Origin of the sequence: Vasconcelosia minhoensis LEGE 07310 (assembly GCF_015207255.1) — a bacterium.
GTDB lineage: Bacteria > Cyanobacteriota > Cyanobacteriia > Phormidesmidales > Phormidesmidaceae > Vasconcelosia > Vasconcelosia minhoensis.
On sequence record NZ_JADEXG010000001.1, the window covers coordinates 114,218 to 168,870 of the forward strand.

Consider the following 54,653-nt stretch of genomic DNA (forward strand, 5'->3'; position numbering starts at 1 on the left):
GATGTACCTCTTCGGATCGCTGCTGCCGCGCCACCTGGAAATCATTTTTGAAATCAACCGAATTTTCCTCGACCAGGTACGGCTGAAGTTTGGCCCCGACAATGAGCGGATTGCCCGGATGTCCTTAATTGAAGAAACCGGCGGGCGCTATGTGCGGATGGCAAACCTGGCCTGCGTCGGCAGCCATGCGATCAACGGCGTCGCTGAGCTGCATACTGAGCTGCTCAAGGAAACAGTGCTCAAAGACTTCTACGAGCTTTTCCCAGAAAAGTTTGTCAACAAGACCAACGGCGTCACGCCGCGCCGCTGGATGGTACTGAGCAATCCGCGTCTGGCCAAGCTGATCGATCAGCATATCGGCACTGCGTGGCCGACCCAGCTAGACCAGCTCAGCAAGCTCGAAGCCTACGTGGACGATCCTGCCTTCCGCAACGAATGGCGAGAAATCAAGCAGGCCAACAAGCGCTTTCTAACCGCACGAATCGAGCGCCTGACCGGGATCAAGGTCAACCCCGACTCAATGTTTGACGTCCAGATCAAGCGGATCCACGAGTACAAGCGGCAGCAGCTGAACGCACTGCACATCATCACCCTGTACCGACGACTGAAGCAAAATCCCGATCTGGAGATTACGCCGCGCACCTTTATCTTTGCGGGCAAGGCGGCCCCTGGCTACTTCATGGCCAAGCTGATCATCAAGCTGATTACCGCCGTGGGCGACATTGTGAATCGTGACCCGGTGGTGCGAGACCGGCTCAAGGTGGTGTTCATCCCCAACTACAACGTCACCAACAGCCAGCCGATCTATCCTGCCTCAGACCTGTCTGAGCAAATTTCAACCGCCGGCTTTGAAGCTTCGGGGACGGGCAATATGAAGTTTGCGCTGAACGGCTCGCTGACGATTGGCACCCTGGACGGGGCCAATGTGGAAATTCGCGAAGAGGTCGGGGCGGAGAATTTCTTCCTGTTTGGGATGACGGCGGATGAGGTGACGGCGCTGAAGGCGAGTGGCTATCAGCCTTGGCAGTATTACGAAGAAAATGCCGAGCTCAAAGGCGTGATCGACCTGATCAGCTCTGGCTTCTTCTCCGGTGGCGATACGGAGACCTTCAAGCCGCTGATTGACAACCTGCTCCAGCAGGATCGATTCACTGTCCTGGCCGACTACCAGTCCTACATTGACTGTCAGGATCACGTGGGCAAGGTCTACCAGCAAGATCAGGAGAACTGGCTGCGGATGTCGATTCTCAACGCGGCTCGGATGGGTAAGTTTTCCTCCGATCGGGCCGTGCGCGAATACTGCAAAGAAATCTGGCATGTCGATCCGGTATCCATCGAGCTGCAGGAATACAGCAAAATGGTGGCCCATATTCAAGAGGGCGCAATCTAGCGTACTGGTATCGCCGTGAGTTTACAGATCTATTTCCTTCGCCATGGTGAAACCGAGGCGAGCCAGACCGGCGGCTACTGCGGCTCGATCGATCCGGCCCTGACCGAGGCCGGGACGGCGATGGCCGAAGCGTTTGGTCAGGTCTATCAGAAGCTGCCCTGGGAAGCCGTCTACGTCAGCCCAATGCAGCGTACCGTTGCGACCGCGAAGCCGCTCTGCCAGGCAGTGGGCTGCGCGATGGAGCAGCGCGACGGGCTGAAGGAGATCGACTATGGCGAATGGGAAGGCCAGACCCAGGCGGCAGTGCGCGATCGCTATCCCGAAGACTATGTTCGCTGGCTGGCTGAACCGGCCTGGAACCCGCCCACCGGCGGCGAAACCACGGTTCAAATTGCCAGCCGCGCCTCCCTCGTGATTGCTGAAATCGAAGAAAAGTATCGGGATGGCAATGTGCTGGTGGTCTCTCACAAAGCCACCATTCGGATTATCCTCTGCAATCTCCTGGGGATTGACCTGGGCCGCTATCGCCATCGGATCGATATGCCCGTGGCCGCGATTAGCGTCGTGCGGTTTGATAAGTATGGCCCGATGCTGCAACGGCTGGGGGATCGGTCTCATCTGCCGCCGGAGCTGGCGAATCGGGAGGGGACTTGAGGGAGTGATGGGGTGACCGAGTGATGGGGTGATCGAGTGATGGAGTGTGCGCGAAGCGTCGCCGTAGGCGTTAGGGATGGCCGAACGAGAGGCCTACGGTGATGAAAATTTTGGTGCTGAATGCGGGGTCGAGCAGTCATAAGTGTCGGCTGTATGAGCTGAATCAGCAAAATCGTGACCCCGCTCCGCCGCTGTGGCAGGGGCAGCTGGATTGGACCCATCAGCCTGGGCAGGTGGAGCTGTCGGTTGAGACGGCGGAGGGGAAGTCTCAGCAAACTGCTGTGGAGACGACTGACCGAACGGAGGGGTTGAAGGCGCTGCTGGAAACCCTGATTGAGGGGCCTACGGCAGTGATTGAGGCGCTGGGCGAAATCGATGCGGTGGGGCATCGGGTGGTGCATGGCGGTGAGGACTATCAGCAGAGCGTAGTGATTGATGCGGCGGTGAAGGACGCGATCGCGTCCCTAGCTCCCCTGGCCCCGGCTCATAATCCGGTCAATCTCCAGGGCATCGAGGCGATTGAGAAATTGCTGGGCAACGTTCCGCAGGTGGCCGTTTTTGACACTGCCTTTCATGCCCAAATGCCCGAGGCGGCGGCGACCTATCCGGGTCCCTACGACTGGCTCGACCAGGGAATTCGGCGCTATGGCTTCCACGGCACCAGCCATCAGTACTGTGCTGAGCGAGTGGCGCAGCTTCAGGGCGCTGACCTGGCTGACCTGAGGCTGATCACCTGTCACCTGGGTAACGGCTGCTCCCTCGCTGCTATTCGTCAGGGCCGCAGCGTCGATACCACCATGGGGTTTACGCCCCTGGACGGGCTGATGATGGGCAGCCGCTCTGGGGCGGTCGATCCGAGTATTCTGATCTACCTGCAGCGGCAGCAGGGCTATACGCCTGACCAGCTCGATCAGCTGCTGAATAAGGAGTCTGGGCTCAAGGGCCTCTCGGGCATTTCCAACGACCTGCGGGCGGTTTCAGAGGCCAAGTCAAAGGGCAATCCGCGGGCGCAGCTGGCCTATGATGTCTTTATTCACCGCCTCCGTCGCGGCATCGGCTCGATGCTGGCCAGCCTCGGCGGTCTGGATGCGCTGGTCTTTACCGGCGGCATCGGCGAGCACAGCCCGCCCGTCCGTCAGGCCGCCTGCGAGGCGTTTGGCTTTTTGAATCTCCAACTCGATGCCCAAGCGAATCAGCATACTGACGAATACCGCGATATCGCGACGGCTGAGTCGGCGGTGCGAATCTGGGCGATTCATACTCAGGAAGAATGGGCGATCGCGCAGGACTGCCTCAGGCTTCTGTAGCTCCTGAATTCGCTCTTGCAGCTTAGCCCGCGATACAGTATCTACTCCCGCTAAAAGCACTGATTCAATCTTGGACCGGCCCTTTGATTATGGTGCCATCATCCAGAACGGTATGATGGTACAAGCCTCTTTCACAGACGGGACCCCTAACCCACTTCAAAACGGCGTTGATGAAGTTAGCACCATCGCCTCGGCGGTATCTAAATTGGCTTCAGTGAGGTCGGCTCCAGTAAAATTAATTTCAAGCAGCTGAGCCCATTTGGTCAAACTGGCACCTCTCAAATTAGTATTGCTCAGGTTAGCTCTACATAGATCAGCCCCATCAAGCTTAGCTATGCTCAGGTTGGCCCCACTCAAATTGACTTTGTCCAACTTAGCTCCACTCAAGTCAACCCCGAAGAAATCTCGTTCCCCAGCAGCATAGCGCTCCAACAACTCCTCGACAGTCATAACTATAATCTCCAAAACACAACAATACCCACTTGGAGCTCATTCCTTCAGACTCTTCCATTCAACCTCAACCTCGTCATCAAGAACCTCCCCACCGGCCAGCTTGCCGAGGCCCAAATTGTCCACCTTGACAGCCAAGGCCACCCCATTGCAGGCACCATCCTCATAGAGGATGACGCCAACGGTACCGGCTGTTTCTAAGCGCTGCCGCGCCCGCTGCGCGAATGGCCCCATCCGAGAAAAGCTCCGAATTCAGCCTCCACACAACCGAGTATAACTTCCAAGCCACCTCAGACTCTATCGCCCACGGACACTACGACCTGCTCACCATCATCCTCCACGAGTTCGGCCACCTCGTCGGCTTCATTGCAAGCCAAGACCACTTCTAAGACTACGTTCACAACTATAGATGGCAACTTCAGCGTAGCCCTCACTGCCGACGGCAGCCACCTCGCCGACCCGCTGCGGCTGCAATGACGGTAAATACTTCATTAGAGGAGTGAGTTGTAGCAGTAGAAGCCGCGATCGCTAAGCTACAAGAACAAGCTTTAGTTTCCCAATCAAAAAATTGGTTTCAACAAGTTTCAGGGTCCTTCAAAGATGAGCCTGCCTTTGACCAGGTACTCGCTTACGGGAAAATGATTCGTCGGGGGGATGAGTCTCCTCTTGAAACGCAAGATGCTCCATGAAGTATCTGTTGGATACAGATCACTTGAGCATTCTCCAACGTCAAACAGGAAAGGATTACACCAACCTTTCGGCGCGCATGGTTCAACATCCGCTGTCGGACTTTGCCGTATCAATCATAACTTTTCATGAGCAAATTCTTGGCTGTCACGCATACATCAATCGCGTTCGCAGCTTAGATGATATTGTGAGAGGATATAACATGATGGAGCGTCTTATCAGCGATTATTAGAGTGCTGCCTCTCATTGCATTCGATGCTGATACAGCTATGGCTTTTGAGCAGTGACGGGTACAGCGGATTCAGCTAGCTACGATGGATGCCCGAATTGCAATGAAGCGCCGTCAGCCATGGCCACATGGCCGATGGCTCAGTTTCAGCGCTAGCGCCCGCTCAAAAACGATGCCGCTTGAACTTCGGAAAGCCCGGCTAAAACCTGGTCCGCAGTCGCCGTCCAGCCCAGCAGCGCATCCTGCGATCGCACCATTGCCAAAGTCGCCTGCTTAAACTCAGGAAAGTAGCTCTCAGTGGCGTCTTCGACCAGCAGACAGCGGTAACCCCGGTCGTTGGCCTCGCGTAGCGTAGACTGCACGCAGACTTCCGTGGTAACGCCGGTGATGATCAGGTGGGTGATGGCGTTGGCTTGCAGAATAATCTCCAGCTCGGTTTTATAGAAAGCGCCCTTGCCGGGTTTGCGAATCACCGTTTCACTCATATGGGGCAAAAGCTCCGGCACAATCTGGTTCCCCGGTTCGCCCAGCACCAGAATGCGGCCCATCGGGCCAAAATCGCCAATCCTGAGCTGACCCCGACCGCGATCTCGCTTCGCCGCAGGACAGTCCGACAGGTCGGGCTGATGGCCTTCGACGGTTTGGATAATCGGCAGGTTGCGATCGCGAAACGCCTGCTGCAAGCGCTGCACCGTCGGCACAATTGCCTGGAGCCGAGAGACGTCATTCCCCAGGGCCTCGCCAAAGCCGCCGGGCTCTAGAAAGTCTCGCTGCATGTCGATGATCAGCAGCGCCACCTGGGGATCGTCTGGGAACTTGTAGGGGTAGGGGAGGGCGGCAATCGTCGGCATGGTTTAGCTGGGTTCTAACTGTCCGGCCATCCGCTGGCCGATGGTGGAACGGTCGGCATCGGCGATCGCGCTTTCGTAGACCAGTCGGCCTTCGCTGATCACCAGAATGCGGTCGGCCAGGGTTAGCAGCTCGTCTAAATCTTCGCTCACCAGCAGCACGGCAACGCCGCGATTGCGGGCTTCGACCAGGGAGCGGTGAATAAACTCGACAGCGGCAAAATCCAGTCCAAAGCAGGGATTCGCGGCGATTAGCAGCCGGATTGAGTCCGACGACAGCTCGCGGGCCAGCACCGCCCGCTGCACATTACCGCCGGAAAGATGGCTGATCGGCGTCTCCACCGACGGCGTCTTGACTGAAAAGGTCTCTACCAGCTTGCGAGCCATCGAGCGAATCGCCCGGAAGCTCAGCAGCCAGCCCCATCTGGCCTGGGGTGGCTGGTCAAAGCTGCGCAGCGCCATATTTTCGGCGACGCTCATGTTTGGCAGACAGGCGTTGCGCAGGGGCTCTTCGGGCAGGGCAAAGACCTGATGCCGCGCCATTTCAGCCCGGGTGGCGTAGTAGGGTTCGCCCTGAACGCTGACGGTACCGCGACTCGCCGTGCGCTGGCCTGCTAGCACCTCGATGAGTTCCCGCTGACCGTTACCTGAAACCCCGGCAATGCCGACAATCTCACCGCTGTGAACCTGCAAGTCTATTCCTTGGATCGCGTCCAGGCCATCATTTCGCTGGACGTGCAGGTCTTTGACGCTGAGCACCGGGTGAGCGGCCAGGTCGATCAGCTTATCCACCGTCTGCGGCGGGCGAGACTGGCCTAGCATCATCTCAGCCAGGTCCTGATTGGTGAGATCCTGAACCTGCCCCTGGCCCGCTAGCTGGCCCTTGCGCAGAACCGTTACCTCGTCGGCAAACGCCTGCACCTCGCGAAACTTATGGGTGATCAGCAGAATGCTCAGCTTTCCCTGTTCTGTCTCAGCCTTCAGCAGCCCCAGCACCTCATCTGCCTCCCCCGGCGTCAGCACAGAGGTGGGCTCATCCAGAATCAGGATCCGGCTTTTCAAATAAATCTGCTTGAGAATTTCCAGCTTTTGCTTTTGTCCCGCCGCCAGCTGGGATACCGGCGTCTCCAGGTCAATCTGAAAGGGCGATCGCGCCATAAACGCCCGCAGTTCCTCATATTCCTGCTGCCAGCGAATTAACGCCTGTCCTTCATAGCGAGAGAGCACCAGATTTTCAGCGACGGTCATAGCGGGGACCGAGGTGAAATGCTGATACACCATGCCAATGCCGTGGGCATGAGCGGCTTGGGGACTGTGGATGGGCTGCGCCATCTGGTCAATCAGCACCTGCCCCGCCGTCGGCTGATAGAAGCCCATGACGCATTTTACTAAAGTGCTCTTACCCGCCCCGTTTTCACCTAGCAGCGCATGAATCGTACCGGGTTTAAGGGTCATCGAAACCTGGTCCAGTGCGACTAATCGGCCAAACCGCTTGGTCATGTCCACCACGTCAAGCTGGGGCGGACGGCTGGGCGGGTCGGCAGCAGTGGTTGGCGTCGGCGCGGCGGCAATATCCATCGCTAGTCCTGAATGGCCTGAATAAAATCGGCGGAGTCCGCGATCGCGCCAAACACCCCACCCTGCATCGTAATCATCTTCAGCGCCGCCTGATAGTTGCCGGAGTCGGTAGCGCCGGTGCAGTCCGAAAGCACCAGACATTCGTAGCCGCGATCGTTGGCTTCGCGCATCGTCGTGTGGACGCAGACATCGGTGGTAATGCCGGTCAGTACCAGGTTTTGAATCTGCCTGCGGCGCAGCAGCAGGTCCAGGTCAGTGGCATAAAAAGCCCCCTTCCCCGGCTTATCAATCACCGTTTCCCCCGGCAGCGGTGCCAGCTCGGGGATAATCTCCCACCCCGGCTCGCCCCGCACCAGAATTCTGCCACAGGGGCCAGGGTCGCCGATACCCGCGCCAATCTGCCGCGATCGCCACTGTTTATTCTCGGGCAGGTCAGACAGGTCGGGCCGATGCCCTTCCCGCGTATGCAGAATGCTATAGCCCAGCCGCCGCATCACCGCTAGCAGCTCTTGCAGCGGCTCAATCGGTGCCCGAGTCAAACTCAGGTCATACCCCATCGCATCGACATAGCCCCCGCGCCCGCAGAAGTCAGTCTGCATATCAATCACAACCAGCGCCGTATTCTCAGGCCGCAGATCGCCATTGTAAGGATAAGAATAAGGCTCTGACTTAACGGTTCTTCCCATCACCCCTAACGCCTACAGCGACGCTTCGAAAACACCCCATCCCTCTACCCTCTACTCTCCATCACCCCAGCCACCTCAGCCGAAATCTCCTCCCCCTCATACGTCCGACTCGGAACAGGAAACCCGCAGGACGTCCCATCTTTATGCACCACCTGTTCTTCCCAGGGGAGGCGATAGCTGCCGTCTACCAAATCTTTCATATAGGTATAGGGACAGTCCTGCGCCCCGCCCTTAACGGCAACATAGCCGCGATGACCGAACTGGTAAATGTTGTTCTCAACCGCCCAGTGCTGACGGGCCTCGCGCACCAGGTCGGGGCGCACTTCGGCAGTGATGATTTCATCGGGACGGTGGCTGCCCAGGGCCAACGGCACCCCGTCAAAGTTGACGATCATCCCTTCGCCCATGGAGTCGAAGCTGCCGTCGCTGCCGCACATGCAAACTGAGGCGGTCGCCATCAGGTTGCAGAAGGCATTGGCCTGGTTGGTAATCTGCCAGCTGTGACGAATTGGGGCGGTGTAACCCGCCGTCCGCAGCATAATTTCCGCCCCTTTGTAAGCGCATTCTCGCGCCATCTCGGGGAACATGCCGTCGTGACAGATAATCAGGGCCAGGGTGCTGTCGTTTGGACCTTCGCAGACGGGGATACCGATGTTGCCCGGTTCCCAAGGCTCAACCGGCACCCAGGGATGGAGCTTGCGGTAGTACAGCTTGAGTTCGCCTGCGCTGTCAATAATCAGGCCGCTGTTGTAAGGGTTACCCTGGGGGTTGTATTCCATGATCGAGAAGCAGCCCCAGATGCTGTTCTCCTGACAGGCCCGGCGAAAGGCGGCGACTTCTGGTCCGTCTAGCCGACACATGATGTCGGGATTAGTATCCATCGAGAGGCCGTGCAGCGCATATTCGGGGAAGACCACCAGATCCATCGAGGGCATGTTGCGCCGAGCCTTGGCCACCATGGCGCAGATCCGATCGGTCTGCTCGGCTAGATCGTCGGGCGTCACCACCTGGGGCAGCTGGAGCTGCACCATCCCCAGCACCACGCCGTTGGGAGATTTATTCAGGCCGCCAAGTCCACTCATGGAGTCATTACATCGCTACGGGTTTAAATGTGAGCGATCGCGCTTCCCCGATTCTGTGTCCTATGCTGCATCTTTAGGTATTTTTCTTAGCTGCCTCAACTGCCGCCCGATAGGCTCGCCAGCCGCCGTATTGGGTAATTTCTATCTGCCCTTCGACTGTCAGCGGCTCGCCAATCACGCCCAAGACGGTTTCCCCATCGGCCAGCGTCACCTTGCCAATTGCCAGCCCCGGCGGCTCCTGCACGAGAATTTGCCCTAGCCCCGCCGGGGGAACCTGCCAGACCTCCAGCGCGATCGCGCGTCCCCCGGCTTTGACTCGTACCATGGCGGGATAGCGATCGCCAATCGTCCACAGCCGATACGCGGGCTCCGTCTCGGCCTCTCGCTCAAAGGTCGCCCCCACGTCCACCAAATTTGGATTCAGCTCCAATCCTTTCATCAATGTGCCATTCACGGCCAGTTTCAAAAACTCCATCAGCAGTCTCCTAAACGTAGTCCCAATTTAACCACGAGCCTTGAGGAGGGCGGCCATGTTCTCGACAGCTTTCTGCGCCACTCAGGTCAGCATTCATGCCAACGGTATTTAACGATAATGGCTTTAGAGGCATGGTTTATCCTAACGACCACGATCCAGTTCACGTGCATGCCTATAAGAGGGGCAGCCAAGCCAAAATTAACGCTAAGACTTTAGAGCTCATAGCCGTCATGGGAGAATATTCCAAAAAAGACCTTAAGAAAGCGAAACAGTTAACCGCAAAGTATCAAGCGGTAATCTTTGAGAAGTGGGAGGAACTCTATGGTTGACTATCTTGATATAGATGCAGCGGTGGACGCCGAAATTGCGGCGGCCCGTGCCGAAGGCCAACGTCAACAGCAGACCCAGCACCACGCCCAACGAGCTTATTACAATCGTGCGACTCGACGGCTGCACATCGAGACAACAGCGGGAATACAGCGCTCGTTTGATGTAAACCTGCTGCAAGGCGTTGCTGGCGGCTCTGAGAGCGCGATCGCAAATATCGAAATCATGGGCAACGGCATGGCGCTGCATTGGCCCGAACTCGATGCCGATCTCTTGGTGCATAGCCTGATGCAGGGCGTCTATGGAACGGAGAAATGGATGAATTCATTGGTCAAATAGTAGTTTTAAATTTGGCTATCTCCGGAGATAATATTCAATGCAAAATGCGTCGCTGGCCAAGCGTCTAGAAGGCGCGATCGCAGATTTACTTCAAAATTGGCCGTGACTCAAGTATCCCAATTATCAAAAGCATGAGGCTCCAAAAGCAAACATAGCCCATCAAACTGACTAACTACCATTCGCCGTCTAAGCGTTTTCGATGGGCTTTGTTGCACAAATCGTTCGATAGGCAGTTGTGATGAGCAAGAATGAATCGATACGGTTGAGATAATAGTCGAAGTAAGGGAGAGCATGAAAAGCCGCTACCGCATCTGCAACTGGTCAGAGTATCATGCCGCCTTGGAGGCCCGAGGGAGCCTGACCGTTTGGATAGATGAAGGGGTGCTGAGCGCCTGGAAGAACAAGCAAAAGACTGGCAAGCGAGGCGCGTCGAATACCTACAGTGACCTAGCGATAGAGACCTTGCTGACGCTGAAGACAGTGTATCGCTTGAAGCTGCGCCAGACAATCGGGTTTGCTCGCTCTTTATTCGAGCTGATGTCAGTCGAGCTAGACCTGCCGCACTACAGCACGCTCTCACGCCGAGCCAAGGGTCTGAACATAGACTTGTCAGTGCAGCCTGCGAAAGGAGCCCGCCATGTCGTGGTCGATAGTACTGGGGTAAAAGTCTATGGCGAAGGCGAATGGAAAGCCCGTCAGCATGGCGTGAGCAAGCGCCGCAGTTGGCTCAAGCTGCACGTGGGGATAGACGAAGCGACAGGTGAGATTCTGGCGGCTGTGGTGACGCCGAACTCGACTCACGATGGTGAAGTGCTGCCCGAGCTACTTGACGAGATCGATGATGAGATAGACCAGGTCAGCGGTGACGGCGCTTATGACCAGAGCCACTGCTACGATGCGATTGACGAGCGCGAGGCGACGGCGGCGATACCGCCGCGCAAGGATGCCAAGATCTGGTTCCACGGCAACCGCAAAGGCCCGGCTCATCCGCGCGATGAGAACCTCAGACGCATCCGCAAAGTGGATCGCTCAGCTTGGAAAGAAGAAGTCAACTATCACCGCCGTTCGCTCAGCGAGACGGGGATGTACCGACTCAAAACCGTTTTCACAGGTGAGGTGTGTGCCAGAAAGATAGCAGCTCAAACCACCGAGTTGATGATTGAATGTAAGGCGCTCAACCGGATGACGCAGCTCGGAATGCCTGATAGCTACCGCGTTGCAGCCTAGAAAACGACCGAGATGGGAAACCCCTGTCCCTTTCTCAATTCATGCAACAAAGCCGTTTGAGAGCACAGCTGAATAAACTCAACGGCTCCTTGCCGATTCACTGCACTCAGACCATTGCCGATTTCAATCAAAATGGCTTCTGTAATCCACACTCCTGCGGCGGCTTCAACCAGAGGCAATAAAGCCAGTGCCTTAGCATGGTATTGATCGCGGGAATTGTAGAGGGCTTGAATAAACACGGTGTCAAGAAACAAACGCTCTTTGCTCATTGAGCGCGCTCTCGCTTCGGGGTGCCGTAAAGATAGTGGTCGTGCTCTTTTGACCAATCTTCTGGCATCTCTACTGTGCCAGCGTGGGCACGCAAAGCTGTCCAGGCGGTTCTAACAACTTCCGACTGTATGGTCAAATCTTCGCTAGTCGCTATGGTTGGTTCTGACAATGCTTCATCAATCACTACTACTGCGCGATGCGTTCCTGGTGGCAAGTCTGATGCTAGCTCAATCATTAGCTTTCCTTCATGGTTGACTGTGGCAATCGTTTCTATGGTTTTCATCGTTCAGCCTTTCCCATGTCCTGAATGCTACTTCTAGTATGGCACCTATCGCTTCCTAGACCGCTGGAATTTTGGCAACTTGTGCGGATTGCAGTGCTTTGGGAAACTGCTTCCAGGGGATGTCGCCGTTCTGGCTATGAAGGTAGAGTTCGCCGAACTGGAGCAGTGCTTCGGCTTCGGTGGGAGGAACCTGGGTGAACAGGTAGGTGGCTTTGTCTGGGGCGGAGAAGGCTATAGCACAGGGGCTAGAGCAGGCCCAGACAAAGCCGACGTCGCGAATTTCCAGTTCAGCTTGATGTGACCAGGTTTGATGCTGGGTCTGGAGTTGGTTGAGCAGTTTGGGATCGTCAGAGAGTTCGTTTAGAATGAGGATGGCATGGATTGAAATCTTACTTTGCTCGGGGGCACAGTGATGACTATTGCTGAACAGATTTATACTCTTGTCAAAAGTCTTCCTCAAGATCGAGCAAACGAGGTTTTAGCTTTTGCTGAATTTATTGGTTCCAAGCACTCGATCGAAAATCCATTAACAAATACGGCAAACACTTCGCTCCCCTGGACAGAACTGGTTGACTCTTTGACTGGCGCTTGGGCAGATGACTTTCCTAGTTTGGAAAGTATTCGTGCTGGAGAATGTAGTTCTTTTTGATCGGGATGCCGCTTTGACTGTGGCTACGATTCGGGCTCAATTGGAACGGCAAGGCACACCGATTGGAACGATCGATGTTTTGATTGCAAGGGTAGCACTTTCACTTCAGGCAACACTCGTTACCCATAATGTTGCAGAATTTTCTAGGGTTTCGGAATTAGCGATCGCAGATTGGTGCTGACAGATAAATCAACAAACTCAACCCTCAGAAACAGATGGGATTTTGGCGATCGCTGCGGATTTCAGCACTTCAGGGAACTGTTTCCAGGGAATGTTACCGTTCTGGCTATTCAGATAGAGTTTGCCAAAGTAGGGTGGGATCAGATATGGCTCATTGCTTCGGTAACCGTTGAGTCACATATTTCAAGACCAATACGGCCATTTCTAAAGCTTCTTCAGCGTCACGTCTTTCTGGCTCAATCAAACCTCCTGGATATCGAAATTCTGTTGCGTAGGGAGTCAAGATTTCTGCTGCTTCTTGCAGGCTTTGAAAATCAGGTTCGGAAGACGAACAAAGTCCTACTAAAACATCCACATCGTGAGTTTTCATAAACGCTTTGTTTTGAGATGCCAAATAGGCCTTTAACGCTTTTTCAGCAGACTGCTGACAATGATAAACAACTGCATCGAGTAAAGATTCCTTGTTATCAAGCAGTACTTGAGCGACTTTCAAATCTCGCTGGCTTTTGATCAACCACTGCTGAATTTCTTCGAGCTGGGCATCATCCATATAAAACTTTACCTTGACGAAGGGCTTGACTGACTAACGAGTTGGATACACTGGCCTGGCGCTCTACCTCTGCGCGAGTCATGACCAGGATGTCTTTAGGAATGCCCATCCCGCGCAGTGCTCTGTGGGCTTTGCGCGCCCGCCGGTAGCGAGGTTCGTCTGACTGAGAGACGATGACCAAGATATCAACATCGCTATCTTCAGTGGGTTCCCCGTAAGCGTGAGAACCAAACAAAATAATCTGCTCTGGTTTGAGTGCAGAGACCAATCGTTGGGTCATTTGCTCTAGTAAATCAAGGGTAAGTTGGGTCACAAGGCTAACTCATTCAGAGGCTTTGAACCATTCTACACTGCTGGGATTTTTGCGACTTCAGTAGATTTCAGAGCTTCTGGAAACTGCTTCCAGGGGATGTCGCCGTTCTGGCTGTTGAGGTAAAGTGCGCCAAACTGAAGCAGGGCTTCGGCTTCGGCGGCAGGAACATTGGTAAAGAGGTAGGTGGCTTTGTCTGTAGCGGAGAAGGCAAGGGCGCAGGGTTGGCTACAGATCCAAGGGCAACCGACTTCTTGAATGTCGAGGTCGGCTTGATGAGGCCAGGTTTGATTCTGGGCTTGGAGTTTGTTAAGTAATTGGCTGCCATCAGACGGGGTGCATCCCACTTTTGTAGACGTCCTGTCTGCCCTCACCCTAAATCCCTCTCCCAGGACGGGAGAGGGACTTTGAATCCGGCTCCCCTTCTCCTATTTTGGGAGAAGGGGTTGGGGGATGAGGGTCAATGCTGAGGGCTTGCATAATTGGGATGCGCCCTTCAGACGGGGCGTCGGCATCGGGCTGATCAGTTTTGAACTTGCAGGATTTGCAGATTAATAAAGTATGTTTGGACATGGGCTTATTTCTTGTCTACCAAATGTTTAAATAAATCATCGAGAACCAGGTTGGCTGCTTTTACGTTGTCGCCGATCCAATAGCCTGGTACCTCATAAACAGCGTTGTTTTTTACAGCATTAAGCTGCTGCCAGAGGGGATCAGTTTGGAGGTTGGTTAAAGCAAATTGGGCTGCTTTAGCCACAGTATTCTGATAGCCATAAGTCCACACAAAAATGACGTCGCCGTCGGCATCGGCAAGGCGTTCTTTACTGAGATCGAATAAACCGAAGATGTCTTGCTGCTGAGCTGAAGGACGTCTGAGGCCGACATCTTCGATAATTGTGCCGGAAAAGGATTGTTTGAGTTCTAAATCGAATACTTCTGGGCGTACTCGCATCACGGAAACCTCTATTTGATTTGGAGGAACTCCCAAGCGCTGGCGAAATTCTTCAATCCGCTGATAATAGGTGGCCATTAGTTGCTCAGCCACCTTAGTTTTATTGAGCAAGTCGGCATAATACATCAGCATCTCTTTCCATTGCCCAATATGTTGCCAATCTTTGAGTACCGTCGGCGCTATTTGGGAAAGCTGATTGTAAATCTCTTGCCCGCCCCAGCCAAAAATTAAATCGGGTTTGAGAGCAACCAGCGTTTCTAAATTGGGGGGATCGCCAATATTTTCAATGGCCTGAATCTGTTGCTGAATTCCTAAGATTTTAGTCAATTCGCTGTGCCAGATGCCGACGGGTTCTACCCCCAAATCCAGGGCAAAAAAGCCAGCACCGCCGATGCCAACTACTCGCTGTGGATTCATAGGTATACAGGTTTCCCCCATATCATGTTGGACAATTCGACAATCGGGGCTGGACGTTTCTGAAGGGCCAAGGATTGGCGATGGGCCTGGTGTACAGGCAAGGATGACCCCAATGGTAAACACCACCAGCAACAGCCATCGGAGTAGCCGATACATCTTACTGAGGGATGAAGGCATCATAGAGTTGACTAAAATTCGACAGAAATGGAACCGACAATCGTAAACGGAGTACCGGGACTGACACGGATGCGGCTGTCAGCGGATTCAATATAATTCACGTCAAACAGGTTTCTGAAATTGAGCGCAGCATTCCAGGTTTCACGCCGGTAGAACAGGCTGGCATCGGTACGTACATAGCCGGGGACGGTAAAGGTATTGCTGCGATCTCCCTCCCATTGGCTGGCAAAAAATAGCCCGATTCCTGCCCCTAACCCCTGTAAATTGCCTGATTGAATCTCATAGGTGGTCCACAAACTACCGGAGTTATGCGGCACGCCCGCCAGCTGATTGCCCTCATCGGGGCTTCAATTCGTTCCAGATTAGCCGTTTCCACTGGCGGCGAACTCAGTCCCCCTTCACGGAAGCCGTTGCGTAAAAAAGCTCCGCGGAACTGGTCAAAGCCACGAATGATGTAAGAATCACGCGACCCGCCAAAGGTGTTGGTCTGTTGAACACCACTGACATTGCGTAAGGCATCCTGAATCTGGATCACCTGCTGTTCTTCGATGACCTCGCGGGGAATCACCTGAATTGACTGGGGCATGTCCCGCAAGGGAGTGTCGGTTAGCGTAGCAGTGGTCGCCTCATCGACAGTGTATCCTGTGTCTAATTCCCCGGTGACGGTGACTTGAATCGCTTCTTCGGGGGTGGTTGCTGCCTCTATTCCCGGTAGTACAGTTAGCACCAAGCCCTGAGCTTCAGGGTTCAGAGTAGCTGTAGGCGGGGCATCCGTCCCGGTTATCGAAACCCGTACTTGCCCATTCGAGAGGCCCATTACACTTACCAGGGCAATACCTGCTGCCGGATTAGCCGTCTGAAACTCGTTACCTTCAGCCAGCGCCAGCGCTGCGTTGGGAATATCAGCGATCAGGGCATTGCCCACTACCGAGGTTATAGGAGCAGCCAACGCCTCAGATGACTCTAATCTCACTTCCAACCCGTTATCCGTGGCAGTCACTTGAACATTGGTGATCTGTACCGGCAATTGCGCCATCTGAGCAACCTATGCTCCGACGGTCGCTGCGGGCGGAGGCACAGCGGGAACGGTAGGGGTAAAGGGCAGAGCGTGAGAAGGGCTGTCTGTTTTTTGAGCATCTATTTCTGAGGCAAAACCGTTGGGCATCAGCAGAAATGGCAAAATACCCGATGCCACTACCAGACGCACGAATTGATTGGCCATAACTCCATACACCAGTTTGTAGATTCTCAGTTCCCGAAAAACTACTCGAGAACCTTTCTCAATAAAAGTACAGGGAGTGATGCCTGAAAAGTGCCTCTAATGATGGCTTGCCGGAGCTTTTTAGAGGGATATCCGGAGTATTGTGCTAAGCCCCCTTTGAGTTGTGTCGCCGCTGTCTGGCATACTCGCCGGGATTGAGCCCAAATTTTTTGCGAAAAGCTACCGCGAAATGACTGCGATCGGCAAAGCCAATTTTGTGGGTCACATCAATGACTCTCTCGCCTGCAGCTAATAAATGCTGAGCTTTCTCCAGGCGGTAGTTGTGTAAATAGCCAAATACTGTGGTGCCAAATACCTGGCGAAACCCCTGCTTCAGCTTGTGATCATTGATGGCAACCTGTCGCGCTAGTTCTATCAAGGTAGGGGGCTGATCAAACTGGTTAATCAAAATGTTCCTGGCCTGGTGAATACGCTCGATGTCATCTGGTTTTAGTTCTGATTTCTGTGTAGACGTTTGCGCCTGTTCTGTAAACTGGCAAAACCGCAGAGTTAACAGCTCCAGGGCTTTGCTTTCCAGAAAAAGTCGCCGCATGAGCCCCTGATAGGGACAGTGCAAAATCTGGTGAACTACCGTCTGCATGGCAGCGGTCATGGCCCCTTGGTAGTAGTAGGGCTGAATACGTTCGCCCGTGGCAGCCCGCTGAATCTCCACAGGCAGCGCTGCTAACTGAGCGGGAGAAAAACTTTGAAGAAATTCAGCCGGGTCAAAGCAAACTTGAACTCGGGAAATTTGCTGGTCGGCGGCCCAGTCTTCCATCTCGGAAACGCCAGTGATGCCGCTTAAATAAGTGTACCCAGGAGACTCGTAAACGGTGTCGGTCAAACCATGCAGATAAGTTCTGGCCGTTCCGGCAATAAAAAAACTCAGCACAGATTGAGCAACGTCATAATTCTGAGATTTTAACTTTAGAGAGTTGGTCAGGTGATGATCGTAGCCACATAACTCCAGGCTGTTTTGCAGCGGTAATGACCACTTATGAACAGCCCCAATTTTGGGGCAGTGACCTTTGCAACCCGTAATGACCCCGTCGGAATAGCGGCTGATCGCACCGGTCTCCTGCCCTTCGTACCATAGTTCGTCCCAATCTTGCTCTGATAGTGTTAGAGGCATTTGCGATCCACCTCACTGCACTGCACACAGTGTTTCTACAGTTGCGATTTATTATCATCTAACCTGGATTGCTTGTCAACAAGAAGACGATCGTGTTGCAACCCCTTGACCGCTAGAGTGACGGAGCCGGAGGAATCCGGGCAAGACGATGAGGACGAAGTTTGGCAGGTAGCTGATAGGCAGGCATCCTGCCGTCTTCACTGTCGAGATAGAGTTTACTAACAGACAGCAGGTCGGCGGCGCAGGTAGTGGTGTTGAGGTCGGCGCATCAGGTCAAGCCTAGAGGCAAGTTACTGTTAGGGTTTACCCTGGTAGTAGCCTTGGGTTGGGCAATTGTCACCAGACTCGTGCAGATTTGCCAAGGAGCTAGACCATAAAGTACTTGTTTCTCAGTACCTGACTCCCCTCTAAGGTGAGCTGCGCATTTTTACAGACCGCTAGCGGCGCGTCATCACCCGCAGCAGTTTCATCAGCGAGTCTGCCGTTCAGGTAGCCGTTCTCAATCACATATTGTAAGTGCTTCTGAACATCGGCTTTTTTTACGACCTTATCGTCAAAGTCGTCGGGATAGAAGCTAATATCCTGGGCCACTTCCTCAGTATGCTTTGCTTTGTTGAGCAGGTAGTAAATGATATCGTCGCGACGCTCATTGTCAGGGAAAGTCATGGTCAATCTCCTTTGTCTGTAAGTGGCTGGTATTCTTGAAAAACTCCCAAGGCAAACGCTCTGAAAGCAGCCTCTCTTGAGAGCAATCTAATGAGACAGATTCTTATCAAGAGTATACTAGTTGAGCAGCTAAAGAAAAATATCCCCCTAGAGACGTAAGGGGCGCATCTCATTCCTATGCAAAATCCGCAGACCTCCTTCTATACCGATTTCTGAACTGCTGAGAGCGGGCTCAAGTGTTTAGCATCGAGGTCAATAGCCAACTGAAAAGGATAAGAAAAAGCTCATCTCTCATTTTGAGAGATGAGCTTGACCTGGATTTGAGAGGATCCATCGATGAAACCCGAAGCGCTCTCGAAACTTTCTTTCAGAGAGCCGGGAAATGCTTACAGTCCGATTTCTTGCTTAATTTGAGCTGTCCAGGCTTGGATACGCTGCTCTGTTTGGTCAGATTCATTGTCTTCGTCTATCGCCAGCCCGCAAAATTTGCCATCGCGGATAGCCAGAGATTCGTTATGCTCATAACCGTCGGTAGGCCAGTAGCCAACGGTCTTGCCACCGAGCTTAGAAATCTTTTCTTCGAGTATTCCCATTGCGTCCTGGAAGTTGTCAGCGTACCCCACCTGGTCTCCTGTGCCAAAATAGGCGACAGTTTTACCACTAAAGTCGATGTCGTCTAGCTCGTCAATCACCCCCGCCCAGTCATCTTGGAGTTCTCCAATATTCCAGGTTGGGCAGCCAATAATCAGATACTCATACTCAGCCAGTGCGCTGGGTTCGATCTCGGCAATGTCTTTCAAGTCAACCACTGCGTCGCCACCAAGCGCGGCTTGAATTTGTTCCGCCACATCCATAGTCTTACCCGTGGTTGAGCCATAGATTAAACCTATTTTAGCCATAGTTGTCCTTGATCCCTACGTTATTCTTGCCTGCGTCATTCTTGGGAATTATTTTCAATAGGCCCAGTATACACCTATGAGTCAGCTGAGAGCAGCTTTTGCCAAGATAATCCGATAAGATCTTTCAATAGTAGGCGACTATTCACAGTACGACGCCCTATGACAACTGAATCTTTAAGTGTGTGCTGTTGTCCTAGATTTGAGTGTTCTTACAATTGCGACTTTGCCATAGCGGGGATCGATTTCAAGTCCCAAGATTTCTATCCGGTGGCAACCTGGCTGAATCTCGTAAGGGCTAGACTCTCCTGGACTTAGAGATAAACCAGCGTTGAATATCGCCTTGCGGTGCTCTAAAGGTAAGAAAGCCGTTTCTCCGGTTGCTAAAGCGGCCAGATTCCGAAACGAGAGTTGCCCTGTATGGGTGAGGATACCGGCAGGAGTAGGACATCGATCGCACCAGCTCACTGCTAAAAACCAGCGGGCATCAGCTATCCGAGAAAAAACTCGCTCTGAGTGGGGATGCTGTAGCACCCGATAGCCTCCTTCCACCGAGAGAATGGTTCCTCCCAAAAAACCACAGGCAACACGAGTAGATGGGTTCATGATCAGGCTCTGGGTTGTAGGTTTCTCATGTAGTTGACCGAACAACGATCGCAGCCATAGCGGTTACAAACCCCACCATAGCAAAGCGTCCGCTCCAGAGTTCGGCTCGTCTGGAAGGGCTCAAGGGCTGAACAACTGGTTCTTCAGGAGCGAATTGAATCTCGCTAACCCGTTCATGAGCTGTATTTGAGTGGTTTTTAGAGGGTTTCATGATAATCTGTGATATTGACAATATGGCTATTTTGGGGCAGCAACTAGGGCTAGGGTCGCTACCAGCAAAGCTAAAGACGTCGCTGGTACAAGGAAAAGGATTTTGCGGTAGACATTGGCACTGCGGTCAACTACGCCAGTACTAAATTTTCGCAGCTGTCCAGAGCGATACAGTCCATCCCGGTGATGGCGGTCATAGCGAGCCATCCGGGCAAAGGGCAGCTCACCCTGAGATCGCTGGGGCAAAATCCGTCGGCGCTGGTAGGGTACGGTGTAGTCGCCAAAGTGATCTAAATATTCTTCGCTGCCTAGCAGCGCCTTGACAAACCCCTGAAGCCCTTTTGTCGCCAGCACAATCGACCAGGCCAGTTTCTCCTGATTATTGTACACAGGGCGACCCAAAATCCGCTGAATACAGAGCTCCACGAAGCGGTAGTTATTGTTCGTTTCATAATTCAGTCTGCGAAATGAGTCAGAGAGCAGCAGGCCCTGAATAAAATCTCGCATTGTCAGCTGGCCGCTGCGCAGCTGAGATTCCAGCGCGACCTGCCGATGGGCCGCAATCAATTGCTGCTCGTTAAAAATCTGTCGATAGGCCGCCCAGATCACCTCATCCATTTCTGCCCGGGCGGGCAGGTTGTCCAGCGTGTACTGCCGGGGCTGTTCCTCCCCCGGCACTTCAAAGCCCTCAACCCGCTGGTTTTGGCTAGAGAGGGGATAGCCTAATAGAGGAATGGTCATTGTTAAGCATCTCCGCAAAATTTGAGTAAACGTTTGAGCAGAGGCAGGGCTTTACCCAATCCCGGCCCGTCCGATTTCCAGCAGAATAAAGCAGGCAAAGAGCACGCCGCCGATGCCGCCGATTAGGAAACCCGAGGTAAACAGGCTCCAGTCGCTGTAGGTTTTCAGATTGGTCGGCAGATTGCCCCTGGGCTGTTCCTGCCTCTGAAACACCGCGCCGCCGTAGATAAACAGACACAGGCTCAAAATCACAACCAGGCCAGTGGCGCTGCCCAATCCGGCTAGGAGGGCCTGGTCGCTGTTGCGAAGCGGCCCCAGCTTGAGGAACGGCCCCAGCAGCAGATAGCCGTGGGCCATGCCAATTTCTAGCCCCCGTGTCACCGGCGAGAGACCGGCGCGATAGATTGGCAGATTTTTGATCCAGGTGCGGCTGAGCGAGCTACTGTTCAGGGGAGTGGCCAGATTGCCCAGCTGCGGGTTGTTCTGCGCGGGCTGCACGATCCCTTCAAACAATGGCTCACGGTTGAACTGGGTATCGCCGTAGACGGCACCCGGATTGAACTTCATTTTGCTGAAGTCATAGCCCGCCGCGATCGCGCGCGATCGCAGGCCGTGCCAGAAATGTCCTGCCAGCAGCAGGCTGGCCAAAACCACGTGGAACAGCATCAGCCAGGTGCGCGGCGTGATCACCCCGTCGGCGCTAGTCGTGCCTAAAGGTCCGTAAAACACTTCCGGGTACACCGTGCCATTCACCCAGACAAAGTAGGCTGCCAAAAAGCCCATATAGGCCAGCGCGGCCTGACTGTAAGCCAGATAGGCTTCGCCTGACCAGACAAACAGCCCCTTGGCCCAGCTCGTAGGCGCAGTGCGGATATGCCAGAGGCCGCCCAGAATGCAGATTGTGCCAATCCACAGGTGACCGCCGACCACATCTTCCAGGTTATTGACGGCGGCCATCCCCTGAAGCGTCCAACCCTCGGGGGTAAGGCCGACCAGGTAGCCAAAAATTCTCAGCGGGTTGAGAGTGGGCTGAGTAATCAGCCGCACATTGGCGACGGCGGGGTCATACAGGCCCCCGGCAAAGACCGCCTTAATCACTAGCAGCAGCGCTCCGACCCCCAGCAGCACCAGATGGATGCCGAGGATCGTGGTCATTTTACGACCGTCCTGCCAGTCGTAGCCGAAGCCTTTTTGATCCAGCTTGGCCGGTCCCAGCACTGCGTGGTAGATGCCCCCCGCGCCCAAAACCGCAGAGCTGACCAGGTGAACCACCCCGATGGCAAAGTAGGGATAGACATCCACCACCTGACCATTGGCCCCGATGCCCAGACCCAACGTGGCCAGATGGGGCAGCAGAATCAGGCCCTGGTCATACATCGGCAGGCTGGGGTCAAAGCGCCACAGCTCAAACAGGGTCATCGCCCCGGCCCAGAAGACAATCAGCCCGGCGTGGGCGACATGAGCCCCCAGCAGCTTCCCAGACTGATCCACAAAGCGAAAGTTACCGGCCCACCAGGAATAGGGGTTGAGCGAATCAGCCACGTAGTTCCTGGCTGCAGCGGTGTCGGTCGAAAAGCCAAGGGGCTTGAGCGGATTGGTTTGAGCTGTGGTCATGGTAGGCTTACCTCGCCGCGAGTGGATTCAGTCACTTTGCCTGCGGTAAAGCTGTAGCCCGCCGCCCGCAGAGCGTGGAACAGGTGCCCCTGTAAAAAGAAGAATCCCAGCCAGAAGTGGGCATTGGCCAGCCAAACCCGAGCCGTCAGGGCTCCGTCGGGGCTGACAAACACCGGAAAGCGATTAAACACAAGGTTTAGCGTGGGCCCATAAAACTCGGGAGGATATACCACCGCGTTGACCGACACAAACAGCGTAGCGATAAAGGCCATTAGACTCACCGCGCCGATACTGTAGGACAGGTAGGCTTCGCCCGACCAGACAAACAGATTCTTTGTCCAGGGCAGGGGAGCGGTGCGAATGTGCCAGAGGCCGCCCAGTAGACACATTGCTCCAACCCAGATGTGGCCACCCACAACGTCTTCCAGGCGATCGACGCTGGCCAGCCAAAACTGGCCCTCGGTGCCCAACAGATAGCCGAAGATAGTGGCCGGGTTCAGGGTGGGGTTGGTAATCACCCGGACGTTTTGTACCACCGGATCATACAGCCCGCCGAAGGCCATCGCCTTGGCCACGAGCAGAAAGGCACCCAGCCCCAGCAGCACCAGATGAATGCCCAAAATCGTGGTCATTTTGTCGGTGTCGTCCCAGCGATAGCCGAAGAAAGGAAATTTATTCTCTAACTTCGCCGGTCCTCTAAGGGAGTGAAAAAGGCCGCCCGCTCCCAGAAAAGCAGAGCTAATCAGATGCAATGCCCCAATCACAAAGTAGGGATAGATATCCACAACCGCACCGCCTTCACCCACGCCAAACCCCAGACGGGCCAGGTTGGGCAGGACGATCAGCCCCTGTTCATACATCGGCAGGGTTGGGTCAAACTGGGCCACCTCAAACAGGGTAATGGCCCCGGCCCAGAACACAATCAGCCCAGCATGGGCGACATGAGCTCCCAAAAGCCGGTTGGAGAGGTGAATCAGACGAGCATTGCCCGCTCGTCGAGGAATTTGGGTATTGACATTGTCAACAGCAGCGATCATAGCGTAGTTCTCCGAATTGAGATTGAGAAAATTCAAATTGCAGATTGCGATCGCTCAGCGCTAGAGACAGCGATCAAACTAGCCTCAGGTGGCAGATCCCGTCACCGCATCTACCGTCACTGGCGCAGCATCGGCCATGACGTCAAAGAAGGTGCCCCGAGCGGCGGTGCGAGCCCGATAGGCATGCCACAGATGCCCCAGCAGGGCCAGAAAGCCTAGCCCGGCATGGACGCTAGCCAGCGCAGTGCGCACCGATTCGGACGTGCCAATGACGGGGCCATAGAAGACGCTGGGGTAGGCAATTTCGTTGACTGAGACGAAGACGGCTGCGCTCAGACCCGCGATCGCCAGAGCTCCCAGGCTGTAAGCCAGATAGGCTTCACCGGACCACACCAGCCGCTGTTTAGCCCAGGTCAGGGGCTTGGAGACAATATGAAAGATCCCGCCGCCAATGCAGAGCAGACCGACCCAGACATGGCCACCAACGACATCTTCCAAATTGTCTACGCTGGCCATCCCGGTAATCGTCCAGCCATGGGGGCTAAAACCCAACAGGTAGCCGAAGACGCGGGCCGGATTGAGATTGGGCTGCACCAGCCGTACCTGTTCTGTCAGCGGGTCGTAGAGACCGCCAAAGCGGGTTGCCTTGAGTACCAGCAGCAGGGCTCCGACCCCCAACAGCACCAGATGGATGCCCAAAATTGTGGTCATTTTACGACCGTCCTGCCAGTCGTAGCCAAAGCCCTCCTGATCGAGCTTTTCAGGGCCGAGCACCGCGTGGTAGAGACCACCAGCCCCCAGCACGGCTGAGCTAATCAAATGCACCATGCCGATGGCGTAGTAGGGATAGAGGTCAATAACCTCGCCGCCCGCCCCCACGCCCAGGCCCAGGGTAGCCAGGTGGGGCAGTAGAATTAAACCTTGCTCGTACATCGGCAGGCTGGGGTCAAAGCGCGATAGCTCAAACAGCGTCATTGCCCCGGCCCAGAAGACAATCAGTCCGGCGTGGGCCACATGGGCTCCCAACAGTCGTCCCGAGAGATCTTTAAAGCGGATGTTGCCCGCCAGCAGCGGTGCCCTCACCGCTGGCGTCGTCTGCACTGACCAGCCCAGCGATCGCAGTACCGGGGTCCAAAAAATTCCGTTACTCATCGTCAGATCCTTAAAAATGAATCAAATTCAAAAGCCATTTCTTCAGCGGCTTGGGATTGGGGGATGACCGCGATCGCGCCAAAATTTCATAGTCGCGGCAGTGGATAGCGTCCTCTGACAGCGCCTCCGTCGGATGCACCGGGCACTTCAGATGGGGACTGCGCGTGTAGTACCGACAGCGGTAGCAGGGAATCTGGTGCAGTCTTCGCAGCCGCTGATAGCCCTCTTCAATCGCGAATAACAGCGACAGCACAAACCCTACCAACACGCCCCAGATGACAAAGGGAAACAGTACGGCTAGCAGGTGTTCAGAGACCGGCATAGTTAGCGTTCCTCCAGGAAAGTGGGCAAGCGCCCAAAACCCGATCTGGGCGCTTGCGGTTGAGCAGAATCAGCTGATGGTGAGGTCAGACCTCAGTTGCGCTCAGCGCCTGTTCCACCCGACGGAAGTCAAACCCAATGGCCCGCAAAGCGTGCCACAGATGACCCTGGAGGAAGAAGAACGCCAGAAAGAAGTGGGCATTGGCCAGCCAGCAGCGAGAGGTATGGGTTCCCATCGGCAGCGCTATCGTATCGACGAAGTAGGGCGTAATTCCCAGCTTTATCTCCAGAGGAGGTCCGTAAAACTCCGGCGGATAGGCTAGCGTATTGACCGCGCAGAAGTAAGCGGCCACGAATCCCGCCAGGGCAATTCCTCCCAGGGAGTAAGACAGGATAGCTTCTCCAGAAAATATCAGCAGGTTCTTAGCCCACTTCAGCGGCGGCACCAGAATATGCCAAACGCCTCCGGCAATCAGCAGCACCCCAACATAGACATGGCCGCCGACCAGGTCTTCTAGACTGGTAATGCTGGCAAAGTGAGTTTGATAGCCGTAGATTACCAGCGGGTCGAGGGTCGGCTGGACGGTTCGCACCGTTTGAGTCGTCGCATCGTAGAGGCCGCCCCAGATCGTAGCCTTAGCCACCAGCAGCAGCGCTCCTGCGCCTAAAAACAGCAGGTGATGACCTAGAATCAGTCCTAGCTTGGCCGGGTCATCCCATTCAAAATGGAACCTACGAGCTGGCCCCTTGGCATCCTTCAAATTGGCAGGCGCTTTGAAGGTGTGAAATAGGGCTCCAGCCCCCAGCACTGCCGAAGAAATCAGGTGAACGACACCCACGACGAAGTAGGGATAGGTATTCACCACCTGACCGCCTTCACCTATGCCGAGGCCCAAAGTGGCCAGGTGCGGCAGCAAAATTAAGCCCTGCTCACCCATGGGCAACCCAGGGTCGAACCAGGACAGTTCAAATAGAGTAAAAGACCCTGCCCACAGGGTAGTCAGCGCGGCTTGAGCAACGTGGGCCGCAATAAACAAGCCTGACATTTCGGCAAAGCGAGCATTGCCCGCCCACCAGTCGTAGGTCACATCTCTCTGGTCGTAAGTTTGCATAAAGCTCTCATCCTCAATTCAGGAATATGCTTGGTCATGAATGCTTGTTGATTTCATTTCTCAACAAGGCTATTCAAACATAGATCGGAATAGATCTCAATAAGTAAACGATAAACTTATGTTGCGCAACCTACCAGTTCTGAGAAAAGCATCTTTCTTCCGATAGATTAGCTTCCGGAATTAGACTAATCACCCTTCCTCTAGGTGTCGGCTCCAGGCCCGATCCTTTAGTCCAGATCTATGAAATTCTATGAAATTCTAGGGAATTCTAGGGAATTAAGTCATTTCTCAGAACACAGTACGCTGCCAGGATAAAAATCTAATCTGGTGTCATGGGATACTGACGAGCAGAATTCTTGGGCTGCTAGCGCAGTCTACTTGAAAACGAAAATCATCTATCGCGGCTCACGGCTCAACGCAGACTGCCTATATGACCCGTTTGTTGAGAGCTAATATTGATTAAAATTTGTTAATTATCTCTGCTCTCCAGCAGTAACCAGGCTGGTAGAGAGCGAGCCGCCATCAGCCACCACGGGAGTCTCGGGCATTAGTCGGCTCCAGCGGCAAACAGGGCATTGGGAGTCAGAGATAGGTCGGTCAGCTGACGCGATCGCACCTGATCTTCGCCAGAAAATACGCCTATTTCGCTAAAAGTATCCCCCTCTAGCGCCAGTATCAGCACCGTTTGCGCTTGCGGATTCACAACCCAATATTCTGGGATGCCTACGTCCTGGTACTGCATCCGTTTAGCCACATAGTCTTGCTGCCACTGGAGCTCTCTGGGGCTGACGACGGGGCTGACGACTTCAATCACGACCAGGGGCGGGGGCATAGTTAGCCGAATGGTATTGCGTCGGGCCAAGAGCGCCACGTGCTCTGCGCTTAACCGACTCATCAAACCGCGTTAGAATTGCACAAGAATATGGCAGGTTTGGCGATGATGGCTCTCACCTTGGAACTTCAATCCGCAGATATTGACCTGAGTGACGAGCAGTTCTATCGACTCTGTCAGGTTAACCGCGACCTGCGGCTAGAGCGTACGGCTGAAGGAAAGCTGATTATTATGCCGCCGACAGGTTGGGAAACGGGCAACCGCAACTTTAGGATTGCTCAGCAGTTGGGTAATTGGGCGGATGCAGATGGAACAGGCATCGGGTTTGACTCTTCTACAGGCTTTCGGCTTCCGAACGGGGCGATCCGTTCGCTGGATGCCGCCTGGGTGCAACGAGAGCGGCTAGAAGCGCTAAATCCCGACCCGACAAGTTTTTGCCCCTCTGCCCTGACTTTGCAATTGAGTTGCGGTCTGCCAGCGATACCCTTTCAGATGTGCAGGTCAAGATGCAGGACTATCTGGAGAACGGCCTCAGATTGGGCTGGCTGATCAATCCTCAGAATCGGCAGGTGGAGGTTTACGGCTTGGGTCAAGCCGTAAAGGTGCTGGACTCGCCGACTGAGCTATCAGCGGAACCCGTGTTGCCTGGATTTGCGATGAGTTTGAGGCAAATTTTGTAGGTCACTCAGCTCTTGCAATATCTCCTTCGGGTTGAATTATCTGATAAGGATGGAATCTTTGCGACACTGGCGGATTGCAGCGCTTCTGGAAACTGCTTCCAGGGGATGTCGCCGTTTTTGCTGACGAGATAGAGTTGACCAATAGGATACGGGCAACCGAAATTCAAGATTGGTTCAGCGATTAGGAAACTGGGCCGATGCCGATGGTACAGGTTTGGTCTTTACAGTAAGTAGGAAGGACTCGATTTAAGCTCGACCCGAACACAGCAGGCTGGAGCCTGGAATCACCTCAATGCGCTCAACTAGGTCGGAGTCAAGGGTTGACAGCAGCTCTGCATCAGCGGCGACGGGTACGCCATCGATAAAGATGGTCACGGGCTGCCCGCGCAGGCTGGGGTGGCGATCGCCAAGGCTAGTATATCCCGGCACTTCGGATGTAAGGATGTCCTGCAGATTTCGAACCGTGCTGGATCGCCGCTCAATCTGCTCTCGGGCAATGATGCTCCCCTGAGTCAGGGGAGCATCGGCACCACCGGGAAGGCAAGAGGTTGCCAGTTGCACAGGGTTCGACCGGGCGGCGACGGGCGAGGTGAGGAGTAAGGTCATGCTGCCCCAGAGACTAAGGACGGAGAGCGATTTCAGGGTGTGGCGCATCATGGGCAGGCAGGGGTGAAGGGCTCTGAGTATCCACGTTTAGCTTAGCTAATACTGGATGATAGAATCTTGGCCCCCGGCGAATTTCCAAGCTTTCAAATAAATCCATCGGCAAATTTGCATATTGCTGCATAAGCTGCACAATTTTTTTCCCGTGCTTAATCTCTAGGTCAAAAACTGCGAAGAGGTTTTGCCTGTAGTTATCTATAAATTTCAACTGGGCCTGAATTCCTTTTCGATTAAGTAAAAGGTAACAAGTCTCAGTCATGACAGGCCAAGCAATAACCAACGGCTCATCATACTTCTGAAAAGCCTGATTAGCAGCTTGATGATACGTATCTTTCTGGTCAACGAGTGCCAGCCAAAAGCCTGTATCAACGATGATCATATTTTGCACTCAATTGCTCAGACAGCACTTGCTTGTAGTTTGTAGAAAGATTTTCTTCAACGGCAACACAGCCAATGAATCCACCCTCTTTGAATTGCTGACAGGGGCTTTTCTCAGACTTTGACTCTGGCTGAGTGGACTTGGAGTAGCGCTTTTTCAGAATCTCAATAAAATCTGCTAGTAGTGCTTGAGCGTCTTCGGGCAGCTCCTGAATGTCTTTTTGAATTTGTTTTAAACTAAACATAATAAATTCCGGTATGTATTATGTAATGACGATTAAAGGAGAGGAACGCGCGCACTTTGCTCATTGGTCGATTATTCGTTTTGGGGTGCCGTAAAGATAGTGGTCATGCTCCCTTGACCAATCTTCTGGCATCTCTACCGTGCCAGCGTGGGCACGCAAAGCTGTCCAGGCTGTTTTGACAAATTCTGGTTGTGTGGTCAAATCTGCGCTAGCTGCCGTGGTTGGTGCTAATAATGCCTCGTCAATTACCAATATTGCGCGATGGGTTCCTGGTGGTAAATCTGATACCAGCTCAATGATCAGCTTGCCTTCATGGTTGGCTGTGGCGATTCTCCGTTGGAGACACTGCGTGAACGTTTCTATGGTTTTCATCGTTCAGCCTTTTCCATGTCCTGAGTGCCCTTTCTAGTATGGCACTCATCCTTTCTAGACTGCTGGAATTTTGGCGACTTGGGCGGATTGCAGTGCTTCTGGACACTGCTTCCAGGGGATGTCGCCGTTGTGGCTGTTGCGGTAGAGCTCGCCGAACTGGAGCAGGGCGGCGGCGCTGTCGGCAAGGGGCAGGTCGGTGAACAGATAGGTGGGCCGATTGGGGGCAGAGACTGAAACCACGCAGGCTCTGCTGCACATCCACAGGCAATCGACGGGTTGAATGGTGATGGGTGAGTCTTGGGCTTGAAGGGTGTTGAGCTGCTCTAGCAGTTGAGCGCCCTGGGAGGGCTTTATGCGTTTGTGGGCAGCATCGTTGCAGGACTGGCAAACAAATAAGATGTGTTTGGACATAGATCTTACTGATCATCTACTATAGAAGTTACGCATTGACAAATGGTACAAGATAGTATCAGGCAAAGGTTGCTGCTGTGGCATGGTCTTGGATGAACTGACGAATGACCGGCACGAACAATTGCCGCGATAGCGCATAACAGTTCCTAATCACCCCCTGAATAGACAACCGTTGCAACTTGACAAAGGCCCGTATCGCGCAATAGACGTGATTCCGAATCGCATGTTGATCACGGACATAAAACCGCTCGATGTTACACACCTGCTTGATGACTCAATGAAAACACTCGATCTGCCAATGCTCGTCATGCAGCTGCTTGAAGTCAGCTTGAGACAGCTGCTCTAGGGCCTCTAGCTCGGGTCGATATAAGATGTAGTAACGCGGTTCGTGCTGGAACGGCTGACAAAACACCTTCACCCAACCAAACTCTTTGAGGTAAACCATCAGACCTGACTTGGGAATCTCTAAGGTCTTCACCTGCACGACCTGTCCCCGCACTAAGGAGACTTTGCGATTGGCAGCAATGCCGAATAGAAAGCCGACTTTCTCGTTTCTGAGAAACTTCAGATTCTCCAGACTTGAATACCAACTATCGCCTGTCACCCATCTCGGCTCAAGCCCCCACTGCTTGACTTCTAGCACCATCTCGCGAAAGTAGTCGTTCTTGGTTTTGCCCTCCCGTTTATCGTAGATGCGAAAGTTGACTGGGTAGGCATTGCCTGCTAGGTCGGTGTAGTACAAAGTGATCAGATTAATCCCTTTGACGCTGCGGTTGTGCTTGCCGGACCAGAAATATCCAATGAAGGCGCTCTTCTCTAGGTCTCGATAGGGCTTATCCTCAACACTATCGTCCACACTCAGGCTGCCGCCGACCAGGTTCACCTCCCCTTTGACTTCGTCAAATAAGTCTGCTGCGGTGTATCGCTCCCGCAGCAAAAACCGATTGACACTATCATGACTCACCGTTTCGAGGATCTCGGCTAAGCGTACACAGCTGACATACCTGGGCTCTGCCAGTAGATACAGGGTGTACAAGCTACAGTTACACTGAGCAGTAGACGCTTTCGTTAGCTGACGCATCTTGGTTAGCTCGCTGGCCGGAGGGATACCTGCATCACCTCACAAAGTGTCCGCTTTGTCAATGCGTAAGTCCTATACTAGATATTTGAATAGGTCATCAATTACGGAATTAACTGCAATTGGCCCACAGGACATTGAATAAAGCTCCATGCCATATACTCTATCTTCCTGAACTGCCTTCAATTGTGACCAAAGTGGCTCTTCTCTGAGTTGCTTTAATGCTTCCTGTGTATCAGGACTATTAACGTTTAGAATCAACAAGATATCACCGTCTAAGTCTGGAATATGCTCCTTACTAAGACCATGTAACTGACGATTCGATTCACTAGAAAATTGAGATTGACTTGGAGGGCGGGGTAATCCAGCATCCTTTAGTATTGAGCCAATATATGTAGATTCGGGGTAAAGATCGAAGCCAGTTGGATAAATAGCGATCGCTGAAACTTTGGTGTTCTGAAGCCGTTCACCCATTTGAGCTTTAAACTCCTCCAGTCGAGTATAGTAAGCTTCTACAATTTTCTTTGCTGCATCTCCTTTTCCCAAAGCATCTGCATATACCGCTAACGACTCTTGCCATTCTGACCCATTTTTATCTTCAACGATGACAGTGGGTGCTATTTGTGATAAGAGGTCGTAAATTGTCTCATCAGCAGCCCAGGCATTACCTAAAATTAAGTCTGGTTTAAGAGCAAGAACCTTCTCTAAATCAACTGGATGGCCTGTATCTTCAATTCCCTCAACTGTTTCATCTGAATGCAATCTCTTCATGTAATGATGTGAAGTACCTACAGGCTTAACCCCTAAAGCGAGCGCATGATCAAGTGAACAAGGTTCTATCGCCACTACTCGTTGTGGGTTGACTGGCACATTGGTTTTGCCCATAGCATGTTCAACGACTCGGGTTGAAGTCGGTGGTGAGTTGGATAAAGCAGGGCTGTGTCGGTTAGTTGTGCTGTCAGATATATTGCCACTACACCCTGACGCTGTAGCGAATATAAGTACACCTACTAGAAATAGATGAATAGCCTTATACATCTGCATTTTCAACAAGCTGTGTAGCGATGAAAATAAATTTTGGTTAATTGTCATAGATCTAATTTCAATCGAGAGGCTGAAAAAGAGAAAATCTTCTTTCTCAGCCTCTTACTCTTCATCGTGGACTAAAACGTAACGCGATAGCCAATGCTAATGGCTCTGCCTGGGGCAGCAAGAGCATTTTCTGTTCTACCTCCCCGACTTCTTACTTGATACAAAAATGGAAAATATTCGGTATCTAGCAAATTCTGAATGCCAATTTGCAGCGACCCTGGACCGATGTCAATGCTGCTAATGTAATCCAGCACAAAATAGCTATCAGTCTCTACAAGAGGGCCGCGATCGCGCCCCCCCACAAACAACGCCTGGAAGCGATTACGCCATCCGGGTAAGGTTTCATTTTCCACATAGGCGGTAATTTTGAGTGGCGAAATTGTGAATGAGTTGAGGGGTTCAAAATCACCATCATCGTCCGGATCAATGTCGCCTTCAAACCAACTGATGAGTCCACCAAGCTGCCAGATTTCACTGGGTTGCCAATCAACCGTTGCCTCAACCCCATAGATTCGCTCGGGAGCACGGATAACCTCAGTTCGACCATCGGCATCAAGCGCAAAGTTGACTCCAAGGTCAGATTGATTAAAAAAACCGGCCAGGGAAAACTGCACAGCTTGCCAGTCTCCGCGAACCCCCAATTCGTAGTTATTAACGACCTGCGGTGCCGTGAAGCCGAGATCATTTTCCACGGATGTAAAAGGCGGAAATTGCAAAATTCGACCAAAATCTGGCACGCCAAAACCTTGAGAAAAGCTAGCAAAGATGCCGAGTTCATTGGTCAGGTCGTAGACCGTACCAATGTTGAATACTACATCGTCCGCACTGAGGTTGCCCCCTTCTACATCAATCTGTTCTCCTTGAAACAAAATAGCGGTATAGTCATCCACGCTCAGTCCGATATTTTCGTATCGTGCTCCACCACTGAGTAGCCAACGGGGGGTGATATCCCATTGTGCTTGGGCAAAGACCCCCAAACTTTCAACCGTGTAGAGTGGAGTGAAGTTGACAACCCGATCGGCTCTAGCAACCCGAAATCCACTGGTGACAAATTCATCATCTAGGACGGTATAGGGCTGAACCACTTTATCATTGTTATAGTCAGCCCCCCAGAGCAAGTTAAAGGTTGTAGAAATAGGCGTTTCAATTTCAAGTCGTCCGCCAAAGCCCTCGAACTCTGCCTGACGTACAATAAAAGACCCTAAGCTCGATCCAGGAAAGTCGGCTGAAAAGGTATCTTCAAAAGGTGCGCCAAGTGAAGTAAAACTGTCACGATAAAATCCTTGCAGGCGAAGCTCACTGCCGAAGATATCGGCGTTGCTATAGTTGAGGTTAAGCGTCGTGAATCTCCGTGCATCTTCGCAAATGACATCAATGCACTCTAAGTCCACTGGTAAGGCGCGGGCTTTGTCGGCATCGGGATCATCTGCCACACTCGGATCGACGATAAATTCTATGGTATCGCTGCTTTCATCCAAGTGATTGACGCTGAACTGGAGGCGCTGATTTTCACCAATGTTCACGCCCAACTTGCCCAAGATGTTGATATTACGGGCGTCTTGTACGATTTGACCGTCGCCTGGGATGCGATCGCCGGCCCCATCAAAGGCATAGCCAAAACCTTCGGTTGAGAAGTTAAGCACATAGTCCACCGGCGACACATTGCCCGAAATGTTAAATCCGAGATAGTTGCCAAAGCTCTCGGCGACGAAGTCTCCCCGAGAATTGACGCGCGCTTCTACCGTTGCCGTTAATTCCTCCTCGCTAGGACGACGAGTAATGATGTTGATCACACCCCCCGTTGCCCCTGCTCCATAAGCGGCTGAGGGTCCCCGAACGACTTCGATCTGCTCGATGGCACCCGGTGGAATACTCCTGAAATACGAAGAAAGTGCATTGAAGTTGGTGCTTACCGGAACCCCATCAATCAAAACCTGTGGGTCTCGCCCCCGTAATCGTTCTCCGCCGCTATTGAAGTTAAAACTAGGGGGATTAAACCCAGGTACAGTCTGACCGAGAATGTCTGGCAGGTTGGTATTGAGGTTGGTTTGCTCCTCAATCTGCTCGCGGGTCACCACCGTCACACTACGCGGCACGTCCTGAATCTCTTCCTCCGTGCGAGTCGCCGTTACCACCACCTGAATCGCATCTGCATCATCAGCGTCGGCAGCCGTTGCCACTCCCGGCACCACGCTCAGCACCAAATTTCCGGTTTCTGTGCTCACCTCAGCCTGCGGCGGCGCCTCCGCCCCCGTAATTGAGACCCTGACACCGCCATCGAGCAGATTCATGACGCTGACCAGGGCAATACCTTCTGCCGGGCCAAACTGCTCAAACATCTCCCCCTCTGGTAGGGCCAGCACCGCATTGGGAATATCCGCCGTCAGCGCATTGCCGATCACCGAGGTTTGAGGCTCCGCCAGGGGGCCAGTTGCTTCCAGGGTTAGCTCCAGCCCGTTTTCCGTTTCGCTGACCTGGACTCCCGTAATCTGGGTAAGAGCCTGGGCCAGTTCCGCAGCCGCTGCACCCGTCTGCTCCTGAGCCTGAAACTGGCCCATCCATTCCTCAACGCTGGTGGCTGGTTCAGGTTCTTCGCCAAATTGGGAAGCCTCTACTGGAACGACCTCAGGCGCAGAAATGGTGGACGTTTCTGAAGAGTCTGCTCGGGCGGCTGACGCCAGCACCACCAAAAACATACCCGTAAGCCAAAATAGTCTTTGCAGTTGACGCATCATTCACTCCCACAACACCGGATAGGACTGCACATCTAAATCGGAATACTTCTCAAGAAGTTTACCGGAAGCAGGTGAGCGATAGAAGCTGCTCTAGAACGGTGGCGGGAGCTTTTTTGAACGATCGCCGGAGGTTTTTGGCTTAGGCTGAATAACCAGCAGTATCGGATTGGCTAAGTAGGTTGCCCTAAATCAACTTTCGAGACGTCATATCGAGTGGAGGGGAGCAGAATCGAGATATCTCAGTGCACTACGCAGGATTGAGATTCCTCCCTCCGGTCGGAATGACATCTTCAGAATATTTTCGACAACGTACTTATAGCGGCAAAAATTGAACCCAATTTTCAAGCTCATCTGGCCTTGCTAACTAAGCGATTATTTCCAGATCTCGAATACACGTACCAATCGAAACCCGTGACTGACGAGCAAATACGAGACCAGGGAAGCGAATGGATCTCGTCTGCCGAGACTTTGCTTCGGCCAGTAAATCATCATCCTGAGAAAAGAGAACCCGCTGTAGTTCGGTGGCACGGTTCAAAACTTCAGGATCCGAGATGCCGATGCGATCATCTTCTTGAACGGTCAGAACGACAATATTTCGCAGCCGCAGGCCGTTCGTAATTGCTCCATGAACATTTTCATCCATGTAGAATGAGATGCTCAAGATAAGAGCCCTTGAGATTTGAGACGAGATACAAAGGGCGAATCCTGATGTTCTTGCTCTGACTGTTTGACGTAATTTTCGCGGCGCTGAATGTCAGCGTCTAGTGTGCTGCGATGGTCCCAATAGTAGGCCAAGGCCGCATAGATCTGGCTCATACTCACGTTGCGATGATTGATTTGAATCTCTTCCGGAGTCCAGCCATAGGCTCGTTGTGCCATTACGAGTTCAACCACCTTGAGCGTCGTCCCCTCGATCACAGGTACCTGCTCCTGGGTCAGCACAACATGTGGATATTCCGTTGGCGTCAGATTTTGTGCATGAATCATTGTGGCTAACCCACTTGTAATATTCCTCATAGTACCAAGAGCGCTTGGCGTCAAGGTTGTCGATAACCAGCCTTTTTAGCTCGTCTGCCAAAAATGCGGCTGACGCTTGCGGTAAGCACTGGGGTTTATGCCGAACTTTTTGCGAAAGGCGATCGCAAAGTGGCTGCGATTGGCATATCCCACGGCTTGAGCGGCATTGGAGACTGACATCTCTCCGGCTTCGAGCAACTGGCGGGACTTTTCCATGCGGCAGTCATGCAAATAACCAAACACGGTAGTGCCAAACACCTGGCGAAACCCGGCTTTGAGCTTGCAATCGTTGATTCCTGCTAATCGAGCCAGCTCAATTAAGGTAGGCGGATCATTGAGTCGAGAAACCAAAATCTCTTTTGCGTAATGGATGCGCTCTACATCGTCCGGTTTTAGCGGCTTGGCGGTTTGGTGCGGTTCATCGGTATCTGGAAGTTGGGCGAGCTGGAGGGTCATCAATTCCCAAATTTTGCTCTCCAGATACATCCGCTGGGTAAAGCCTTGAAATGGACACTGCAAAATCTGTTGAATAACCTGCTGCATCGCTGAATGAGTCGTGCAGACCTGGGAGTAGTAAGTGCAATCGGATGGCTTGATGAGATGGCTGAGCGAATTTGGTAGTTCCCCAGAATAGCCCGTTATCCACTGCCCCAATAGCGTCGGGTCGATATGAATGCTGACCTCAAACTCACGACGATGGGCCGTCTTTTGATAAACTTCCCCTGGAGCCATACCGCTACCGCAAAAACCATGTTGTCCGGCCCTGATAGAGGTTAATTCTGATGCTGCTACCCCCGTCAAGACAAAGCACAGCTCTAACGGGTGCTCACGGTCTTCACTTGCGACTACTAAGTCTTCATGGGGGCGATAGTCGGCAATATCTAAAACAATGCCCTCCCGGATACGGACTGTCCGAAGATAGCCGCTGCCCAGTTCTTGGGGATAAGCCCAGGTTAAATCTAAAGGTTGCTGGGAATTCGGAACTGAGGTCACGCTTGCTTCGTATGAGCGCTCAATAATCTCCAGGTAATCTTCTTGAGAGAAGGTAATCGCCATGAGTCTAAGGTGGTGCAGATATGGTTAAGATTATACCTTAGATGAAATTTATTCTCAATAGGCCTACAGTTCATCCCTTCGACTCCGTTTCTCCTGCGGAGACGCTACGCAAACAGGGCAAGCCTATCCACCCTCTACGGTGCAGGCGGAATTCGAGCAATCCGGCGAGGACGAAGTTGGGCTGGCAGACGATAGGCAGGCACCATGCCGTCTTCGCTGTCGAGGTAGAGTTCGCTGGCGGTGAGCAAGTCGGCGGCACAGGTTGCAGGGTCTAAATCGCCGAAGAGGAAAGTGGGTTTGTGGGTGCCGACGAAGGCGATCGCGCATGGCCTCTCACAAATACACAGACAGGTCGTTGTCTCAATCGTCAGTTCATCCTTGCGCGGCCACCGCTCGTGCAGTTCCCTGAGCTGATGAAGCAAGCGGACGCCGTCCGTTTCTTGATTGGCATCCGCCTCAGAATGAGTACCGCAGGCTTCGCAGACGACTAGAACATGCTTTGCCATGAAATCAATTCTCCTCGAGCAAATATTTGAACAGGTCATCAATGACTAGATTGGCCGCAATTGGTCCATCGCCAATCCAATATTCACCGGGGACTTCGTACACTCGGTCTTGCTGTACCACCGATAGCGTTGACCACAGTGGATCTGCTTTGAGCGCTTCTTTTTCAGACTGTGCATTTTGGGCAATTTCATCGCGATGTCCAAAAGTCCAGAGAAAAAGGGCATCGCCATCCACATCCGGTATATTTTCTCGACTAATTGTGTATTGAATTTGATTGTCAAAGAGGTTTTTTGCTTCTGAGGCCGTGAAATCTTGAGATGCCGGACGAGATAAGCCTGCATCAGCGATGACTGTGCCAGGAAATGAGTCTTTGAGATAAAGATTGATCTGAGTTGGATATACCCGCACAATTGAAATCTCGGTCTCGGCGGCGCGAGTTCCCATGTGCTGCTGAAATTCTTGGGTGCGATCGTAATAATGCTCCATCACCTGCTCAGCTTTCTCCGTTAACCTGAGTGCTGCCGCGTACTGCATAAACACATCTTTCCACTGACCGCTATAGTCATATGGAATGACGACAGTGGGAGCGATATTGGACAAAAGCTTATAGTCCACGTTGGCATAGCTCCCGATAACAATGAGGTCTGGCTTGAGCTCTACAATCCGTTCGAGGTTGGGCGCATCGTATCCACCAACATTCTCAATGTCGTCAATCTCTCCTCGTAGGTAAAAATTAGCTTGAGCCGCACTATCACTGGCAATCGGTTTGACTCCCAAGCTCAATGCGTAATCTAGCCCAGCTAAATCTACAATTCTCTGAGGATTGTCAGGTACACAGGTTTTGCCCGCCGCATGGCTAACCATGTGACACGCCCCAGCCGCTTCTCCGCCTGCAATCTCTGGGGGAGTTGACTCTAATGAACGTCCCCCACAGGCGACGGATACAACCAAAGCAGTAATTGCAGCGATCGCCACTAGCCATCTACGATACCTTTGCCTCATCTGCAACTCACCTTCTATGCTCCCATTTTAAATCGTGACTTCTAAAACTCAACAGACACCCTCCCGATAATTGTTAGGGGTGCTCCGGGCTCAATGGCCACCCGGCCAAAGTTGTTGGATTTGAAATAGCGTTCATCAAACAGATTTTGCACATTGATGGATGCCCGCCAATTATCACGGTTGTAAAACACGGCGGCATCGGTGCGCCAATAGCCCGGCAAATCGAAGCTGTCGTCGAAGTTTCCGGCCCGCTCGCCAACATGAAATACCCCAGCCCCAAAGCCCAACCCCTGCAGGTCGCCCGCCTGAATTTCATAGGTGGACCAAAGGCTGAAGGTATTTTCCGGGACATTTTGCACCCGGCTCCCAGGTTCCAAACCAAAAAATTCCTCGGTGAATTCAGCATCGATATAGCCGTAGGAGGCGATCACATTCCAACCGGGCAAAATTTCACCGGCCACATCTAGTTCAATGCCTCGGCTGCGCTGCTCGGCAATGGGAAGATTAAAGTCAGGATTGTTAGGATCGGTGGTCGCCAGGTTGGTTTTGGTAATGGTATAGGCGGCTAGATTGGCAATTAAGTTGCCTTCCAAGAGTTCACCTCGTAGCCCCACCTCATACTGGGTGCCCCGTTCTGGATCTAGGAATGAGCCATCGACGGCGGTACCAAAGTTGGGCTGAAAAGAGCGAGCATAGTTGGCGTATAGTGAGAAGGACTCAATCGGGCCATAGAGTAAGCCAATGGATGGACTAAAGGCACTGGGAGACTGACTCGAATCCTCTCTCAAGTTGTCGTCGCTGCGCTGTTCAACAAAATCTAGTCGTCCCCCCAGCAGCAGCTTTAAGTTATCGGTCAAGTCAATCTGATCCTGGACAAAAATTCCGAGGTTATCGGTGCGGGAGACGCTATCGCGCACGACGACAGTCAAATCATCCAGATCGGGACGGGGAATTTGGTTATAAACCGGGTCGAAAATATTGATATCTGGAGTAAGCCCCGCCGGTAGTCGGCTTTGAGTTCCCCCAAAGGTCAGACGAGACAGGTCAAATCCCAACAGAAGGTTATGCTCAATGGCACCCGTAGAAAATTGTCCCTCCACTTCCGTTTGCAAAGCATAGCTCTCGCTGACATCGTCATTGGAGCGAAAATTGCGGGTCAAGATGCCGGTATCTTCATCCAACGACAGCGGCTCAGCTCGAAAGTCAAGGCTATCGGAAGAGACGATCCGTAAAGCATTGCGAATACTCCAGCGATCGCTCAAGTTATGCTCTAGACGATAACCCGCAGAAATTTCTTCCGTTTCCCTAAAATCTTCGGGTTCACCAAAAAAGCGACTGATAGGCGTATCCACAATGTCTCGCCCAGTGGCAATAAATCCCCGATCAAAGGGGCGTTCATCGTCGAGATAGCTGAAATCTAGAGCTAGACGAGTGTCTTCGCTAATATCCCAGGCAAGCACTGGAGCGGCAAAAAAGCGATTGACATCCTGATCAAAATCTCGAAAGCCATCCGAGTGCTCGTAGGCCAAATTAAGTCGATAGCGCAAGTCGGTCGATTCAGTGAGCGGCCCAGACAAATCGATCGTAGGGCGAACAAATCCATAGCTGCCCGCCTGGACATCAAACTCGTAGTTAGAGAAGGGTAAGGGCTGCTCGGTCACCAAGTTGATGATGCCTCCCGGCTCGATATTGCCGTATAGAACCGAGGCTGGCCCCTTAAGCACCTCAAAGCGCTCAACGTTGGAGGTTTCCAGGATGCCATTGGACGGATCGCGAAAGCCATCTCGAAAGAATTCAGAAACGGAGAACCCGCGAATATTCAGCTGATCGACGGTACCCGCAAAGCCGCCGTCCTGTACGACACTGCTGACGTTGCGCGTAGCATCGTCGATGCGGTTGCCCGCCTGATCCTCAAATACCTGCTGGGGCACCACCTGAATCGAGCGCGGAATCTCGAGTAGCGGCGTTTCGGTGCGAGTGGCTGTAGTTGCCTCGTTTACAACATAGTCATCTTCCTGCTCGCCTGTAACCGCAATTTGCAGCGCCTCTTCGGCAGCGGCATCCGCCATAGCATCGCCTGGCACGACCCCCAGCACTAAGCCAGTGCCCTCGGTATTGACCTCAGCCGCTGGCGGCGCGTCAGTCCCGGTAATCGAAACCTGCACCCGGCTACCGTCGAGATTGGTCAAAGAGACAAAGGCGATTCCCTCGGCAGGGTTAGCGGCCTCGAAGGTCTCACCCTCAGGCAGTGCCAGCACCGCATTGGGAATTTCGAGAATGAGCGCGTTACCAACCGTAGAAATGTCGGGTTCGGCCAGCGAAGCCGCGGCCTCTAGCGTCAGTTGCAGACCTGTTTCTTCAGGGGCTAACCGCACGCTGGTAATCTCTACGGGGGTAATCTGTACCGGCGCTTGGGCCAGATTCAGATCGCTGGCTTGAACACTCGCTTGAGCTGGGTCAATTTCTGGCAGGGCCACAGACTGGGCTCGGACTTCAGGGGCCGAAGCGATTGAGAGCAGTCCAACCAGCAGCACCACGCTTTGCAATTTATCAGTCATCACACCACAGTATAGATTTCTCAAGAATGTCGATCCTGAACTTGGGACAGTTAGGAACACTTCTCAAGAAGATTACTGGATAGAGGGTTCATGGCAATAGGGCTGGCGATCCGCAGCCGGAGTTTTTGCGATCGCACCCCGGAGTTTCGCGGCTAGCGAGGTCGTAAAAGCGAATTTGCTACGATAAGGCAGTATCTGGCAGTGCAGGACTTTCCCATGGTGCAAGAACGGGCACGCTCCTCCCAAACCGCAGCGGCAGTCAATCTACCTTGCCTAGAAAGCGGCGACCATCTAACCCGGCACGAGTTTGAGCGTCGTTATCATGCCATGCCCGATCTCAAAAAAGCGGAATTGATTGAAGGAGTTGTGTACGTGCCATCACCGCTGCGCTTTGAACCTCATGCTGAGCCCCATGGGCATCTCATCACCTGGCTTGGGGTTTACCAGGCCATGACGCCTGGGGTACGGATCGGAGATAACCCAACCGTGCGCCTCGATTGGGACAATGAACCTCAACCCGATGCCCTATTGCTGATCGACCCGATAGCCGGAGGGCAGACACGGTTAAGCCCCGACGGCTACATTGAAGGTGCGCCTGAACTCGTCGTTGAGATTGCCGCTAGCAGTGCCGCCATCGACCTGGGCAGCAAAATGCAAGCCTATCGCCGCAACGGCGTTTTGGAGTATGTCGTCTGGCAGGCATTCGAGAATCGGCTCAGCTGGTTTCAGCTGGTAGAAGGCGAGTATCAACAACTGATGCCTGATGCCGAAGGAATGATTCGCAGCCAGGTGTTTCCGGGGCTATGGCTAGCAGTAGAAGCACTCCTGTCCGGGGATATGAAAACCGTGCTGTCAGCTGTACAAGCGGGTTTGGGCTCTTCCGACCATGAGACTTTTGTAAAGCAGCTCAGGTCTAGATGATGTCGCTGAAACAACGGCTAGCCGAGGTGCAGGTTTAGAAGAGACTCTATCCTGTCACGCTCGCCGCTGCCGCATAAACATTCCCGGATTCACCCCATACCGGCGGCGAAAGGCGGCGGCGAAGTGACCCCGATTGGCAAAACCTACGGCATGAGCGGCGGCTGTGACGTTCATTTCACCCCTCTCTAGCAGCTGATGCGATCGCGCCATTCGCAGCTCATGCAGATAGCCAAAGACGGTCGTGTCGAACACCTGGCGAAAGCCCACTTTTAGCTTGTGGTCGTTGATGCCAACGGCGCGGGCCAACTCCATCAGCGAGGGGGGATTTAACAAGCGCTGCCGCAGAATTTTGCTGGCATAGTGGATGCGTTCAACGTCATCGGGTTTTAGCCGATGAGCGCTGGTTTGGGGAGGCTGTGAAGGACGAACTGCCTCGATCAGTAAGGCCATCAGTTCCCAGACTTTGCTTTCTAAGTACAGCCGCTGAGTCATTCCCTGAAATGGACAGGTGAGGATTTGCTGCACGGTCATCTGCATGGCTGCCGTGGGGGTACCGCTGTGCTCGTAATATTTTTCATCGGGCGATCGCATAAACGGCTTCAGGCCAACGGGTAGCTGCTCAGAAAGGCCCAGCCACTGCCGAAACACCACCGGTTCGATATGGACATTGACGCTAACGATCCGGGTGTTTCCTGGTACAAACCAGGGCTCTCCGGGGGCCAGGCCACTGCCGCAGAGGCTGTAGCGCTGCTGGGTTTTTCCAGCTGGGTAGAACTGGTCGAAGGTGTATTCGAGCGGATGAACGCGATCGCGGTGAGTCATTACCAGATCGTCTTTTAGGCAGCTATCAGAAACCGCCAGTTCCAGTCCCGGACGCAGCTCATTGGAATAACGATAGCCCTGCCCCAGCTGAGACGGATAGGATTCGCGCAGGCCAAGGCGGTCGCCTGGATCGGGCTGGACAGCCTGAAACAAATCCCAATAGTCAGCGTGAGCAAGGGTAAGCGTCATAGTTAAGTCAGGTCGCAGCTGCCTTTGAAATAGAGCTTGCAATGAGAGCTTCAGCCAGCTTACTATAGATGACACTTTTTCTCAATTAGTTTCTACCTGCGCTGGCGACAGTGATGCTGGATGCAGATCCCCATTCTTGCTGGGCTGTAGGTTCCTGGGGCAGAAGCAATTGGGCAAATTCGTCCAGGCTATAAGTTGGGTGATCCAAATTAAGGAGTGCAGAACTAATCGGGCAATTGTAATTTCACCCTCTGAGCTTCTGTCAAGTGGCATACCTGCACCACCTGAGCCACATCCATACCAGTAGCCAAGAGGTTTTGAGCTGTTTGCAAAACCTGAGCTTCAGCCTCTTCCCTGGCGCGTCGTTCTTGGTTCCTAGCCCGTCGTTCTTGGTTCTTAGCCCGTCGTTCTTGCTCTGTATCAGTCAAAAACCAATCGCCCGATGCATCACACCACCGCAACCAGTCGCCTGCCACCTCATCAAATTCCCCTTGCCATATCCCCAGGCCAATCGCCAAATCATCTAACCAAATCAGCGGGTTAGTGGGGCGTAGGGGCTGCTCCTGATATTCGCCATCAATCCAGCGAAAATAGCGCAATCGCCGGGTGTACCGGCTGTACACAATGTAGTGCGGCACCCTCAAATAGCGTTCATATACCTCAAATTTTCTAGGGGGTTTCTGCGATTCCTTGGCCTTCCCTCTCTCGGCCTCTACTAACCCAGGGGTCTCAACGTCATCTTCCCCACTGTCTGCCCGCCTCGCCTGATCGACAAACCGACCCAGGTCTTCGCCAGCGGTGCCCGCCGACAAAAACTCCACCACCACATCCGGCGATTTTCCTTCTTGCCACACCACATAGCTGCGGCGCAAATCTTCCCCATCGTAGAGCCGCGACACCCCCACCGCCAGGAACCAATCGGGTCGCTTGTGCCACTGGAGATGGCTTTCGTCGTAGTAAAGGTTGAGGTCGGAGCCGGTAAACCACTCTCGTCGAGCATATTGGCTCAGGTGCAGGGTGCGGCTGAGCAATTGGGGTTGTAAATCATGGTACTCGTCAGGCAATCCTGGCTCCTCGGGGGCTTCGCTGGGTAAGTCGTACATGGTGGGCAGGTCAGCCCGACGCGATCGCATTTCCCTAGATCGCACTTCCTCGCTTTGAGTGCGTTGTCCATTGGTCAAAGTGTCTGAGGAGGTTTGACTGACCTGAGAAAAAGACGGAGGACGACTACCCATCATGGCCTCGTTGATTGCCTGAAAGTTTATCTGCTCCAATCCTATCGCACCTGACTAAGCAATCCCTAGTAATGAGAGGAGCCTACTAGGGCAAAGCCGGGGGGCTTGCAAAAGATCAGCACGCGGGTACCGTTTTCTGGCCTGGGCTGGTTGTTGTGGATCAGCAGGAAGCGGGTCTGGTAGCGATCGTAGTCGTCGCAGATTTCCTCGCCCAAGGCTCGCAAGGGGGCGGACACTCGATGGCAACATAAATCTGATGCTCCGAGGCAGAACCAATGATGTCTACACCAGATTGATAAGACTGTTCAGCGCAGAAAAATTGCTCTTAAAGCAGTACTGACGTTAGCCCAGTCCCTAGTTGAAAGTTGTCCTAAGCGGCGATTGACAATCCTTTTTTCTAAAGTTGCGATTTTATGGAGACGGACTACAGAGGGCAAGAGCAAGCCAGCTTGTGTCGAATCGAGTAGACTCACATCAAAGGATGTGGAATAGAGTTGGCTTGTGATTCTAGCAACCACGATGTCTGGATCTTCAACATCCAGTAAAACTAAAGCCGGTCGCTGCTTTTGTCGGACGCTATCAGTAAATGGAAATGCTATTAAAACGACTTCCCCAGACAAATAAGTTTCCATGTTACGTTACAAGGCGTCGTAAATAGCGTCTTCAGAGCTATATCCAGCGAGAAACTGCTCAGTTGCGAGAGCTTGCCAAGCTGCCTTGTCGTCGGCCTCAGACGAGTCTTGAACGATCACGATGACTCTAACTGACTGATGACCAGCCAGTTGAGACAGCACTGTTTTGGGTAGTTTTAGCTGTCCATCGGCGGTAACTTCCCCGGCAAATTCGTAAGCTTTCATTGCCTCTAATTCTCCAAATGCTATTTTTCAACCATGAGTCACAGCATTTATGCTAACTTGCGATCGCTAAAATTTGATCGCCTCACACCGCGCTTGAATTTCAGGAGGTCTACTCCCTGGTTGACTGACAAAAGTTTAGCGTCCAAGCACTGAAACGCTCATCAGCTGGGGAAAGGAGCGACTGAATAAAAGAGTAGGGAGCGAGCCTTCTAAGATCTAGATACGACTCAAAATCTAGAAGTGCCATGAAAAAACGCTCCCCCCTCTACTCTGCCCTGAACGCCTGGCTCGGTCAAGCCTGTCTCTGGGCGCATAAACCCCATCTGACGACCTGCGTATGGATGGTCTCAGCACTGCTCTGCATCGGAGCAGACAATCTGACCCGCTGGCTGCCCTACCTACCCTGTCGCGATCGCGTTTCCCTAGATCGCACTTCCTCGCTTTGAGTGCGTTGTCCATTGGTCAAAGCGTCTGAGGAGGTTTGACTGATCTGAGAAAAAGACGGCGGACGACTACCCATCATGGCCTCGTTGATTGCCTGAAAGTTTATCTGCTCCAATCCTATCGCACCTGACTAAGCAATCATTAGTAATGAGAGGAGCCTACTAGGGCAAAGCCAGGGGGCTTGCAAAAGATCAGCACGCGGGTACCGTTTTCTGGCCTGGGCTGGTTGTTGTGGATCAGCAGGAAGCGGGTCTGGTAACGATCGTAGTCGTCGCAGATTTCCTCGCCCAAGGCTCGAAGGTTGTCAGGTACATTAAGCACAGCATCAATCGGGAGTTTTGCCATGGTACGTCTTGATCAGAATCCTCCCATAGTTGACCAGGGTCGATTGCCCAGCGAGCAGTTGGGATTGCAGCTAGGGATTCATGGGCAGCAGCTGCGCTGGTTTACGGCTGAGGGTGTGCTGATTCCGCTACCTGAAGAGGCAGAGCAGCAGCGGGCGGAGCAAGTCCAGCAGAGCTAAAGCAGCTGGAGACCTATCTGCGATAGCGCAAGCGCTGACTTGTCAGTTCGCAGGGCGTTGACCCCAATCAATTGCCTGAGAGTTAGACCCATTGGCATCGCTGAATGGATACTGTGAGTGTAAATAAGTTTCGAGGGTGTTTGAAGGAGCAACCTGGAGCGAATACGAAAAATTGAGGGAAAAAGACAAAAAGCATCGCAAAAATCTTGGCAGTATACTCAAGGAAATGCAGAGAGGAGAAACAAACCGCGATCGCGACTGCCGTGGGTGTAGACCAAATTAAGGAGTGCAGAACTAATCGGGCAATTGTAATTTCACCCTCTGAGCTTCTGTCAAGTGGCATACCTGCACCACCTGAGCAAAATCCATACCAGCGGCTAGTAAGTTTTGAGCAGTTTGTAAAACCTGAGCCTCGGCTGCTTCCCTAGCGCGTCGTTCTTGCTCTGTATCCGTTAAAAACCATTGGCCCGATGCATCGCACCACCGTAACCAGTCGCCTGCCACCTCATCAAATTCCCCTTGCCATATCCCCAGGCCAATCGCCAAATCATCTAACCAAATCAGCGGGTTAGTGGGGCGTAGGGGCTGCTCCTGATATTCGCCATCAATCCAGCGAAAATAGCGCAATCGCCGGGTGTACCGGCTGTACACAATGTAGTGCGGCACCCTCAAATAGCGTTCGTACACCTCAAATTTTCTAGGGGGTTTCTGCGGTGCTTTGGCCACCTCTGGCTCGACCTCCCCTGGCTCAGGGGTCTCAACGTCTTCTTCTCCACTGTCTGCCCGCCTCGCCTGATCGACAAACCGACCCAGATCTTCGGCAGCGGTGCCCGCCGACAAAAACTCCACTACCACATTCGGCGATTTTCCCTCCTGCCACACCACATAGCTACGGCGCAAATCTTCCCCATCGTAGAGCCGCGACACCCCCACCGCCAGGAACCAATCGGGTCGCTTGTACCACTGGAGATGGCTTTCGTCGTAGTAAAGGTTGAGGTCGGAGCCGGTAAACCACTCTCGTCGAGCATATTGGCTCAGGTGTAGGGTGCGGCTAAGCAATTGGGGTTGTAAATCATGGTACTCGTCAGGCAATCCTGGCTCCTCGGGGGCTTCGCTGGGTAAATCATACATGGTGGGCAGGTCAGCCCGACGCGATCGCGTTTCCCTAGATCGCACTTCCTCGCTTTGAGTGCGTTGTCCATTGGTCAAAGCGTCTGAGGAGGTTTGACTGACCTGAGAAAAAGACGGCGGACGACTACCCATCATGGCCTCGTTGATTGCCTGAAAGTTTATCTGCTCCAATCCTATCGCACCTGACTAAGCAATCATTAGTAATTGAGAGGAGCCTACTAGGGCAAAGCCGGGAGCTTGCAAAAGATCAGCAGGCGGGTACCGTTTTCTTGCCTGGGCTGGTTGTTGTGGATCAGCACAGAAAAAGGGCTTCTCTGGGGGTGATCGCATGATTACTTGTTTTCATTGACTAGCGGAAGTAGCATTTGGGGGAGTTGCTCTAGAATTAACTGATCAGTGATGGGGCCTCGGGTGACGCTACCCCAGAGATAATAATCCAGGCTGCTGGTTAACCACCGCTTGCAACTCCACTGGAAGCAGGGCTAATTGTTCAGCACTAAAGGCCGAGGAGTCAGCTGGTGCTGACAGGTGCAGATCAACCTTTAATACTCGCCGGTGGGCAGACCATTCCTGAAAGTGGCTGTGGGTGAGATTCTGCTCGCATTGGAGAAAACTATTCTGGCTATCCTCTTGATGGCTATCATCCAGGTCGATCCGCAGATTAAACCCAAACTCCAGTGTTAGGCCCGGTGCTTCCGGTAATTTTTCTTCGATCAGAACGTCCTGAAGCCAGTAGTCGCGAATTAGCAGGTTCAGCCCGTGGCGCAGGTTTATCGATCGCTGATAAGTAGATGAGCAAAATTATTTTCCAGATGTTGAGGCTCCCTGAGTCCTCCCATACTAGCGGAGGCTGAATTCAAAGCCCCCAAAATTGGGGGTTTGGGGGCCTGCGCGAGCAATCAAACTTGCTACTTGTTTTTGTAAACGATTAAGTTGACCTACTTAGCCCCGACTCTGGGAAAAGGCATGTCTCAAGTGACTGCCCATGGCTATAGAAACAGTTGAGCAATAGGAATGCTGAACCCTGGCAGTAGGGGTGAGGTTAGGGTATCATCCCCAACGAGAGTGCCGACAAGTTGGAGTTGCGCCTCTATCCGGCGATAAATTTCTAGAGTTTTAAGCTGCCAGCTGACAATCCAATATTCTTGAACGCCATGGAGAGAGTAGAGCTTGAGCTTAACTTCTTTATCCCGGCGCTCGTTTAGGTCTCCTGGGGAAAGCACCTCGATGATGAGTTCAGGGGCGACAACGAGGTGCCCGGCGGCGTCGATGCCGTTAGCGAGGCGAGCATTGCTGGCCCAAACCACGTCGGGAACCACGGCATCGCTGGGGGTAAAAATAACGCCAGGAGCTTCAAAGGCTTTACCGAGCTGAGTCTGTCTAGACCAAATCGCCAGTTCCACATGGATGTTGCCCCCTGCATCCTGGTGACGAATGTGGGGCGCGCGGGCCACGTACAGGTCTCCACTGATGATTTCGTAGCGCTTCCAACCGCCCTCGTCGGGCATGGCATCGAGGTCTCGGGTAATCCAGCGGCGGGCGTCGGCAACCATCGGATTTGCGATTGGGCTAGCTTTCTCCAGTTTAGTCAATTTCACCGGATGAGCGGCGCTAACCGATCGAGATACAGCTCAAGAATGACATTGGCAGCTAAGGGACCTCGCATCGTAGACAGCCGGGCATCGATGAAATAGACCCGCCCGGCCCGAGTAACGGGAATTTGTTGCAGCGTAGGAATTTTACTCCATTCGCGCCGACGTGCTTGCCAGCCCTGGTCATCGCCCTGCTCCGTCTCATCATAGGCAACCACCATAATGATGTCAGCATTTAGCTGGGGTAACACTTCAACAGAAAGTTGAGAAGAGCATTCTGGCGAATTTCCCTTTTGGCGCACCAGTTGAAACCCAAGCGCCTTCAGCAATCTGGAAAACTCGCTACAATAGTATGTTCTAATCTCACGCTTGAGGTTACCCGAGCTCAGCAACAGCACCCGAGGATACTTTTCTGTAACCGGGGCAAGCTGCTGTCGGACTTCGGCAATATGTGCTTCATACTCAGCCATGGTCTGCTCCAGCTGAGCGGCTCGGTCTAACACTTGAGCCACCACTCGAATGCTTTGTTGCCATCCCCCTGCTTCGTCATCGACTAATACCGTCGGCGCAATCTGAGACAGCAGTTCGTACTGGCTTTGACTGCCCTGCCAGTCCTCACCCAGGATGACATCCGGATCGAGCTGAGCCAGCGCTTCTAGAGAAGGGCTATGCCGGTCGCCCAGGTTAACCGGCTGAGTCGTGATGCGGCTCCCCAAATAGGGGATTTGCTGGCTAGGCTGATCGAATTTAGACTGCCGTAGCAGATCGCTGGTGACATCGGCGGCGCTGTATCCGGCGGGTTCTACCCCAAGGGAGAGCATCATATCTAGAATATAGGGGCTGAGAGCGGCCACCTGGCGGGGCACCCCACAAATCTCGGTTTGGCCCTTGGCATGGGCGATCATTCGACAGTTTGCAGAAACAGGCGAAGTGGCCTCAGGCTGCATAGGAGGAGAATTACCGCTACAGCTCCAGCTGAGGAAAACGATTAGAATAAACAGCAGCACCGATTGAAAAAAGCGCTCGGTCTTTCTCATGAGCTGATTGATCCAGTGAATTTCCGGTGAACCTGTCGTAAAACCATAGCAACCCTGGCTTGTACGCTTTAGAACGTTCTGCGGTAGCTGAGCGTAACCCATCTCCCCGGTGCAGCTGTATTGCTGGTTTCAGAAAAAGGCGCAAAGAATTGCGAATAGACGGGGAAATAGTCTGTATTCAACAGGTTTTGAATGCCGAGCGACAGCTCTCCGCCACCGAGACTCACGCTGCTTAATAAATCAAGCGTAATGTAGCTGTCAATGGGGGCATCATCGGTACCCGCCTCAAAGCCGCGATCGCGATCGCCAGAATACAGCAGCTGCAAACGATTTCGCCAGCCGGGTAAGGTTTCGTTTTCCACGTAGGCCGTAATCTTAAGCGGCGGAATCACCAGGCTATTGAGCGCCGTAAACTCTCCGTCTTCGTTTTCATCTTCCCCCTCTAACCCGGCGACAGTGCTCCCTAATCTCCAGTCATCGCCAGGTTGCCAGTCCAGGGCGGCTTCTACACCATACACCTGCTGCGGGGCTCGAATCGTTCGCAAGGGTCCACCCTCGGTTGGTTCAAAGTTCGTGCCGAGGCTAGAGTAGTTGTAAAATCCAGCCAAAGAGGCCTGCACTGAGTTCCAATTACCCCGTAGGCCAATTTCGTAGTTATCGACCTTTTGCGGCTGCGTCAGGTCGATGTCGGCTTCAACGGCGAATCCGGCAGGGGCAAACCGCAGTACCCGGCCAATATCCGGTAGTGAAAAGCCTTGGGAAAAGCTGGTAAACGCCGTTAGCGCCTCGGTAATGTCGTAGGCAAGGCCAGCATTGAAGACAAAATCTTCGGCGTTCAAGGTACCGCCTTCAACGTCATTTCCTTCGAAGGTGGTGTAGTCGTCTGCGTTTACCCTGAGATTGACATAGCGGGCTCCACTACTGAGCGCGAGGCGATCGGAAATATCCCACTGAAGCTGCGCAAAAATTCCCAAATCATTCAGGGTATAGGGGGGCACAAAATCAATCTGATCAATTTTGCGAAAGATCCGTCCACCGCTCTCGTCGAAGGCTTCAGGATCGAATATGTTAAAGCTCTGGGAGCTATTTTCTCGCACATAGTCCACTCCCCACAGCAGGCTAGCGGTCTCTTCCGGGTTGAAGGGGGTGTTGACCTGTAAGCGCCCTCCCCACTGTTGAGTATCGCCTGGCGATTGAAGAATAAAGTCAAAGAACTCGCGGGAGTCTCTGGGTAGCCCCCCTACAAACGCATAGTCGCGGAAAAAGACCTGCCCCTCCAGTTGGCTATTTAGCAAATCATCGTTGAAATATTGCAGGGTGAGATTCGTTGTCTCCAGCTGTCCGCCGTCGGGGGCACCAATGATTTGGGTGCCTTCTGGCAGCTCAATCGCCCGCGCTCTTTGTACCCCCGGAATCTCTTCAACTTCGGGATCGCTAATGTAATTGGCATCCTGCTCCTGGCGGAAATAATTAAAGGTAAAGTTGAGCCGCTGCACCGGGTCTAGCTCGGCTCCGAGCCGGACCAATACGTTGACCTCATCGGTCTCTGCATCTCTGTATTCGCTGGGGATGCGATCGCCATTGGCGTCGTAGTAAACTCCTCGCGATTGGTAAGAAATGCTGCCTAAAGCGCTCTCGGTATCCGTCGTTGCAGAGACTGAATAGCGCGCACGATAGCCAAACCCATCCTCCGCTAGGAAGGCGCCATTGGCAATGGCGCCACTGCCGCCGACGTCGATCGTATGCCGGATGGGGGCCTCATCCGGTTGGCGCGTAATAATGTTAATTAAGCCTCCGGTGGCCTGAGCGCCATAGATTGCATTGGGGCCTCGCACCACCTCAATCCGCTCAATTGCTTGCGGATCGATGGTGGTCAGGAAAGCGGGAATTGAGCCCAGGTTAGTGTTTTGGGGAACACCGTCAATTAAAACAGAAATGTCACGGCCCCGGAGGCTTTGGCCAAAGGTATTGGTCCGTCCAGTGGGCGCGCTAAAGCCAGGCACCAGCTGAGATAGGATATCTCCCAAGTCTTGGTTCAGGCGCGTTTGATCCTCAATCTCTTCACGGGTAATCACCGTGACCGAGCGGGGAATATCCTGTAACTCTTCCTCCGTTCGGGTCGCCGTCACCACCACCTGAATCGCATCCTCATCGACATCAACAGCGGTTTCCACCCCGGGCGTCACGCTCAACACCAAATTTCCAGTCATCGTGCTCACCTCAACTTGCGGTGGGGCATCCGTTCCCGTAATTGAGATCCTAACCCCGCCCTCGGGCTGATTCGTCACGCTCACCAAGGCGATTCCGGCAGCGGGGCTAAATTGCTCAAACGGCTCTCCCGCCGGCAAGTCCAGCACTGCATCCGGAATATCTGCAACCAGGGCATTGCCCACGGTTCGGCTGCTGGGAGCGGTTAGTTCGCGGCCAGCAGTCTCTAGCACAATTTGCACTCCGGCCTCCGTCTCGTCTACCCGGATCCCCGTAATTGAAACCTGAGCAGTTTGCGCCATCCAGTCTCGAACCGGGGTAGCGGGCGGTTCTAAAGCCTCTGAAGCCGGCTCTGTGGCCCAGCTGGTGGGACTACTCATCAGCAGACATCCTGAGAGGCAAAGCGCCAATCCACAAGACCCTTGCTTGCCCGTCAACCGACGCACTTTGGTTAATGAATTCATGGGTTTCTCTCCACACACCTTTTGAGATGACTCGCAACTAGCCGCTGCTAAGAACTATTCTCATGAAGATATCCGGAAACGGGGCGGTATAAACGGGCGCGATCGCTCCCATGCGGATCGTTTTGCGCCCTAGCGGGATTTTTAGGAAAAAGCGGGTAGATGGATGAGCAGATGGGTCGGAAAACTCAGCCCTTCCAACCGTTGACGTCTGTCTAAGAGGAGTATTGATCAGGATCAATGCCTTGGGCTTTCAGAAGCTCCGCCAGCCGGTCTGCCCGCTGGCGTTCCTGCACCGCTTTTTCGTCACCAGTCAACAGCAGGCTTCCTTGGGAGTTGCACCAGCGCAGCCAGGTGTCTTGCCGTCCTTCAAACGTTCCCTGCCAGAGGGTCAAGCCCAGATTCACCTGCTCTAGCCACGGTTCAGCCTGTTCTGTGTAGTGCAGCCCCCTTAGTTCATAAAGGTGCAGCGGTTGCTCTCCTAGCCGGGCCGCCGGATCGTAAACGACATAGTAGCCTACTCGCATTTGAGCGTAGGTCTGAAGCTTATCGGCCAGCTCATTACCCACTCGGTTCGAGACAATTTCCAGCACGATTTCTGGGGGCTTGCCAAAATTCCACATCAGGTAGCAGCGATTAGGCTTTTCCCACCAGTCTTCAGGGACCTGAACATCTAAGCTAACGAACACATCTGGCACAATTGCAGGCTGATTCACGGTGTGATAAATCCCGACATTGGCCTCGGCGAGAAACGGCTCGGTCCGCCAGGAACTGTAGAGACTGCTGACCAGCAATCGCTGCTGCTTGGCCGAAGCAAAATTATCCACCGGCGTATCATCCTCGGTGATTAGCGCATTGGCATCTGGGAAGGTCACCTGATCGGCAACGGCTATGGGGTTAATCATCAGAGACTGCCTGGACCAGAACTGCCTCCATTATAGGTCTAGCTGCTGACTAGCCAGACTGCCGACCTAAAAGATAGGCTTTTGGGTTAACGCCAAACCGCTTGCGGAAGGCCACCGCAAACCGACTTTGATTGGCATAGCCCACCGACTGGGCCACCTCTTTAACGTTCAAACGGCGGCTGTTGAGCAACTCTCGCGCGGTTTCCATGCGGTGGCGGTGCAGATAGCCAAATACCGTAGTCCCAAACACTGCCTTAAACCCGACCTTGAGCTTGTAGTCATTCAGGCTCACCTGCCGCGCTAGCTCCATCAGCGAGGGCGGGTTCTCAGGGTTTTCTTCAAGAATTTTTTGGGCGGCGTAGATGCGATCAACATCATCAGGGTTGAGGGACACTGGCGTTTTTACAGGAAGCTCAGACTCTTTTAGCTGCGCTAGCTTGAGAGCAATCAGCTCTAGGCACTTGCTTTCTAAATAGATTTGTTTGGTTTTGCCCTGAAACGGGCAGTACAGAATTTGCTCCAAGGCCGACCGCATGGCGGGGGTGATGGCATTGATTTCGCTAAACCAGCCGCCTTCCCTGGCTTCAATACAGGGTCTAATCCCTTCGGGTAACTCATCTAGAGCATCGGTAACTAGCCGGGTAAGCCCATCCACAGAGTCCAGGTGCAGGTCAACCTTCAGCACCGGATCGTTGGCGTAGGTGATCCATAGACAGTCATCCGGTTCGTTACAGGTACCCCATTCGATAAAATTGTCGCCTGTGCACTTGCCGCTACGGTTCCCCGATAGATTAAACCCCAACTCACTGCTTGTAAATCTTCCAGGTTGGGATGTTGCGGCTACGCATAGGTCATCATGCAGCTGATAGTTGAACAGACAAAGATTAATTTCTCGAAGTTGAATTTGGTGAATATAGCCCCGACCTAACCGCTGAGGAACCACCTGCTGAAGCTCGCCATAGCCCTGAGCATTTAATGACAGAGGCAGGGGATTGGTCGTTTGCCAAAGCTCGTCGTAGTCGGTGCGAGAAAGCGTGATAGCCATAGGGCAATAGTAAAAACTGGGGGCCGAAAAACTTTAATGAGATCTATTCTCAACTGATTTCGGCTTTACGTCAAGGCTCTCATTAAGCCAGCCCAGCGGCAGAACCTGCCCTGAGTCAGCGAGAAAAGCGAGAGCTGGGGTCAGCCATGAGGGTAGCGCGATCGCTCCCATCCGGATCGCTTTGCGCCCTACGCGGATTTTTTGCTTAAAATTTATTTGCCCGACTTCGAAACCTATAGCCCTGACAGATCGCCTGGATCGATGCCTTGAGCTTTTAGAAGCTCCGCTAGCCTTTCTGCGCGTTGGCGTTCCTGCTCTGCCCGTTGGCGTTCCTGCTCTGCCCGTTGGTGTTCCTGTTCTGCCCGCTGGTGTTCCTGCTCTGCCCGCTGGCGTTCCTGCTCTGCTTTTTCGTCCCCCGTCAGCAATATATGTCCCTGGGCATCATACCAACGCAGCCAAGTATCCTGCCGCCCTTCAAACTCCCCTTGCCAAAGGGTTAACCCAATACCCATGGGCTCCAGCCACAGCTCCGACTGTTCAACATAGTGCCATCCGCGCAGTTCGTAAAGGTATAGCGGTTGCTCTCCTAATTGCGTTGCCGGATCGTAGACGATGCAATAACCTGCTCGCATTTGAGCATAGGTTTGCAGCTTACTGGTTAGCTCGCCACCGACTCGGTTTGAGACAATTTCCAGCACAACTTCTGGTGGCTTGCCAAAATTCCATACCAGATAGCAACGGTTAGGCTTCTCCCACCAGTCCGCAGGGACCTGCACATCCAGACTGACAAACATATCAGGCACGATGGCGGGTTGGCTCACCGCATGATAAATGCCAACATT

General features: G+C 53.2%; 63 protein-coding genes and 4 pseudogenes (2 of these 67 running past the window's edge). 12 read left to right on the top strand and 55 right to left on the bottom strand.

Annotated features, from left to right (window positions below; genetic code table 11):
• From IQ241_RS00525 to IQ241_RS00535, 3 genes are all read left to right on the top strand, one after another.
• Nucleotides 1-1,390, top strand: the 3' portion of a protein-coding gene (locus tag IQ241_RS00525; protein ID WP_193904456.1) for a glycogen/starch/alpha-glucan phosphorylase. It extends 1,169 nt beyond the left edge of the window; the window shows 1,390 of its 2,559 coding nt (coding positions 1,170-2,559); its start codon lies off the left edge, out of view; it ends in the stop codon at nt 1,388-1,390.
• Between the two features lie 15 nt (nt 1,391-1,405).
• Nucleotides 1,406-2,044 (top strand): histidine phosphatase family protein, encoded by a 639-nt coding sequence (locus tag IQ241_RS00530; RefSeq protein ID WP_193904457.1) that lies wholly within the window; start codon nt 1,406-1,408, stop codon nt 2,042-2,044.
• Nucleotides 2,045-2,145: 101 nt separating this feature from the next.
• On the top strand, nt 2,146-3,351 hold the full coding sequence (locus IQ241_RS00535) for an acetate/propionate family kinase (protein WP_193904458.1): 1,206 nt from the start codon (nt 2,146-2,148) through the stop codon (nt 3,349-3,351).
• A 156-nt stretch (nt 3,352-3,507) separates the two neighbouring features.
• Here the strand turns inward: IQ241_RS00535 and IQ241_RS00540 are convergent, their stop codons facing one another.
• Both IQ241_RS00540 and IQ241_RS00545 read right to left on the bottom strand, forming a co-directional pair.
• On the bottom strand, nt 3,508-3,801 hold the full coding sequence (locus IQ241_RS00540) for a pentapeptide repeat-containing protein (protein ID WP_193904459.1): 294 nt from the start codon (nt 3,799-3,801) through the stop codon (nt 3,508-3,510).
• Nucleotides 3,802-3,840: 39 nt separating this feature from the next.
• Entirely contained in the window at nt 3,841-4,035 is a 195-nt protein-coding gene (locus tag IQ241_RS00545) for a hypothetical protein (RefSeq protein WP_193904460.1), read from the bottom strand.
• A gap of 463 nt (nt 4,036-4,498) precedes the next feature.
• Between IQ241_RS00545 and IQ241_RS00550 the strand changes: the two genes are divergently transcribed.
• Complete coding sequence (locus IQ241_RS00550) at nt 4,499-4,720, top strand: hypothetical protein (RefSeq protein ID WP_193904461.1); 222 nt, start codon at nt 4,499-4,501, stop codon at nt 4,718-4,720.
• 149 nt (nt 4,721-4,869) lie between these two features.
• Here the strand turns inward: IQ241_RS00550 and IQ241_RS00555 are convergent, their stop codons facing one another.
• The 5 genes from IQ241_RS00555 to IQ241_RS00575 form a co-directional block, all read right to left on the bottom strand.
• Entirely contained in the window at nt 4,870-5,568 is a 699-nt protein-coding gene (locus IQ241_RS00555) for a cysteine hydrolase family protein (RefSeq protein ID WP_193904462.1), read from the bottom strand.
• 3 nt (nt 5,569-5,571) lie between these two features.
• Nucleotides 5,572-7,143, bottom strand: coding sequence for an ABC transporter ATP-binding protein (locus IQ241_RS00560; RefSeq protein ID WP_193904463.1), 1,572 nt, complete (start codon nt 7,141-7,143; stop codon nt 5,572-5,574).
• 2 nt (nt 7,144-7,145) lie between these two features.
• The gene (gene biuH, locus IQ241_RS00565) at nt 7,146-7,829 is read right to left on the bottom strand and encodes a biuret amidohydrolase (RefSeq protein ID WP_193904464.1); all 684 of its coding nucleotides are present in this window, start codon (nt 7,827-7,829) and stop codon (nt 7,146-7,148) included.
• A 44-nt stretch (nt 7,830-7,873) separates the two neighbouring features.
• Nucleotides 7,874-8,911 carry a formamidase gene (locus IQ241_RS00570; RefSeq protein WP_193904465.1) on the bottom strand — a complete coding sequence of 346 codons (1,038 nt, stop codon included), beginning with the start codon at nt 8,909-8,911 and terminating at the stop codon, nt 7,874-7,876.
• A 73-nt stretch (nt 8,912-8,984) separates the two neighbouring features.
• Nucleotides 8,985-9,386, bottom strand: a complete 402-nt coding sequence (locus IQ241_RS00575; protein ID WP_228021237.1) for an allophanate hydrolase-related protein — start codon at nt 9,384-9,386, stop codon at nt 8,985-8,987.
• A 95-nt stretch (nt 9,387-9,481) separates the two neighbouring features.
• On the opposite strand from IQ241_RS00575, the gene IQ241_RS00580 reads away from it, so the two are divergent.
• The 3 genes from IQ241_RS00580 (at nt 9,482) to IQ241_RS00590 (ending at nt 11,279) form a co-directional block, all read left to right on the top strand.
• Entirely contained in the window at nt 9,482-9,715 is a 234-nt protein-coding gene (locus IQ241_RS00580; RefSeq protein ID WP_193904466.1) for a DUF4160 domain-containing protein, read from the top strand.
• Entirely contained in the window at nt 9,708-10,052 is a 345-nt protein-coding gene (locus tag IQ241_RS00585) for a DUF2442 domain-containing protein (RefSeq protein WP_193904467.1), read from the top strand. The genes IQ241_RS00580 and IQ241_RS00585 overlap by 8 nt, the downstream gene beginning before the upstream one ends.
• Before the next feature lie 291 nt (nt 10,053-10,343).
• Entirely contained in the window at nt 10,344-11,279 is a 936-nt protein-coding gene (locus tag IQ241_RS00590; protein WP_193904468.1) for an IS5 family transposase, read from the top strand.
• On the opposite strand, the gene IQ241_RS00595 is transcribed toward IQ241_RS00590, so the two are convergent.
• The 3 genes from IQ241_RS00595 to IQ241_RS00605 are packed head-to-tail and all read right to left on the bottom strand — an operon-like array spanning nt 11,276 to nt 12,292.
• A complete protein-coding gene (locus IQ241_RS00595; protein ID WP_193904469.1) occupies nt 11,276-11,548 on the bottom strand; it encodes a PIN domain-containing protein in 273 nt (90 codons plus the stop codon). The two genes, IQ241_RS00590 and IQ241_RS00595, sit on opposite strands and share 4 nt — an antisense overlap.
• Complete coding sequence (locus IQ241_RS00600; protein WP_228021238.1) at nt 11,545-11,832, bottom strand: hypothetical protein; 288 nt, start codon at nt 11,830-11,832, stop codon at nt 11,545-11,547. The genes IQ241_RS00595 and IQ241_RS00600 overlap by 4 nt, the downstream gene beginning before the upstream one ends.
• 55 nt (nt 11,833-11,887) lie before the next feature.
• Nucleotides 11,888-12,292 (bottom strand): DUF1636 domain-containing protein, encoded by a 405-nt coding sequence (locus tag IQ241_RS00605; RefSeq protein WP_228021239.1) that lies wholly within the window; start codon nt 12,290-12,292, stop codon nt 11,888-11,890.
• 175 nt (nt 12,293-12,467) lie between these two features.
• Here IQ241_RS00605 and IQ241_RS00610 point away from each other — a divergent pair.
• Nucleotides 12,468-12,662, top strand: a pseudogene (locus IQ241_RS00610) (VapC toxin family PIN domain ribonuclease); the annotation flags it as partial.
• Between the two features lie 150 nt (nt 12,663-12,812).
• Here IQ241_RS00610 and IQ241_RS00615 read toward each other — a convergent pair.
• From IQ241_RS00615 to IQ241_RS00700, 18 genes and pseudogenes are all read right to left on the bottom strand, one after another.
• On the bottom strand, nt 12,813-13,211 hold the full coding sequence (locus tag IQ241_RS00615; RefSeq protein WP_193904470.1) for a HEPN domain-containing protein: 399 nt from the start codon (nt 13,209-13,211) through the stop codon (nt 12,813-12,815).
• On the bottom strand, nt 13,204-13,524 hold the full coding sequence (locus IQ241_RS00620) for a nucleotidyltransferase domain-containing protein (protein ID WP_322743522.1): 321 nt from the start codon (nt 13,522-13,524) through the stop codon (nt 13,204-13,206). The genes IQ241_RS00615 and IQ241_RS00620 overlap by 8 nt, the downstream gene beginning before the upstream one ends.
• A gap of 32 nt (nt 13,525-13,556) precedes the next feature.
• The gene (locus tag IQ241_RS00625; protein WP_322743523.1) at nt 13,557-13,868 is read right to left on the bottom strand and encodes a DUF1636 domain-containing protein; all 312 of its coding nucleotides are present in this window, start codon (nt 13,866-13,868) and stop codon (nt 13,557-13,559) included.
• Nucleotides 13,869-14,098: 230 nt separating this feature from the next.
• Nucleotides 14,099-15,070 (bottom strand): iron-siderophore ABC transporter substrate-binding protein, encoded by a 972-nt coding sequence (locus IQ241_RS00630; RefSeq protein ID WP_193904471.1) that lies wholly within the window; start codon nt 15,068-15,070, stop codon nt 14,099-14,101.
• Nucleotides 15,071-15,078: 8 nt separating this feature from the next.
• Nucleotides 15,079-15,363: a TonB-dependent receptor domain-containing protein gene (locus IQ241_RS00635; RefSeq protein WP_265579865.1), complete on the bottom strand. Its 285-nt coding sequence runs from the start codon at nt 15,361-15,363 to the stop codon at nt 15,079-15,081.
• On the bottom strand, nt 15,318-16,103 hold the full coding sequence (locus IQ241_RS00640; RefSeq protein WP_193904473.1) for an AMIN domain-containing protein: 786 nt from the start codon (nt 16,101-16,103) through the stop codon (nt 15,318-15,320). Before IQ241_RS00640 ends, IQ241_RS00635 begins: the two co-directional genes overlap by 46 nt.
• A gap of 9 nt (nt 16,104-16,112) precedes the next feature.
• Nucleotides 16,113-16,289, bottom strand: a complete 177-nt coding sequence (locus tag IQ241_RS00645) for a hypothetical protein (protein WP_193904474.1) — start codon at nt 16,287-16,289, stop codon at nt 16,113-16,115.
• Nucleotides 16,290-16,434: 145 nt separating this feature from the next.
• Nucleotides 16,435-17,460: a helix-turn-helix domain-containing protein gene (locus tag IQ241_RS00650; RefSeq protein WP_228021241.1), complete on the bottom strand. Its 1,026-nt coding sequence runs from the start codon at nt 17,458-17,460 to the stop codon at nt 16,435-16,437.
• 112 nt (nt 17,461-17,572) lie between these two features.
• Nucleotides 17,573-17,713, bottom strand: a pseudogene (locus IQ241_RS26095) (DUF1636 family protein); the annotation flags it as partial.
• A 113-nt stretch (nt 17,714-17,826) separates the two neighbouring features.
• Nucleotides 17,827-18,126, bottom strand: coding sequence for a hypothetical protein (locus tag IQ241_RS00660; protein ID WP_193904475.1), 300 nt, complete (start codon nt 18,124-18,126; stop codon nt 17,827-17,829).
• Nucleotides 18,127-18,512: 386 nt separating this feature from the next.
• Entirely contained in the window at nt 18,513-19,025 is a 513-nt protein-coding gene (fldA, locus tag IQ241_RS00665) for a flavodoxin FldA (protein ID WP_193904476.1), read from the bottom strand.
• Between the two features lie 840 nt (nt 19,026-19,865).
• Nucleotides 19,866-20,579, bottom strand: coding sequence for a phycobilisome rod-core linker polypeptide (locus IQ241_RS00670; RefSeq protein WP_193904477.1), 714 nt, complete (start codon nt 20,577-20,579; stop codon nt 19,866-19,868).
• 51 nt (nt 20,580-20,630) lie between these two features.
• A complete protein-coding gene (locus IQ241_RS00675) occupies nt 20,631-22,193 on the bottom strand; it encodes a chlorophyll a/b binding light-harvesting protein (protein WP_193904478.1) in 1,563 nt (520 codons plus the stop codon).
• Nucleotides 22,190-23,230, bottom strand: a complete 1,041-nt coding sequence (locus tag IQ241_RS00680; RefSeq protein ID WP_193904479.1) for a chlorophyll a/b binding light-harvesting protein — start codon at nt 23,228-23,230, stop codon at nt 22,190-22,192. Before IQ241_RS00680 ends, IQ241_RS00675 begins: the two co-directional genes overlap by 4 nt.
• An 84-nt stretch (nt 23,231-23,314) precedes the next feature.
• Nucleotides 23,315-24,382, bottom strand: a complete 1,068-nt coding sequence (locus IQ241_RS00685) for a chlorophyll a/b binding light-harvesting protein (protein ID WP_193904480.1) — start codon at nt 24,380-24,382, stop codon at nt 23,315-23,317.
• A 10-nt stretch (nt 24,383-24,392) separates the two neighbouring features.
• Nucleotides 24,393-24,704, bottom strand: coding sequence for a hypothetical protein (locus tag IQ241_RS00690; RefSeq protein WP_193904481.1), 312 nt, complete (start codon nt 24,702-24,704; stop codon nt 24,393-24,395).
• Nucleotides 24,705-24,789: 85 nt separating this feature from the next.
• Entirely contained in the window at nt 24,790-25,815 is a 1,026-nt protein-coding gene (locus IQ241_RS00695; RefSeq protein WP_193904482.1) for a chlorophyll a/b binding light-harvesting protein, read from the bottom strand.
• Nucleotides 25,816-26,362: 547 nt separating this feature from the next.
• A complete protein-coding gene (locus tag IQ241_RS00700) occupies nt 26,363-26,710 on the bottom strand; it encodes a Uma2 family endonuclease (RefSeq protein ID WP_193904483.1) in 348 nt (115 codons plus the stop codon).
• Nucleotides 26,711-26,752: 42 nt separating this feature from the next.
• Between IQ241_RS00700 and IQ241_RS00705 the strand changes: the two are divergent.
• Nucleotides 26,753-27,327: pseudogene (locus IQ241_RS00705) on the top strand (Uma2 family endonuclease).
• A gap of 246 nt (nt 27,328-27,573) precedes the next feature.
• Here the strand turns inward: IQ241_RS00705 and IQ241_RS00710 are convergent.
• The 14 genes and pseudogenes from IQ241_RS00710 to IQ241_RS00775 form a co-directional block, all read right to left on the bottom strand.
• Entirely contained in the window at nt 27,574-27,984 is a 411-nt protein-coding gene (locus IQ241_RS00710; RefSeq protein WP_228021242.1) for a TonB-dependent receptor plug domain-containing protein, read from the bottom strand.
• The gene (locus tag IQ241_RS00715) at nt 27,947-28,369 is read right to left on the bottom strand and encodes a type II toxin-antitoxin system VapC family toxin (RefSeq protein ID WP_193904485.1); all 423 of its coding nucleotides are present in this window, start codon (nt 28,367-28,369) and stop codon (nt 27,947-27,949) included. The genes IQ241_RS00710 and IQ241_RS00715 overlap by 38 nt, the downstream gene beginning before the upstream one ends.
• Nucleotides 28,356-28,613, bottom strand: coding sequence for a DUF2281 domain-containing protein (locus IQ241_RS00720; RefSeq protein WP_193904486.1), 258 nt, complete (start codon nt 28,611-28,613; stop codon nt 28,356-28,358). The genes IQ241_RS00715 and IQ241_RS00720 overlap by 14 nt, the downstream gene beginning before the upstream one ends.
• Nucleotides 28,614-28,673: 60 nt before the next feature.
• Nucleotides 28,674-28,985 (bottom strand): hypothetical protein, encoded by a 312-nt coding sequence (locus tag IQ241_RS00725; RefSeq protein ID WP_193904552.1) that lies wholly within the window; start codon nt 28,983-28,985, stop codon nt 28,674-28,676.
• Nucleotides 28,986-29,039: 54 nt separating this feature from the next.
• Nucleotides 29,040-29,396: a DUF1636 family protein gene (locus IQ241_RS00730; protein ID WP_193904487.1), complete on the bottom strand. Its 357-nt coding sequence runs from the start codon at nt 29,394-29,396 to the stop codon at nt 29,040-29,042.
• A 58-nt stretch (nt 29,397-29,454) separates the two neighbouring features.
• Nucleotides 29,455-30,477, bottom strand: a pseudogene (locus IQ241_RS00735) (IS701 family transposase).
• A 72-nt stretch (nt 30,478-30,549) separates the two neighbouring features.
• Complete coding sequence (locus IQ241_RS00740; RefSeq protein WP_193904488.1) at nt 30,550-31,566, bottom strand: ABC transporter substrate-binding protein; 1,017 nt, start codon at nt 31,564-31,566, stop codon at nt 30,550-30,552.
• A gap of 71 nt (nt 31,567-31,637) precedes the next feature.
• On the bottom strand, nt 31,638-34,301 hold the full coding sequence (locus IQ241_RS00745; RefSeq protein WP_228021243.1) for a TonB-dependent receptor domain-containing protein: 2,664 nt from the start codon (nt 34,299-34,301) through the stop codon (nt 31,638-31,640).
• Between the two features lie 364 nt (nt 34,302-34,665).
• Nucleotides 34,666-34,944 carry a DUF5615 family PIN-like protein gene (locus IQ241_RS00750; protein ID WP_228021244.1) on the bottom strand — a complete coding sequence of 93 codons (279 nt, stop codon included), beginning with the start codon at nt 34,942-34,944 and terminating at the stop codon, nt 34,666-34,668.
• 14 nt (nt 34,945-34,958) lie between these two features.
• Complete coding sequence (locus tag IQ241_RS00755; RefSeq protein WP_193904491.1) at nt 34,959-35,288, bottom strand: DUF433 domain-containing protein; 330 nt, start codon at nt 35,286-35,288, stop codon at nt 34,959-34,961.
• A 75-nt stretch (nt 35,289-35,363) separates the two neighbouring features.
• On the bottom strand, nt 35,364-36,374 hold the full coding sequence (locus IQ241_RS00760; RefSeq protein ID WP_193904492.1) for a helix-turn-helix transcriptional regulator: 1,011 nt from the start codon (nt 36,372-36,374) through the stop codon (nt 35,364-35,366).
• 134 nt (nt 36,375-36,508) lie between these two features.
• A complete protein-coding gene (locus tag IQ241_RS00765) occupies nt 36,509-36,880 on the bottom strand; it encodes a DUF1636 family protein (RefSeq protein WP_193904493.1) in 372 nt (123 codons plus the stop codon).
• 4 nt (nt 36,881-36,884) lie between these two features.
• Entirely contained in the window at nt 36,885-37,856 is a 972-nt protein-coding gene (locus tag IQ241_RS00770; protein ID WP_193904494.1) for an iron-siderophore ABC transporter substrate-binding protein, read from the bottom strand.
• 68 nt (nt 37,857-37,924) lie between these two features.
• Nucleotides 37,925-40,441 (bottom strand): TonB-dependent receptor, encoded by a 2,517-nt coding sequence (locus IQ241_RS00775; protein WP_193904495.1) that lies wholly within the window; start codon nt 40,439-40,441, stop codon nt 37,925-37,927.
• A 216-nt stretch (nt 40,442-40,657) separates the two neighbouring features.
• Between IQ241_RS00775 and IQ241_RS00780 the strand changes: the two genes are divergently transcribed.
• A complete protein-coding gene (locus IQ241_RS00780; protein ID WP_193904496.1) occupies nt 40,658-41,362 on the top strand; it encodes a Uma2 family endonuclease in 705 nt (234 codons plus the stop codon).
• A gap of 54 nt (nt 41,363-41,416) precedes the next feature.
• Here the strand turns inward: IQ241_RS00780 and IQ241_RS00785 are convergent, their stop codons facing one another.
• From IQ241_RS00785 to IQ241_RS00805, 5 genes are all read right to left on the bottom strand, one after another.
• Nucleotides 41,417-42,373, bottom strand: coding sequence for a helix-turn-helix transcriptional regulator (locus IQ241_RS00785; protein WP_193904497.1), 957 nt, complete (start codon nt 42,371-42,373; stop codon nt 41,417-41,419).
• Between the two features lie 224 nt (nt 42,374-42,597).
• The gene (locus IQ241_RS00790) at nt 42,598-43,608 is read right to left on the bottom strand and encodes a Uma2 family endonuclease (protein WP_228021245.1); all 1,011 of its coding nucleotides are present in this window, start codon (nt 43,606-43,608) and stop codon (nt 42,598-42,600) included.
• 65 nt (nt 43,609-43,673) lie between these two features.
• A complete protein-coding gene (locus IQ241_RS00795; RefSeq protein WP_193904498.1) occupies nt 43,674-43,844 on the bottom strand; it encodes a hypothetical protein in 171 nt (56 codons plus the stop codon).
• Nucleotides 43,845-43,913: 69 nt separating this feature from the next.
• The gene (locus IQ241_RS00800) at nt 43,914-44,240 is read right to left on the bottom strand and encodes a type II toxin-antitoxin system PemK/MazF family toxin (RefSeq protein WP_193904499.1); all 327 of its coding nucleotides are present in this window, start codon (nt 44,238-44,240) and stop codon (nt 43,914-43,916) included.
• A 6-nt stretch (nt 44,241-44,246) separates the two neighbouring features.
• Complete coding sequence (locus IQ241_RS00805; RefSeq protein WP_193904500.1) at nt 44,247-44,465, bottom strand: hypothetical protein; 219 nt, start codon at nt 44,463-44,465, stop codon at nt 44,247-44,249.
• A gap of 245 nt (nt 44,466-44,710) precedes the next feature.
• Here IQ241_RS00805 and IQ241_RS00810 point away from each other — a divergent pair, with 245 nt between their 5' ends.
• Entirely contained in the window at nt 44,711-44,911 is a 201-nt protein-coding gene (locus IQ241_RS00810; RefSeq protein ID WP_193904501.1) for a hypothetical protein, read from the top strand.
• A gap of 139 nt (nt 44,912-45,050) precedes the next feature.
• On the opposite strand, the gene IQ241_RS00815 is transcribed toward IQ241_RS00810, so the two are convergent.
• A complete protein-coding gene (locus IQ241_RS00815; RefSeq protein ID WP_193904502.1) occupies nt 45,051-45,254 on the bottom strand; it encodes a hypothetical protein in 204 nt (67 codons plus the stop codon).
• Here IQ241_RS00815 and IQ241_RS00820 point away from each other — a divergent pair.
• Nucleotides 45,253-45,432, top strand: coding sequence for a hypothetical protein (locus tag IQ241_RS00820; protein ID WP_193904503.1), 180 nt, complete (start codon nt 45,253-45,255; stop codon nt 45,430-45,432). The two genes, IQ241_RS00815 and IQ241_RS00820, sit on opposite strands and share 2 nt — an antisense overlap.
• 294 nt (nt 45,433-45,726) lie before the next feature.
• Here IQ241_RS00820 and IQ241_RS00825 read toward each other — a convergent pair whose 3' ends face one another.
• The 7 genes from IQ241_RS00825 to IQ241_RS00855 all read right to left on the bottom strand — a co-directional run.
• Nucleotides 45,727-46,695, bottom strand: a complete 969-nt coding sequence (locus tag IQ241_RS00825; protein ID WP_193904504.1) for a Uma2 family endonuclease — start codon at nt 46,693-46,695, stop codon at nt 45,727-45,729.
• An 857-nt stretch (nt 46,696-47,552) separates the two neighbouring features.
• The gene (locus IQ241_RS00830) at nt 47,553-48,116 is read right to left on the bottom strand and encodes a Uma2 family endonuclease (protein WP_193904545.1); all 564 of its coding nucleotides are present in this window, start codon (nt 48,114-48,116) and stop codon (nt 47,553-47,555) included.
• A gap of 41 nt (nt 48,117-48,157) precedes the next feature.
• A complete protein-coding gene (locus IQ241_RS00835; protein ID WP_193904505.1) occupies nt 48,158-49,192 on the bottom strand; it encodes an ABC transporter substrate-binding protein in 1,035 nt (344 codons plus the stop codon).
• Between the two features lie 68 nt (nt 49,193-49,260).
• Complete coding sequence (locus tag IQ241_RS00840) at nt 49,261-51,780, bottom strand: TonB-dependent receptor domain-containing protein (RefSeq protein ID WP_228021246.1); 2,520 nt, start codon at nt 51,778-51,780, stop codon at nt 49,261-49,263.
• Nucleotides 51,781-52,076: 296 nt separating this feature from the next.
• Nucleotides 52,077-52,766 carry a Uma2 family endonuclease gene (locus tag IQ241_RS00845; RefSeq protein WP_193904507.1) on the bottom strand — a complete coding sequence of 230 codons (690 nt, stop codon included), beginning with the start codon at nt 52,764-52,766 and terminating at the stop codon, nt 52,077-52,079.
• Between the two features lie 49 nt (nt 52,767-52,815).
• Nucleotides 52,816-53,811 (bottom strand): AraC family transcriptional regulator, encoded by a 996-nt coding sequence (locus IQ241_RS00850; RefSeq protein WP_193904508.1) that lies wholly within the window; start codon nt 53,809-53,811, stop codon nt 52,816-52,818.
• Between the two features lie 233 nt (nt 53,812-54,044).
• Nucleotides 54,045-54,653 carry the 3' portion of a Uma2 family endonuclease gene (locus IQ241_RS00855; RefSeq protein WP_193904509.1) on the bottom strand. It continues 168 nt past the right edge of the window, so only the last 609 of its 777 coding nucleotides appear in the window; its start codon lies beyond the right edge, outside the window; the stop codon is at nt 54,045-54,047.

Coding starts and splice junctions, on each gene's coding strand:
- IQ241_RS00535 (WP_193904458.1), top strand. CDS start 2,146: ATGAAAATTTTGGTGCTGAATGCGGGGTCGAGCAGTCATAAGTGTCGG.
- IQ241_RS00540 (WP_193904459.1), bottom strand. CDS start 3,801: ATGACTGTCGAGGAGTTGTTGGAGCGCTATGCTGCTGGGGAACGAGAT.
- IQ241_RS00545 (WP_193904460.1), bottom strand. CDS start 4,035: ATGGGGCCATTCGCGCAGCGGGCGCGGCAGCGCTTAGAAACAGCCGGT.
- IQ241_RS00555 (WP_193904462.1), bottom strand. CDS start 5,568: ATGCCGACGATTGCCGCCCTCCCCTACCCCTACAAGTTCCCAGACGAT.
- IQ241_RS00560 (WP_193904463.1), bottom strand. CDS start 7,143: ATGGATATTGCCGCCGCGCCGACGCCAACCACTGCTGCCGACCCGCCC.
- biuH (WP_193904464.1), bottom strand. CDS start 7,829: ATGGGAAGAACCGTTAAGTCAGAGCCTTATTCTTATCCTTACAATGGC.
- IQ241_RS00570 (WP_193904465.1), bottom strand. CDS start 8,911: ATGAGTGGACTTGGCGGCCTGAATAAATCTCCCAACGGCGTGGTGCTG.
- IQ241_RS00575 (WP_228021237.1), bottom strand. CDS start 9,386: ATGGAGTTTTTGAAACTGGCCGTGAATGGCACATTGATGAAAGGATTG.
- IQ241_RS00580 (WP_193904466.1), top strand. CDS start 9,482: ATGCCAACGGTATTTAACGATAATGGCTTTAGAGGCATGGTTTATCCT.
- IQ241_RS00585 (WP_193904467.1), top strand. CDS start 9,708: ATGGTTGACTATCTTGATATAGATGCAGCGGTGGACGCCGAAATTGCG.
- IQ241_RS00590 (WP_193904468.1), top strand. CDS start 10,344: ATGAAAAGCCGCTACCGCATCTGCAACTGGTCAGAGTATCATGCCGCC.
- IQ241_RS00595 (WP_193904469.1), bottom strand. CDS start 11,548: ATGAGCAAAGAGCGTTTGTTTCTTGACACCGTGTTTATTCAAGCCCTC.
- IQ241_RS00600 (WP_228021238.1), bottom strand. CDS start 11,832: ATGAAAACCATAGAAACGATTGCCACAGTCAACCATGAAGGAAAGCTA.
- IQ241_RS00615 (WP_193904470.1), bottom strand. CDS start 13,211: ATGGATGATGCCCAGCTCGAAGAAATTCAGCAGTGGTTGATCAAAAGC.
- IQ241_RS00630 (WP_193904471.1), bottom strand. CDS start 15,070: ATGATGCCTTCATCCCTCAGTAAGATGTATCGGCTACTCCGATGGCTG.
- IQ241_RS00640 (WP_193904473.1), bottom strand. CDS start 16,103: ATGGCGCAATTGCCGGTACAGATCACCAATGTTCAAGTGACTGCCACG.
- IQ241_RS00645 (WP_193904474.1), bottom strand. CDS start 16,289: ATGGCCAATCAATTCGTGCGTCTGGTAGTGGCATCGGGTATTTTGCCA.
- IQ241_RS00650 (WP_228021241.1), bottom strand. CDS start 17,460: ATGCCTCTAACACTATCAGAGCAAGATTGGGACGAACTATGGTACGAA.
- IQ241_RS00660 (WP_193904475.1), bottom strand. CDS start 18,126: ATGACTTTCCCTGACAATGAGCGTCGCGACGATATCATTTACTACCTG.
- fldA (WP_193904476.1), bottom strand. CDS start 19,025: ATGGCTAAAATAGGTTTAATCTATGGCTCAACCACGGGTAAGACTATG.
- IQ241_RS00670 (WP_193904477.1), bottom strand. CDS start 20,579: ATGACCATTCCTCTATTAGGCTATCCCCTCTCTAGCCAAAACCAGCGG.
- IQ241_RS00675 (WP_193904478.1), bottom strand. CDS start 22,193: ATGACCACAGCTCAAACCAATCCGCTCAAGCCCCTTGGCTTTTCGACC.
- IQ241_RS00680 (WP_193904479.1), bottom strand. CDS start 23,230: ATGATCGCTGCTGTTGACAATGTCAATACCCAAATTCCTCGACGAGCG.
- IQ241_RS00685 (WP_193904480.1), bottom strand. CDS start 24,382: ATGAGTAACGGAATTTTTTGGACCCCGGTACTGCGATCGCTGGGCTGG.
- IQ241_RS00690 (WP_193904481.1), bottom strand. CDS start 24,704: ATGCCGGTCTCTGAACACCTGCTAGCCGTACTGTTTCCCTTTGTCATC.
- IQ241_RS00695 (WP_193904482.1), bottom strand. CDS start 25,815: ATGCAAACTTACGACCAGAGAGATGTGACCTACGACTGGTGGGCGGGC.
- IQ241_RS00700 (WP_193904483.1), bottom strand. CDS start 26,710: ATGAGTCGGTTAAGCGCAGAGCACGTGGCGCTCTTGGCCCGACGCAAT.
- IQ241_RS00710 (WP_228021242.1), bottom strand. CDS start 27,984: ATGATGCGCCACACCCTGAAATCGCTCTCCGTCCTTAGTCTCTGGGGC.
- IQ241_RS00715 (WP_193904485.1), bottom strand. CDS start 28,369: ATGATCATCGTTGATACAGGCTTTTGGCTGGCACTCGTTGACCAGAAA.
- IQ241_RS00720 (WP_193904486.1), bottom strand. CDS start 28,613: ATGTTTAGTTTAAAACAAATTCAAAAAGACATTCAGGAGCTGCCCGAA.
- IQ241_RS00725 (WP_193904552.1), bottom strand. CDS start 28,985: ATGAAAACCATAGAAACGTTCACGCAGTGTCTCCAACGGAGAATCGCC.
- IQ241_RS00730 (WP_193904487.1), bottom strand. CDS start 29,396: ATGTCCAAACACATCTTATTTGTTTGCCAGTCCTGCAACGATGCTGCC.
- IQ241_RS00740 (WP_193904488.1), bottom strand. CDS start 31,566: ATGACAATTAACCAAAATTTATTTTCATCGCTACACAGCTTGTTGAAA.
- IQ241_RS00745 (WP_228021243.1), bottom strand. CDS start 34,301: ATGATGCGTCAACTGCAAAGACTATTTTGGCTTACGGGTATGTTTTTG.
- IQ241_RS00750 (WP_228021244.1), bottom strand. CDS start 34,944: ATGGATGAAAATGTTCATGGAGCAATTACGAACGGCCTGCGGCTGCGA.
- IQ241_RS00755 (WP_193904491.1), bottom strand. CDS start 35,288: ATGATTCATGCACAAAATCTGACGCCAACGGAATATCCACATGTTGTG.
- IQ241_RS00760 (WP_193904492.1), bottom strand. CDS start 36,374: ATGGCGATTACCTTCTCTCAAGAAGATTACCTGGAGATTATTGAGCGC.
- IQ241_RS00765 (WP_193904493.1), bottom strand. CDS start 36,880: ATGGCAAAGCATGTTCTAGTCGTCTGCGAAGCCTGCGGTACTCATTCT.
- IQ241_RS00775 (WP_193904495.1), bottom strand. CDS start 40,441: ATGACTGATAAATTGCAAAGCGTGGTGCTGCTGGTTGGACTGCTCTCA.
- IQ241_RS00780 (WP_193904496.1), top strand. CDS start 40,658: ATGGTGCAAGAACGGGCACGCTCCTCCCAAACCGCAGCGGCAGTCAAT.
- IQ241_RS00785 (WP_193904497.1), bottom strand. CDS start 42,373: ATGACGCTTACCCTTGCTCACGCTGACTATTGGGATTTGTTTCAGGCT.
- IQ241_RS00790 (WP_228021245.1), bottom strand. CDS start 43,608: ATGGGTAGTCGTCCTCCGTCTTTTTCTCAGGTCAGTCAAACCTCCTCA.
- IQ241_RS00800 (WP_193904499.1), bottom strand. CDS start 44,240: ATGGAAACTTATTTGTCTGGGGAAGTCGTTTTAATAGCATTTCCATTT.
- IQ241_RS00805 (WP_193904500.1), bottom strand. CDS start 44,465: ATGAAAGCTTACGAATTTGCCGGGGAAGTTACCGCCGATGGACAGCTA.
- IQ241_RS00810 (WP_193904501.1), top strand. CDS start 44,711: ATGAAAAAACGCTCCCCCCTCTACTCTGCCCTGAACGCCTGGCTCGGT.
- IQ241_RS00820 (WP_193904503.1), top strand. CDS start 45,253: ATGGTACGTCTTGATCAGAATCCTCCCATAGTTGACCAGGGTCGATTG.
- IQ241_RS00815 (WP_193904502.1), bottom strand. CDS start 45,254: ATGGCAAAACTCCCGATTGATGCTGTGCTTAATGTACCTGACAACCTT.
- IQ241_RS00825 (WP_193904504.1), bottom strand. CDS start 46,695: ATGGGTAGTCGTCCGCCGTCTTTTTCTCAGGTCAGTCAAACCTCCTCA.
- IQ241_RS00830 (WP_193904545.1), bottom strand. CDS start 48,116: ATGGTTGCCGACGCCCGCCGCTGGATTACCCGAGACCTCGATGCCATG.
- IQ241_RS00835 (WP_193904505.1), bottom strand. CDS start 49,192: ATGAGAAAGACCGAGCGCTTTTTTCAATCGGTGCTGCTGTTTATTCTA.
- IQ241_RS00840 (WP_228021246.1), bottom strand. CDS start 51,780: ATGAGTAGTCCCACCAGCTGGGCCACAGAGCCGGCTTCAGAGGCTTTA.
- IQ241_RS00845 (WP_193904507.1), bottom strand. CDS start 52,766: ATGATTAACCCCATAGCCGTTGCCGATCAGGTGACCTTCCCAGATGCC.
- IQ241_RS00850 (WP_193904508.1), bottom strand. CDS start 53,811: ATGGCTATCACGCTTTCTCGCACCGACTACGACGAGCTTTGGCAAACG.